This window comes from Aeromonas sp. WP2-W18-CRE-05 (assembly GCF_014168615.1).
Lineage (GTDB): Bacteria > Pseudomonadota > Gammaproteobacteria > Enterobacterales > Aeromonadaceae > Aeromonas > Aeromonas caviae.
The window spans coordinates 1,401,444-1,459,114 of sequence record NZ_AP021917.1 but is presented as its reverse complement, the minus strand read 5'-3'; the positions used below and the strand labels follow the sequence as shown (position 1 = coordinate 1,459,114).

The following is a 57,671-nucleotide window of genomic DNA, read 5'->3' as shown; positions in this document are numbered from 1 at the left end:
CCACTGCTGGTTATCCAGGTACCACTGCACAGTTTTGCGAATGCCGGACTCGAAGGTCTCTTGCGGCTGCCAATCAAGCTCGGCACTCATCTTGCTGGCGTCGATGGCATAGCGGCGATCGTGACCGGGGCGATCCGCCACATAGGTGATTTGATCGCGGTAAGAGCTCGTTTTCGGCACCATCTCGTCGAGCAGATCACACACGGTATGCACCACGTCCAGGTTCTGCTTCTCGTTGTGGCCGCCAATGTTGTAGGTCTCACCCACCACACCAGTGGTCACCACCTTGTAGAGCGCGCGAGCGTGATCTTCGACATAAAGCCAATCGCGGATTTGATCGCCCTTGCCATAGACCGGCAGCGGCTTACCATCCAGGGCGTTGAGGATCACCAGCGGGATCAACTTCTCGGGGAAGTGATAAGGGCCGTAGTTGTTGGAGCAGTTGGTGACGATGGTTGGCAAACCGTAGGTACGGCGCCAGGCGCGCACCAGATGGTCGCTGGAAGCCTTGGAGGCAGAGTAGGGGCTGCTAGGAGCATAAGGAGTGGTTTCGGTAAATAGCGGCAGCGGCTCACCGGAGACCCATTCATCCGGATGGGGCAGATCGCCATACACCTCATCGGTGGAGATATGGTGGAAGCGGAAGGCCGCCTTGCGCCCCGAGTCCAGACCGTTCCAATAGGCACGCGTCGCCTCCAGCAACATATAGGTGCCGACGATATTGGTTTCGATGAAATCGGCGGGGCCAGTGATGGAGCGATCAACATGGCTCTCTGCGGCCAGATGCATGACGGCATCCGGCTGGTGAGCAGCAAACACTCGATCAAGCTCCGCACGGTTGCAAATATCAACTTGCTCAAACGCATAACGCTCACTATCGGATATGCAGCCCAAGGACTCCAAATTCCCGGCGTAGGTCAGTTTATCGAGATTGATAACAGAATCTTGAGTATCACGGATGATGTGCCGTACAACGGCAGAACCGATAAATCCAGCGCCACCGGTAACAAGAATTTTCATAGATAGGCTATCTCATGAGAAAAGTTGATATTTAATTGATGCGGACTGACGCGAAACAGCAAGCAACAGAACTGCACCTCCCCCCCCTACAGCTCGAGCCAAAGAGCGCCGTATGAGCCTGAAAATATCCAAATTGAAGACGCGATCCCTCTGATGAGCGCTAACGAACGCCATGGCTACCGCCCTTGGGTTACAGCCCCCAGCCTGCTGCTTTTAACCACATTGTTCACACTGTTAGTCATCATGACTTCCAGTCATTACTTTGTCTTGGCTGCGTGCATAGTGATGAAATCTGGTGAATTAATCGTGAATTGGTGTACGCACTGCCGACCCGATCTGGGCTCGAATTCTATCCCGTTTTCCCCGACGATGAAAAGAATTCTATGGTTGGTGCAATTTGAGATTTGTCGCTGTGCACAGGGCAGGGCGGGAGCACACTTTGTTGATCTTTTAACCAAAGAATAACTGAGCCCGATAGTCGTCATTCCAGCCGGCTCTTTTTAGCTTGTTTCTCTGACTTCGAGCACCACAATTGCTCTGTTTTACGATATTCAATACGAACCGCCGGAATAGCGCCATATTCTCGACCGCATCCTCCATCGCTATCCTGGAAGCATCCTCGTTGAACACCACATCAAGAATGTAATGCTGGCTGTGGTGAGTAGACCACGGGAACCTCCCCCGCAGCCTCTCGCAGAACGGTACGTGAACCTCTCAATTCATACCGCTCCCATCAGGAAAACCGACCTACCATTCCTGCCCGCCAATGGGCAAACAGTCGCGGGCTCTTCGTTGCTATTCCTTCCAGAAATTTTAACGTCCGAGTCTTGTGCCGACGCAGCGTTTTGTATTTTCGCCGCGCCCACCTTATCAGGGCTTTGTTTATGTGTCGAAATAGTGAATATAATGCTGAACGATTATAACGTCCGTAGTAGCCAATCCAGCCATTTATGATCGGATTCAGCCAACCTCCTAGTTGCGCTATGTTCAACTCTGTTCTGCTACGTACTTTCAACACTTTGATCTTGCGTCTCATCGCTTTTAACGCAACTTTGCTCACCGCTGGCGTAAAGCTAACAAACAGGCTATTACGTTTGCGGTTCTTCACCACCCGTCTTCTGAATGTATAACCCAGAAAATCGAAGCTGGTGTGTTCATAGTTGCCTTTTCGGCTACCATCTTTGCAGTAAACAATCTTTGTTTTCTCTGGGTGCAGTTCTAGTCCACATGCTATAAATCGCTCTCGAAGTACTTCTAGCATGTGTTTCGCTTCTGACTCACTACGGCAGTGCACCAATCCATCATCAGCATATCGACACCACGGTATGTTGGGATAGTGCTGTTGTAGCCACTTTTCAAATACATAGTGCATAAATAAATTGGCTAATAATGGACTAATAACACCTCCTTGCGGTGTTCCCTGGGTTCGTGCTCTGACTTCTCCGTCTGGCATCACCATCGGTGCCGTCAGCCAGCGCTGGATATATAACCTGATCCAGGTGGTCGGTTGATGTTTATCCACCGCTTTGAGCAAGAGCTCATGAGGAATGTTATCGAACAGACCTTTAATATCAAATTCCAGAACCCAGTTATAAGACCAGCAACGCTTCCTCGTGATCCCGATCGCATCCAATGCCGATTTCCCTGGCCTATAACCATACGAATCTGGCAGAAAATGGGGTTCAACTTTCGGTTCGAAAGCCATTTTGACCACCATTTGTGCGATACGATCGCTTACGCTCGGGATCCCCAGTATGCGCTCACCACCTGACTTTTTCGGGATGGCCACCGCTTTAACTGGCGCTGGACAATAACTACCCGAAGACAGTCGATTCCAGAGCTTATATAGATTGTTTTTCCTGTTTTTATCAAAGTCGGCTATTGACTGCTGATCTATCCCTGCCGCACCTGCATTGGCTTTCACCAGTTCATACGCTCTGACTACTTGCCATTTATCAATGGTAAATGGTTTTGTCTTCGTTACTGCTTCCTCCTGATCTGTGATCAGTTGAGCACATGCCAAAGACGTCCTGACGCTACCCCTTCGCTCCACGCTCATTACAAGCGCTTCCTCGCTACTACGAGTAGCTCCGCCCCAGTGCCATGCCTCGGTACTCTCACACTTGCCAATTCAGTGGCTTGCATTTCTCCCTTAAACATCATGACGACTGGTTCCCGCAGTTCCCAAGAAAAGCCCGATACTAAGTCACGCCCACTATACGCCGGACACCGCCTGCGCAGCATTCGGAATTCACTCGCAGACTTATCCCAGAAGATAGAAACGCCTCTGGTTTTGATGTCAGTCTCTGGCTTACGACGCGTCCACATGGGTTCGGGTTAACTCGTCTCTTTAGTATCATACCTGCCGAACTTACGTTCGTGCTTTGACCTCAACGCTCACCACCACGACTCTTTATCGCAGCAGCTTGAGGTGGTTTGAAGCCAGCTTCCGACAGCAGACTTCGGTGGGCCTACCACCATCTTTCCTTGAGCTTATGCTACATAACTTACACACATCCTTATGCTGCAAATTTATGTGCCTGCGGCACACTCTCTATCCGCCAGTGCTGCCGTATATAGTGCCCTAGCAGCTTGTGCTTGGGGGATAACGAGCTGACATAGTAAGAGGTATCTACCGTTCCTTTTCCGTTGGCGCTGCGGTGACGCTCAACGGCAATGATGCTGCGGATTGTCGGCCATATCTCCGTCAACTCTGGCGGTAATTTGGCTTTTAATTGAAACACATAGCGCTCTTCCTGGCGGCCATGTCCACTCTCTTTGTGCTCGACGACAATCTTCTCTTTCTGGGCGTCAAACAGTGACTGGAATTGCGATTGAACCGCTTGATACAGCTTCGGTTGATTATTCTTGACCTGTACCACTACATGAGCCTTCTTCTCGCTGATTTTCTCCAGTGTCTCACGCTGACAATGCAACGCATCGAGTGTGACAACGGCTCCTTTTAGCTCAAGAATGTCCAGCATATCTTTGACGGTTTCGATTTCCCCCTTCTTGTTAGGGGTTGCTTTCTGGCTTAACACCAGACCATTTTCGGTATCGTAAGCCGTGACCAACTGAAGCGCATCCTTGGCATTTCCCCGAAAGGAGCCGCGTAACACCTTGCCATCAAAGGCAATGATGGGTTTGCCCTGATGAGTGCGCTGTTCATTGACCCAGCACAGCAACGCTTCAAGCAAGGTATCGATGACAATGCAGCGCAGAATGCGGGCAACCGTGTGACGCCGCGGGATGCCGTTGGCAAAGGGGCGATGCTGACGGAGCCAATCGATCTTTGAATCGCCATAGGTTTCGATGTCATTCCAGCCCTCGGCACCACTCATGATGGCACTGATGACAAGGAACATGACATCAACCAGGTTATGTTTACGATTGATCTCAGAGCGAGTTTCTTCGACAAGGGTAAGGTGTTCAATCAACGTCATAGCGCGTGCCTCCTGCATGGAGACTCGATTAGATCACAGACGATCTGCCTGTTCAAATTTCATTAACAAAGTGCGATCCCGCCCTGATGGCACGATGACGGCAGAGCAGATCAAGGCCATCCCAATGTTCGTGGGGAAAATGGGGGATGATGGCTTTATTGGTGACCTCGAAAAGACTGACTCCAAGGTATTCTTTAGCAGCTTCCGAAACATGGCAACGTTGTTTGCTACAGGCGACTTGAAGATGAACATTCTGGCCATGATTGCCAAGTTCGAGAAATCAGAGGGCGGCGAATACCGAAACCAAGCCATGACGCGAGCGGTGCGAGGCCATCCCACCACGATCAAGTTCTCAGATACCCTCATCAAAGAAGTTAAGGCAAAACTAGCCGAGCTTGATGGTGATGTGAACAAGCTGGTTCTGAATGACCTGATGCAGCAATACAACAATAACTCCGGCTTTCGGTTACCCATTTTCAACTCAGCGGCTGATAAGGTGCAGGGCCTGACGATTGCGGTTAACGATGTCTGGGCCGGAAAGGCTGAAATCACGACATATGAAAAGTATGGAGACTTCTACAAGGGGACGATCAAAGTAACGTTATATGACCACTTCGGTCTCGATTATCCCGATATTGGCCCTGACCCCACGACCGGAAGAGTCAAATTCTACGGCCTTGCGTCCGGTTTCAGAAGCTGTGTTTGTTCTTCAACACTACGAGCGCTTTGCCTACAAGCCTTTTTTGACCGTCATTGAGCTCAACTATCCATTCCAAGGGGAACTAAAGTGAGCGCCGCAGTGAAGAGAGAGAGAACATGGGTATTCGTGTTATTCATGCTCTATCACCTCTTGAACACATCCATCCTGTTTGTTCAGCCTGTCTATGATTGGTTCAATGATGAATACTCACTGACTGGACTATATGCTCTGCTCATGCCCTATCTCTGGGGCTTGATAACGCTACTTGGTACAATTTTGTTCTTGGCTGATCACTCTTGGAAATACTTGGCTGGTAATCTACTTGGCGGATCTGTCCTTCTCTTCTGGTGGCTTAGATTGGTGTACCAATATTAATATTGACGTCATGATGCGTACCATCTGGCATACGGATGAATAGACTCAGCCGACAGTCATGATTCTCAACCGACCTTTTAAGCGATGACAAACTGTCGAGAACATCGGCATCAATTTCAGGAACATCATCTCGCCCCAAGCTTAGAAAGCAGTTTGGTCACACTGATACAAACCAGCTGCCCTTCGGCAAGATCCTTGGTTCTCTGGGCAACCTCGGGTGATCACAGGTGCGGGATGGGTCAGACAACTGCCCAGTAGTGGTCGCAGATTCCCAACCGCTAATTTTTGCAGCCCATAATCCGAATCGGGTCATACATGGGATTCAGCACTGCTTTAATCATCGACTAAAGCAGTAGGGCCTTGTTGATCAAATCCAAGGCTGGGACAGCCGTGCCCCAACCCACGGTTGTTGCTTAGTTGAGCGGCTGACGCACAGGCATACCAAGGCCAAGGACCTTGTTCATGACTTTCACCCCGGCCAAGATCTCGCCCACCTGCGCGTTGTAGCTGCGCAGGCTCAGCTTCGGTCTGATGAGCTGCTTGAAGCGATACATGGAGGTCTCGGCTTTTGAGCGCTGGTGATAACCGGAATCCCTTTTCCATTGCTTCAGTTCACCGGCCTTGAGCGCAGTAACCGCCTCGTTGCGGGGATGACCATCCTCCCAGAGCCCGGCATTCTTTCTTGGTGGGATGCTGGCCTTGGCGCCCTTCTTTTGCAGTAGCGCATGGCAGGCTCTGGTGTCATAGGCGCCATCGGCACTGACCTGTTCAATCTTGCGTCGCAGCGGATTGAGCAGCGTCGGCAGCACCTCGTTATCTGCCACGGTTTCCAGGCTGACTTCGGCTGCGACGACCGCATGGGTGGTCGCATCCACTGCCAGGTGAAGTTTGCGCCAGACTCGGCGCTTCGCCTTACCATGCTTGCGAATTTTCCATTCGCCCTCGCCATAGACCTTGAGCCCGGTGGCATCAATAACCAAGTGGGCAACCGGGCCTTGGCTCGGTAGGCGATACTTGATTTCGACCGTCTTAGCACGCTTGCTGATGCAGCTGTAGTCCGGCGACTGTAACGGCACCTTCATCAGCTTGAACAGCGAGTTGATGAAGCCCTCCAAGGCACGCAGCGGTAGCTTGAATACTCCCTTGAGCATCAGCGCGGTCTCAATGGCGGAATCACTGTAGTGAAAGCCTCGCCCTCGGCGACCGTGGTGGGTTTGGCAATGCCACTGCTGGATGGCTTGCTCATCCATCCAGACGGTCAACGAACCACGTTGCACCAAGGCTTGGTTGTACTGTTTCCAGTTGCTGATCTTGTGCTTGGACTTGCCCATCTGGCGCTCTGTCTGGTTGCTCTCAACGATCAGATCACGGCTGAGCCAGATAGTTCCCTGATTTGAGCAACAACGCCAAGCAGTAGCCACAAAAGTGTATATAAAAGTGACTACAAACCAACAGCAATGATGACAATCCCTTTTATTATAAGACTCCGACGCCATATTTACCGTTCAACGTCTAAATTAAAATTATAGATTACTTTCAATGACATGCGATCACAAGGCGCAGCCATTATTAGTTTGAGTACACTTTTGCGTACACACTAGGCAACGCTAGGCATGCATAATTGTTATCAAAAGGGCCTATCTAAAATCTGATAGGCCCTTCTCTTTCCCTGATCCCACCTTACTTCCTTTTGAGTCCCACCTTTCAATTTGTACACCACAGTGCAGCCACAGCGCGCATTCCATAGCTACAAATCAGAGAAGCAAATAAGTCTCATTTCAATTAATTTCAGATATATATTATCTCCATGAACCTACCCAAGGGACTGCTCTGTGCAGTCCCTTTTTCATTGGAGATTTATCATGGCTCACCTGATCGATACGATGGCCTACACCGGTCAAACACCCTGGCATGGCCTTGGCAATATTTTGCCCCCGCAACAATCTCTCGATATCTGGCTACAGGCAGCCGGGATGGATTGGACCATCGAGCAGAGCGACGTGATGTTTAACGTCGCCTCCGATGCACTGCATATCCGCCCCTACAGCGACAGCAAAGTGCTGTATCGCTCCGATACCCTCGCCCCCCTGTCGGTGGTCTCAAGTCGCTACAACGTGGTACAGCCTCATGAGGTGCTGCACTTCTATCAAGACCTGGTGGAAGCCGGTGGTTTTGAGCTGGAAACAGCAGGCTCGCTCAAAGGTGGCCGCAAGCTGTGGGCTCTGGCTAAAACAGGTCAGGACCTAAAACTCAAAGGCAATGACTTGGTAAAGTCCTATCTGCTGCTGGCGACCAGTTGCGACGGCACACTCTGCACCACGGCGCAGTTCACCTCGCTGCGAGTAGTCTGCAACAACACCCTGCAGATGGCACTGCGCAGCGCTACCGGAGCCATCAAGGTGCCCCACTCCACTCAGTTCGATGCGGCGACCGTCAAAGAGTCGCTCGGGCTGGGGCTCTCCCATTGGGATGAGTTCAAGGCACAGACCAAGGCGCTGGCACAGCGGCCCGTCGCCCCCGAAGAGGCGCTGCGCTTTTTCAGCGATCTGTTGGCGCAACCGCTCGATGAGGAGAACATCATCCTCACCAAGCCGGTACAACGGCTGCATGAGCTCTATCAGGGCGCAGGCATGGGCTCAGAACTTGTCAGCTCCCGCAATACCGCCTGGGGGCTGGTCAATGCGGTAACGGAATACGTGGATCACCACCGCCGCGCTCGCAGCCAAGATCACCGGCTCGATTCCGCTTGGTTCGGTCAGGGAGCACAACTCAAGTCCCAAGCCCTGAATCAGGCCCTCACCCTACTGCAGTAATTCCGCTTCCCCATTCAAACCGCATAACGACCTCACCCGGACTGGCGCAAGCCAATCCGGGCATAGCCATTTATGCCGTCAACAAGGAGTCGTCATGAAAGCAAAAGCCAAATACGGCCAAGCCCTGCGGCTGGCCTCTACTACCCACTTAACCCGCGAGCAGTGGCTCGCTATCCGCAAGCTCGGCATTGGTTCTTCCGATGCTGCTGTGGCAGTAGGCCTCTCCCCCTACAAATGTCCGCTCAGCCTGTGGCTGGAGAAGACCGGCCGTAAAGAACCGGAGGATATCTCCCACAAGGAAGCGGTGCTGTGGGGCATTGAGCTGGAGCCGGTGCTGGCGCAGGTCTACGCCAAACGCACCGGCTATAAGGTGCGCCGGGTCAATGCGGTGCTGCAACACCCCGAACAACCCTTCATGCTCGCCAACCTCGACCGGGAGGTAGTCGGCCATCCCGATGGGCCGGGCATTCTGGAGATCAAGACCGCCAGCTATCACAGCGCCCCCCAGTGGGAGGAAGGAGTGCCGGTGGCTTACCAGTGTCAGGTACTCCATCAACTGGCCGTCACCGGCCATGTCTGGGCCGAAGTGGCTGTGCTGATCGGTGGCCAGGATTTTCGGATTTACCGCATCGAGCGCGATGAGGAGAAGATCCAGGATCTCACCGAACGGGAAGCGCAGTTCTGGCAGATGGTGCAACAAGACCAGCAGCCCGAGCCTGACGGCTCCAGTGATGCTGCCAATGCCCTGAGCTGGCTCTTCCCCCGTGACGATGGGCAGACGCTGGATCTCTCCGATTCTCCCGAGTTCAACCAGCTGTTTGGCGAGCTACTGCGCTTGCGTCAGCAAAAGGAAGCGGTCGAGCTACAGGAGTCGCAACTCAAGCAGCGGCTGCAAGCCACTTTGGGTGAAGCGACAGCCGGGTTGTTTGCCGATGGCAAGATCACCTGGAAGCGCAGCCAAGATCGGCTGGCGCCGGATCTCGATAAGCTCGGTCAGGCTCATCCCGACTTGCTTACCCGTTACGTCAAACCGGTGCCCGGCGTGCGCCGTTTCACCATTCAACCCTTGAGGCAAACACCATGATCAAAGGACTGGCGATTACCCCGCCCGTGATAGGGCGGATCTGCATCGGCAAGCTGGTGCAAAAACAAGATAAGTGGGTGCCGGAGAAGGACGACAGCTTCACCCTCACCACTCAGGTACAACAAAAAGGGGGATGGTTGCTCCATCCCCTGCATCAACACTACTCATCACAAAAGAGTGGTCAAGGGCAGGAGCAAACCAAGATCCGCGCCATTCCGGTGCGGGTGTTGTTCAACGACAGCGACTTGAATCTGCGGGCGGAATACAGCGCCTTTGATCGGCAGACTGGCAGGCCGCTGTGTGTCGGGAATGGGGAGGTGGCAAGACGTGTGGGAGCACAAGGCATGGAGGAGGTCAGCTGCTCTGGACCAGAGCGCTGCGCCTTTGCAGGGCAACAGGGCTGCAAGCTGTACGGGCGACTGAACCTGTTTGTGGAGGGGCAAGGGGATGAGCTGGGCAGCTTTATCTTCCGAACCACCGGCTACAACTCGGTGCGCACTCTGTCGGCTCGACTGAAATACCTGGAGGCCGTGAGCGGTGGTCACACCCGTTATTTGCCGCTCACCCTGCGGTTGCGAGCCAAAAGCACCACCCAGTCCTACCGCACACCGGTCTACTACGTGGATTTGACCTTGCGGGAAGAGACCAACCTGACCGAGGCAATCAGACAGGCACACGAGGCCGCCCAGCGTGACCAAGAGGCGGGACTCGCCATCGACCAGATGGAGCAGGCCGCGCGCGAGTTGCTGCGTAACGGCCAGTTTGAGGATATCGATGAAGAGGTGCCGATGCTGCTGGAGGAGTTCTATCCCGAAGCTAACAGCGACGAGACAGCGAATGGTAACGCTGATGCAGTGGCGACTACCTCGCTTAACGCACCGCAAAGCCAAGCAACCAGAACACCGCAGAGGCCACAACCAAGAAGGAGCCCACTCACCAACAAATTGGGGAAAGGGAGCCCATCCCCTCCCCCAGTAACTGGCGGGTGATCAGCGGGGACGAGCCAACCGATCTACCAACCGCTCCACTGTTTCCAGCAACAGGGTTCGGTCGGCATCATCAAGCCGGGCCAATTGCTGGCTCAGCACAATACCCTGCTCGGTCGGGCGGTTACTGGTCTCACGCAGAAAGTCGGCTAGCTCACAACCAAACAGTTGAGCGAGCTCCGCCAGCCGCACCACGGTCGGCACCACAATTCCCCGCTCCATTCGAGAGACGGCCTCCATCCCGATATTGAGGTGTTCAGCCACCTGCTCCTGGGTAAACCCGGCCTGGTTACGCTGACGCCCAATAGCCTTGCCCACGTTCTTGGCTAACTGCTCAAAGTTGATATCTGTCATAAGTCCTCCAACCAACCTCTATGGTTGGATATAGACCCATTGACATGAAGAACCCTGAAGGGTGAGGATCAACCGATCAGGTTGACATTGGTGCTTTGGCAGGGAATTTCAGAACGAAAGGAAATCCATCACCCAATACTCCACAACCCTCATTTACCGCTGTGCAACCACCGCATGACAACGGGAAATGAAAAGTCATTTTTATCCATAAGGAGACATCATGAAACGTTACTTTGCTATCGCGGGCCTGCTTTTTCTGGCCCTGACCATCAACATCGCCTGGACCGGCAAAGCTCCCTGGCTTGGATTTTGGGGGCTGACCGCCACCTTCGTGTTCGGCACGCTTTTTACCGGTGTTGGCATGTGTATCGGGGAGTGGTTTCGCCGCTTTACCCACCCGGACTGGATCTCGACCAGCGGCGCAGTCGAGACCTTCAAGGCCAAAGTGTTTTGGCTTATGGGGCCGCAGGCCATCGGGGCACTGATTGGCTTTTTCGCCTTTCAGAGCTTTATGAACAATATCCTCGGCTATGCCGTGTAAGGAGTGTGGGATGCATCAATGGATAATAGCTCTACTGGGCTTGCTGCTAACGCCCGCCGTGCTGGCGTTTGGAGACCATGGCCGCTGGAACGATGGCTGGGGTCAGGGGGTAACGGAGTACTCAGCAACGGTCGATGACGCGACCTATCTCTATCTATCGTGCCGGATGGGCCAGCTTAGCCGCATCGAACTCAACCAAGCAGGCCAAGCACCGACTGAAACCGTTTGGCTACGCATCGATGGCCATACCTATCCCCCGCTATCCGGCATGGTGGCAGGGAATGACAGTAAGGCGTTCTATGACATGTGGGCCGCGCTGCGCTCAGCCAAGTCGCTGCAAGCCATCACCCAGGATGGCCGCACCGTTGAGCTGCCGGTCGCGGGTGTACAAGAGACGCTAACTGCCGCTACGGACGCGGCCTTCGACTGTGCCTTTCCGGCTCCAGAGCCTGAGCCAGCCGCCGCCCCCTTGAACTTTGAACTGCGCGCACAACAGGGCGTACTGCAGGTTGTGTCTCGTAATGACCCTGTCACGATTAAAGACATCACCATCAACCGTGGCCAGTGTCAGCTGGTTCGGGAAGTGCCGAGTGATGATTGTGTCAGCGGTCGTGTGAAATGGAGCACCTGTCTCGCCAGTAAAGACCGGTTAAAACCAGAGTACATCAAGCAAGTGTTCCCTGTTGCAATGAACTTTGGACAGCAAGCTCGGTTCACCCTCAAGTCAACACCGCTGTGCCGAGTATTGGAGGTGGTTATTCATACCGACCGGGGAAATGCCGGTTACACCTTCGAGTGAGCCCACTCCACTTCGCTATGCCCGGTCTCGTACCGGGCTTTTTGTTTTCTAAAAGGAGCAGACATGCAACCTGGTGACCATCTGGTCGTAAGCCGATGGGGCTACGACCATCACGGCCTCTACGCGGGCAATAACCAAGTTATTCACTATACCGGTCCTTTCTCGAGTGAAGGCCCGGTGACTGGGCGGATTATTGTTTCATCGTTGGAGATATTTACAGGCAATGGCGACTGCTACCTGCGTGAATACAGCCACCGTTACTACAGTCCGAGCGAAAGCCTGGCGCGAGCGCATCAACGGCTAGGAGAGCGGGCCTACAACCTGCAGTTCAACAACTGCGAGCACTTCGTGACCTGGTGTATCCAGGGTGTACACCACAGTGAGCAGGTAGACCAGGCGTGGAGTACCGTCTTGCTAGCCATCACGATTGCACAAACGCCCCTGCCGCCAATTCGCACCACCAAGCCGACTCTCCCCACACTGCTCACACCGCTGACGAACAAGCTACCAACCTGGCTTCTGCCCTGGCGACTGCGCTAACCCCAACCCTTTATTCGGAGAACACCATGACCATTCCCTTTTTCCGGGACGGCTTTGCCCTGCCCGTTGCACAAGCATTGCTGGTTCTGCTCGACCAAGAAGCCGCTAAAACCGAGCTCAATCTAGAGCGCTTAACCCAACTGACTTTCAACTTCCGCAACCCCGGCTACAGCGTCGAACAAGGAGGTGTGCATCCGGTCGAGATCCGCTTGATCCGTGGGCTCGATGGTTGGCTGTTCGATTACGTCACCGACTTCAGTTATCAAGGGCTGGGGCAGGATGCCGAGCTCTGCAAGGAGCTCGATTTCAATTTTCTAGATGGTGAACACACCATGTTGGGCTGGGGACCGCTGCGGCTGACCGAAGCGCGGGAGTTGTTCGATATCTGGCAGAGCAACTTCATTGCCTACTGCCGGTTGGAATGCTTCAGCGTCACGGTCGCAGGAGATTAGGAGGACACGATGCCCCATGAATTAGCTCTCTCCCACTACTCCCGTCAGTGGCTAGGACAAGTTGCCGCCAACGCCAAGATAACACCCACCCGCAGTGGTCAGCGCTGGCTGCTGCACCTGACACCTGGTAGCCAACAAGCTCGTACCGTCACCCTGCAAGTCCGTTGGTCCGGGGCGCAGTGGCAACTGCTCTCCCTCACCAATGCCGAGGACTGGCACATCATGAGTCAGCCGAGAGATGAGATCTGCATCGATCCCAAGCGCAATTGCTTCTGGCATTGCCAAGCAGGGCCGGTGCCGCTCACCGAGCAGCCTTGCGTACTGGCAAGCTTTTTGACCGACCTGCAGCGCATCTGCATCCATCGCGGCTATGCCGTGGCGAGCGACCCCATCCCTGACAAGGAGACCGAAGATGATTAACGCCGTGATCGCCATCGAGCTGGAGGCTTACCTTGAGCACGATGGTCAGATTGAAGTGGTGAATGACCAAGGCCAGCCGGTAGCCGGTTACGCCCTCTACCTACGCTATGAAAACGAACGGGGTGACAGACTGGCGCAATGGCTGTGCGATCACCCGGATCACCGCTGGCTAACCCAGTTCGGCACCCTAGTAGCCACCAGTTACCACATTCCGCTGCACGACTACACCCGAACACCTTGGCGGCCTGAACATTCCCAACCAAGCCTGCTGTCACACCCCATTCAGTAACCCATTAACCAACTACTTCGCCTAGCCTGCCGCGTCCAATGCGGTGGGGCGATGGCGTATGGAGCCTAACCATGTTGCATCACAAACTGATCGCCGGGGAGCAACCCGGCACCTATCGGGTCACCGACCTGCTTAACGAAGAGGAACTGTTGACCATCGCCAATCAGATTGCTCGCCAGAAACTGGCCACGGGTGTCGCAATTACCGACAAACACTTGGCTCAAAAAGCACTACAAGCAATATTACAGACCAGGGAACGAGAAGTGTTTGTCGCTCTATTTCTCGATAACCAGCACCGGTGTCTGGCTTACGAAGAGCTATTTTTGGGCACGTTAGGCGCTGCAACTATACACCCCAGAGAAGTTCTCAAAAGCGCACTCAAACATAATTCTGCAGCCGTACTACTGGCCCACAACCATCCTTCAGGCTATGCGGAACCCAGCTCAGCCGACCTGCAGATCACCGAGCAGTTAAAAGGCGTATTACAGCTGGTGGAGATACGCCTGTTAGATCACGTGATCATCACCGCACATACATGTGTGTCGCTCGCGGAGCGTGGGTGCTGTTGAGCACCATCAGACCACGGCAAGGATACTTGCCGTGGCATCCTTCAAACTTGTTTTTTTGATTGAACACAAGAGTTTTACTCGCTCACAGTTGGAACCCGCAGACAGCTGTGTGAAACTAACAGACCTATCTATTGACCACGCAGATCCCCTATTCATGACAGCCAAAGCCGACTCTTTGCGACAAAAAGTTAATGCCATCCTCACAGGAAAAAAATTACACGATCATCAACGTATCGCAGCACAAAAAACATTCGATGCACTGAGTGGTAATGTCCGAGCGGTTATCACTGCTGCTGAGATGCAAGCTGGTAAGTCTGGTGTGGCACTCGCTCTTTGTTGTTTGCAGCGTCTCTCACTGACTGATGAAGAGATCTGCGACCGAACTAAGCTCAAAGACACTCTATATTTGGTAACCATGCCTGACGTTGCATTGTTAGAGCAGGCAGAAAAAGATCTGACAGATGCCAAAAACGTTGTTGTGAGTAACTTCATTCGATTCGACCAAGATTTAGAGCGAAGTTTTAAAGGCAATCCGCCCAAACTGATCCTGATCGACGAGTGCCACTATGGCTCAAATGCAGCAGCTATTCGGTACTGCAAGGTTTTTGATTACCTCGAAAAAGAGAATAAAGATTGCAAAGTAGTGTTTATCTCTGCGACGCCATTTGGGGCTCTCTATGCGGCAGAGACTGAATATGATGTTGCCAAGCACGAAGAAGAAATAGCAAAACATAATCACAGAGAAAAAGAGGCTATCGAAGCTGCAGAAGCAGCCGAAGAGGCAGCTCGCAACTCAATTTTACGGCGTGATTTTAATACCAAATTGGTATTCCATCGCACCAGTAACGAGTACTACGGTGTTCGGGAAATGCTGCGTTACAATAAAGTCACAGGATTGGATTCTGACTCGAGGAATATTCTTGATGACTCGCCTGCTAAAGAAAAACTACTGAACTTACTTGAACAACATGAAGGTGCTGGATGGGTATTGGTCAGGGTGCCGCCAGGTGCCGCCATGGAGGCAAAAAATGGTTTTATTCAAGCAGGATTTGCAGATCAGAATGTTCATATTCTTGGCAAAGATCTCAGTGGTGTCCCAGAAGATCAATTAACTACCATTGAGCGATTTAAAAAAGAGTTCGATGAATGCATCGACTTTGACGAAAAGCTCATTGCTATTACTGTAGCAGGCTGTCGCGCAGGGATTAATTTTGGTCAAGATATGAAACAGCGGCTAATTGCCACCTGGGATAGTACAGTAACCAGTGTCGCAGCAGTGGTACAAGCTAACATTGGCAGAGCCTGTGGGTACCATGACAATCGAGAAGCACATCACTTCACAAGTCTTAATGCGGCACAAGCCTATGGGGCAATCCTGGATTACCTTGATAAAAATACCAGTGAACACGCCGCCTCTGATTTTGATGGTCTCAAAGAATTTTTTGAAGATGTATGCCAAGAGTTTAATGTCAATGGTTTGGATGTCGGATTAACCGTCAAAAACAAGCGGCGTCGACCCATAGGTGATGTTGAAACATACATGACCGATAGCTACGTTGCCGTGCCAGCCAAGCTGCTTGATCCTGATTACGACTTCACACAGCATACCGAGGATAAATTAATCCTGCAGGCCATAGCATTGCTACGTGAAGAGCTACTCAGAGATTCTGGTCCTTCGGTAAAGTCTTCTCGTGCCATGCGTGGCGCCAAGAAAAATTGGATAAAAGCTCATTGGGTCAATGGCGACTCCTATGATAACAAGGAAAAAGCACGTAAAGAGGGTACGATGAAAGAACGGACCCTAAATTTTACGCAAAAAGTTGCTCAGCAAGAGCCTATAGAATTCAATACTATTGTCATGCCTGGCTCTGGTGAATACACAGAGCAAAAGCTCGTTACAGCAACCATTTTCAGTATTTATAACATGTCCCGACGCAATAATGTCAGCAAATGGGTCATGACTGAAGATGATGTTCACGAAATGTGTGATCATTTTGGTATAGAACACGATGACACAATGTTCGTACTCTATAAGCGTGGGGAATATAATGCCGAGGCAAGCCGTATGAAAGCTGCCGCCAATGAACTGCCAGAAAATGAAACAATCATCCATGATGAATCACAATTTTCTGAGCAACAGCGCAACGTTTCAGTGAGTTAAAAAATCACATGAACAATCAGGTAACACGGCATAGAGAAAAAGTTGAATCAGTACTATCTGGTAATACCTTCTCACATCAGATAAATGCGGCGCAGCGTGCTTTTCGTCATTTCGATAATGGTTCAAGAGCTGTCGTTATCGCGGCAGAGATGCAATCAGGAAAGTCTGGTATTGCCTTAGCACTTAGTTGTCTGCAGCGGAATTCATTATCTGACAGTGATTTATGTGATCGTCGCAAGTTAAAAGATACCTTGTACTTGGTCACGATGGCTGACCTTGCGCTGTTAGAGCAGGCCAAATCTGATTTCGCTGCATGCCCTAACATGGTCGTGAGTAATTTCACAAATTTCCGGCTTACTCTGGCATCCGAGTTTAAGCATCAACTGCCACGATTGATCATCATTGATGAGTGCCATTACGGCACTCATCAAGATGGCGTCCGCTACAGTGATGTATTCAATTACCTTGATAGTGAAAATAGTGCTTGTAAGATTGCATTTATCTCTGCAACTCCTTTTAGCGCTCTCTATGCCGCTGGCGCTGACTCAATTCTAAAACATCAGTACCACACTCAACTGGTATTTCACAAAACAAGCTCCGACTACCACGGTATTCGGAGCATGCACAAGCATCATCAGATCGTGAAGCTCGATCCGACACAGCGAGATTTTTGCCAAGACTCGCTATTGCGAAGACGATTCATCAGACAATTTCTTGAACATCAAGGCCCAGGTTGGAGCCTCGTTAGGGTACAAAGTGGCGCAGCTGCTTCAGTGAAGGCCATTCTGCTTGAGCAAGGGATTGCAGAAGACCAGATTTTTATTATTGGCCAAAAGCTAGCTGGTGTCGAAGAACATGAAATTAGCTCGATTCAAGACTTCAAATACGCTTATGATGGCGCCAGCCTCTTTGATGATAAACTCATTGCTATTACAGTTGCCGGCTTTCGAGCAGGCATAAACTTCGGCTCAAAAATGAAAGAGGAGTTAATTAACAGCTGGGATAGCACCATCTCAAATATAGCGGCAATCGTCCAGGCAAATATTGGTCGAGCATGTGGCTACCATAACAACACCAAGGCAATCCATTATACTAACCTTGATGCGGTTGGTGCATATAGTGAATTACTTGATCATCTTGAGTCTCAATCTGAACACTGTGACTTTTCAGCCTTACATGCTCAGTTTGAACATATCTGCCAACGTTATGATGTCGCAGGTTTTGACCGTGGCCTCACCATTAGCAGTAGTGTCGGGCACTCCGTAAAAACCACTATCCAGCCAGACCAGTTTATCTATTTAACTGAGCGTTATCGCATAGTCCCCGCGAAACTGCATGAGATTGAGCCAGACTTTAGCGGCTACAAACTCGATAACGATGAATTAGAAGCTATCAGACTGATTCGAGATGAGTATCTTAAAGACGGTGGACCGTTTATAAAAAGTGGTCGGGCTTTGCGAGGGGAACATCAGAACTGGATCAAGGCACAGTGGGTCAATGGCGCCACCTACAATGACTTTACCGATAGTTGTGCCAAAGCACGAACTTTATCATTTATTAAAACCCTTGATCAGGGTAAGCCATTAATATTTAACCAGGTCGTCAATCCTGGTGGTGGTGAGAGCACAGATAGCAAGCGATTGATGGCGACCATTTTCAGCGTGTACAACTTATCACGGCAACAGAGTGCCTATAAACGCACTATGGATGAAGATGACCTTATTGAATTATCTGCGGCCCTAGAGATTGACTATGATGATACCATCATCGTTTTGTTTACACGTGGAGAGATGCAGTCTGCTGTAAATGGTGAAGTAAATATCTCGACAAGCAGAATCCAAGAACATTCAATTTTCAAAAGTTGACTGTATCGTCTGGCCATGTTCGTTATGTAGATGGCCAGTCCCACATCATATCAACATAATACTTACTCCGTAACCAAGAGAGATCATCCTCCCAATCACTCACTGCACGTCGCATATCAGCCTTGGTTTTTCTTTTCGCATTTCTAACCAAGGATGCGATCATGTACAGGATCTTTAGCTACAACCAATTGAAATAGATAGAAAAAAGGCTTCGTTTGTGATCTGATTTAATCGCAAAAAAAAACCGACACGCCCGAAGCCATGACTATTATCAATGCAACCCAGTACCTCAAGCAACTTCTTAGCTCTTCTGAACTCAACCGGATCGGTAAATTTACCGGTTTTTGTCAGCGACTCCGGGATATCCAGCCTGCGAGACTACTCCCGGCTCTGCTCTCAGGGCTTGGTTGCGACAAGGTGGATGGTATTGCTGGTTTGCATCGCCATTTCAATGCGTTGCAGCTCCATGATACTGACCAAATAGCGTATAAACCCTTTCACAACCAGTTACGCAAGCAGGGTTTTCCCTTGTTCATGCGCGCACTGGTTGAACGAGCCATCGCCTTACGCCTCAAGGAGTGTCTACCGGACGCCCACGGACTGGCAGGCTTTGAGCAGGTACTGCTGCAGGACGGGTCGTCATTCGCGTTACATCCGCAATTGGCAGAACATTTCCCGGGCCGATTCAATAAGCACAGCCCCGCTGCGGTAGAGTGTCATATGACCATGTCCTTGCTGGACCAGTCGCCGATATCGATGAGTATCACGGCGGATACCGAATCGGAGCGCAAGCATCTTCCGGCCGCAAATTCGTTAAATAACAAACTGTTATTGGCGGATGCCGGTTACATCAGCCGCGAGTACTTTGCTGATGTGACCAAAGCCAAAGGAAGCTATCTGGTCAGAGGGAGTCAAAATCTCAATCCCAAAGTACAGGCAGCTTACCGACAGGACGGCAGGGAAATGCCCAAGTTACTCGGAAAAAAGCTCAAGGATATCGATCGGAGAAGCTGCAGAGCCGAGGTTCTGGATCTGGATGTGAGTTCGGGAAAGTATAAATATCGACTCATAAGACGTTGGTTTGCAGAGGAAAAACGGTTCTGTATATGGATGACCAATCTTCCGCGTGAGCGATGGCCAGCCGAGAAGGTGATGGCATTGTATCGTTGCCGTTGGCAGATCGAACTGTTGTTCAAAGAGCTGAAATCACATAACCGGTTGAAGGCGTTCGCGACACGACAAAAAGCGATAGCGGAAGGCTTGATCTGGGCTAGTTTGCTGGCCTTGCTGGTCAAACGTCGGCTGGCGCTGACGCTGATTGGCAGCGCGGAGTTATCGATGCTGAAGATTGCCAAAAACAGCGCGCTTTGGTTAATGCCGATATTGGCGAGCATCATCCATGGTGCGTGGCAGGAAATAACAGAGAAGTTGGAGTGGGCAATGGTGTATTTATCCAAAAACGGCAAAAAGAGTAGGCAGAGAAAATCCAAGCAAAACAACACGTTAGACGGTATTATTAATTCGCTTGCCGCTTAAGGTTCTGTACATGAGGATGCGATAGTATATGCAACCTTATACAATCGTTGTGATGATTTAGGGGGGCCCCATTCATTCATATAAAGTTGGCTTTCGACTAATGGTAATTCACTATTATAGACTTCACTTAAAATATTTTGCCGTTGATTTTTAAATAGTCCCTTATCACCAACTCGATATCCAACTGCTTGTAAAATACCAATCTTAGGCCAGTTGATTTCCGTCAATGAATGATTGGATGTGAAAACAGTGGTTGTGGGCCAGGCAAATTTTTCGGCATTGTTCGCTCTAAGGAGCGTTAATGTTTCACGTCGCGTTGTTTTAGTTTTAGGCTTTCTATCATGAGTCCCCCATACAATTGGTGTGGCATTCAATTTTTTGAATAGATAATCCCGATGATAATAAATTCGAATATAATCTTCCATGCTCGCTGATGATTCCATTCTTGAGTACGGCCACCCCTCTGCAGGGGAAATGACCAAAGAGCATTCATCCTGCTCCGCATGCACAGGCTGTTGCACCCGACGCGCGGCAGCAACAATATCCCAGACACTTCGCGACCTAGTCGGTGCTCGATGTCGGACAAGATTGGCTAATCTAACGACTTTTTTATCTTTTCTTATTTTCTTTGTAGTGGTCAACTAAATCCGGACACTTGGTTAGGCCGATCCTCGGCTTTTGCTGGCGCGCTCCCGTCATTGTGTTGATGTGGACGCCGCCAGTTGTAGTAATCCATCAGGTAATAGCTGATATCCCGCTTCGCCTCCCGCAGGTTCATATATCCCGTTGTCGGGAGCCACTCTGTCTTCAGACTCCTGAACAACCGCTCCATCGGTGCATTATCCCAACAGTTGCCACGCCGACTCATGCTCTGGGTCATGCGATGGCGCCACAGCCGCTGCCGAAATGCCCGGCTGCCATATTGGCTGCCTTGGTCGGAGTGAAACAGCACACCTGATGGGCAACCCCGCTGCTGATAGGCCATCTCGAGCGCTTTTATTACCAGCTCTGCATCAGGCTTGTCAGACATCGCCCAGCCCACGACTCGGCGGGCATAAAGGTCGAGCACCACCGCCAGATAATTCCAACGACCACCTGCCCAGACGTAGGTGATATCGCCACACCACACCTGATTGGGCTGCTGGACATCAAATTCACGGGCCAGCAGATTGGGAATATCCGGTCGTTCAGACCGGGCGACCTGATAGCGATGAGCGCCCGGTTGCTTGGATACCAGACCGACCTCCTTCATCAGACTGCGCACTTTGAATCGGCCAATCTGATGCCCCAGCTCTCGCATCATCGACATCAAGGCGCGGCTGCCCGCTGAGTTCCGGCTCTCTTTGAACAAACGGCGCAACTCGCTGCGTTGCTGCATCCGCTCACGGTTAATCGTCCGCTTGCGGGCCAGATAGTCGTAAAAACAGGATGTTGGAACATCGAAAGCACAGCAGACCAGAGTGATAGGGGCTTGCTCTCTTAATCGGTCTATCAGCGCGTACGTTTGAACTCGTCCGTCATCAAGAGAGCCGTAGCCTTTTTTAGAATGTCCTTTTCGCGCTCGAGCCGGTTGATGCGGGCTTCCAGCTCCTGGATTTTCTGCTGCTCCGGGGTCAGCGCCTTGCCGATTGGGGTGGTGCCGGTTCGTTCGGATTGAAGCTGCTGAACCCATCGGCGAAGTATGGTTTCACCGACATCCAGTGAACGGCTGGCTTCGGGGACAGAGTATCCCTGGTCGAGTACCAGGGATGCGGCTTCGAGTTTGAATTCAGCAGTAAATGAGCGACGTAATCTTGTCATTGAACACCTCAAGTCATGGTGGCGACTGTACCACCTAAAATGGTGTCCGGGATGATTAGACCACTACACTTCGCCATCTCAATAAAGGGAGTTGTACTCACAACTCCCACCTTTATCTCTGTTACTTAGAAACCATCAGCTCTGGCGTTAAACATTCTTGCAGACTTACACCACCGTGATTGTAGTAATCCCCTGCCTGGAACAAACTGATCCCGGGGGCCATCACTACTCGTACTGCGGGGTTCCAATGCCAGGGGCATTGCAGGTAGTCACTCTGGCCATTACCTTTCAAAATGGCGCAGCGTGGCGTGCGCAGTTCTGCCATGTGTTTGGTCAGCTCTGCTTTAGGTAGCTTCTCTGGGCTCCATAACCAGCCATGGTCGGTCACCACATGTACTCTGGTCCAACCGGCATCCAATAGACTCACAATCCGCTCAACCACCCCCTTTAAGGCATGATCGATAAATCTCGGCAGGCTCTGCTGACGCTCGTGCCCAAGATTATCCAGGTCACCACACTGCACCCAAGCCTTACCTTGTTCTGGCTCACCACAGTCGTGCCCTTCCAGATATTGCCAACCCGCTTGGGCTAACCCTTTCTTGAAATGATGGCTCGAGAAATCAGCCCCACTGTCGGCAAATTGCGGGACAAATTTATCGCTTTCCAGATCACCGGTTAATAAAGGGCTAAGGGGGGTCACTGCCGCTTTCGCTGTCGCCGTCAGACTAGGGAGTGCGCTCCAGCGGGTTTTCAAGCTGGCATGTAGGTTAGCCTGCGCCAAAAGATGCATAAGACGATGGCCCATATCAAGACGCAACCCATCGACAAAAAAGAGTACGGTACTGGCCCCCTGGTATGCTCCGACCGGCTCTTGCACCCCCTGGCCACCCGGATAACCCTGGCTCTTCACCAAGTGCTGGAAGTGCAGGGTCACAGCTTCCAACCAAGGGGTATAGAGTTTGCCAAGCAGCGCGGCGGCTACCTGCTCCATAGCGCTATCGCTCGCCAAGGCCATCACTTGCAGGGCAAGATCATCGGTCTGCCATACCTTCTCCTGGTAATAGCTGGCCATGGTCTCGATATCCGGCCCACCCAGTGGCTGTCGTGTCAGTTCACTCAGCTGGCTTAACGGATCAAGCAACATCGCCCAGGGTGAGAGCCCGAGCCCAGCCCACAACCACTCACGCCGGGCTGCATGCTCAACGTTAAGCGACGCCAGGTGGGTACGAATGGTTGCTACCTCCTCGTTAACCAAGGTGGTGAGCGTCTGCGCCAGCCGTTGCTCTTCATGCTCATTGCAAAAGGGGTAGCGGGCTGGCTCAGAGAGCAATTCGCTGGGCTGCACCTGATGCAGTGCCTTAATCAATGAAGAGTGGTGTGCGGCGGTGTCGCTAAAACGCTCCCACACCGCTTGCCAGGGTCCCTGTGCATCGCACAGCAGCGGCAACAACGACGAGATCTCAGCATTGGCAGGGTCAACACCAAACGCATCTTGGCTCTGACCACAGAAGTGCTGCCAGCGGTTGCTCTGCTGCCACTCCTTTTGGATGGCCTCAGGCTCATTGAGCCAAGCCAGCATATTGCGGATTGGGTCGCCCCCCGCCAACGCATAGAGATCGCTAGTTTCTAACCGTTTGCCCTGCAAACTAACGGCCTGGGCTTCAAGCAGATCAGGCAACACCTCTAGCAACGCTTGCTGAGTTTTACCATCTTTGGCGACATCAAGCTGCAACCCCACTTTGGGATTACTTAAAAAAGAGCCCACGCTCCAATCCCGACCTGCAGTGTTATAGGCCCACCAGCAGCCGCGATACTGCAACTCGGCAAGGGGTTGCAGGGCAAGCGAACATTGGTCGATGGCACGCAGATCTTTGCGACTGACGCCGGGCAGATAGAGGATCGGGATGGCATCAGCAGACAGGGATTGCTCTGGTGCAGTACCTGCAATCATGCACTTTAGCCAAATTGCGGGACCGGTGCGCTCGGTGGGTCGATACTCCCCCAGCTCGAGTAGCTCGGGTAGATAGCGCTTAATAATCGGCATGGCTGCTTGCCACTGCCGGGTTTCATCGGTCCAGAGCACCACTGCGGGCGGTACCTGCACCTGAGAGTTATAACGCGCGCTGTCGCGCAATTGAGTAACCAGATAGTCGATAACTTGCATGTAATTCTCGATTCTGTTTCGCGTCTTAAGGCTTAAGCCAACCCTTGGCGGATCAGCTCGCCATGAACAAAGGGAGAGTGGCGTTGTAAAAAAGCGAGCGAACAGTCATTTTTCAAGTAGTTGTCATAATGCCGGGCGCGCATCTGATTATGCTCCGGGCTATCGAGCTTGAGACGGGTAATAGTTGCCGCAGCATCCGCTGCATGAACGGTTCCGGCAGGATAGCGCGAATGGTTGACCGCAATCTCGCCATTGGCAAAGTTGATGATAAAGGTCTCAGGGGCCAACCCGATGGGGTCTAGCACATCATCAAACTTATTCTTATTGCGGTTCGGCCCAAGGGCGCTTAGACGGTAGTTATCCCACTCATAGGCATCACCGGCATTCTGTGATTTGGCCACAAAGTGGTCAGTTGAGGCCGCGCCAATCACCCACTCAAAATAGATTGCCAGATAGGCGCAAACACCATTGTAGGTATCCCACAACTGCTTGTTAGAGTGTGTCCAATAGTTGGGCAACTTGGATGCATCCGGCGGTGGGGCATTGAGCGCTATGCCATGAGTGGCTAACCAATCGCGCCCCGGCTGGCGCACTCTGGCATCAAAATCGGCAGGCTCAGGTTGCAATTGCACCGGGATCATAACGGCCAGCCCTTCTTATCGCAGATGGCACGCCAGCGAAACAGAAACTCATCGGTCGGCTTTAACGCGAGCAGCAATTTCTGATACATGGTAGCGAGCGCCTGGGGATCTGGAGCCGCTTGCCCCAAGAGCGCCGAAGCCTGCTTGATCAACTGTTCGTACTCTTTGGGTCGCCCACTGGGTAAGTCAAAGGCGTCACTGGTTAGCCAACTGGTGACATCCCCCTGCTTCTCAAAAGCTCGCCGGGTGAGCGTCACCTCGCCTTGGGCCAAATCCAGGTCAAACCAGGCATCTTGGCGGGCATCAAACAGCGGCTCGACCGAGGCCATCACCAAGGGGGAATGGGTCGCGGTGATCAACTGCACCTTGGCCTGTTTATCAAGCAACCCCATGACGCTTAGCAAGGTGGGCACTATGCTGCGCTGCCAGCTGGGGTGCAGGTGAGATTCAATCTCGTCGATCAAGAAGGTGATCTGGGGGGTCACCGGTTCACCCAATTGCTTGGCCGCCTGCTGGTGCTCTTGCCAGGCCCACACCAACAGATATGCTAGGGCTAAAATACGCCGCATCCCTGATGAGGCGTGTACCACGGGCACATCTTTTTGGTACGGCATCCGGATGGTCGGGATATCCCGCGCATCATCCAGGCTGATCCGGGTCAGCTCCCCCAGGGTCAGGATCTCTTCAGGAGAAGGGGAGAGCGCCTTAAGCACCGCTTTCAGGTGTTTAAATGCCGCCCCTTTCTCTTTTTGCCAGCTGGCCAGATCGCGAATAAGGCCATTACACAACCAACTGCCATCGCCGCTGGCCAGGCCATCCCATACTTCACTGGGGCTTAAGACATAGGCGGGCAGACGCTCTTGAATATCGAGCTCTCCCTGGGTGCGCCAGTAGTTACGGTGCGGATCCCACAGCGCGAAACTCCCGTCAGCCATGGCATAGAGCACCAGGCCAGGGTTGGCAGGCCGCCCGGGGCGGCCGGTCCAGCTCTGTTCACGGCGGGCGAAGGTACTCTGGTACTCTTCACGTTTACTCTTGGCGGTAAATGAAAAGCTGATGCTCGCCTCCCCAACCTCACTGGGCAGGGCTTTACGCCCTGTGGTGAGCTTAGGGTTGATCTCAGCTGGCCAGCGGCGAGTCAGCGCCCACCAGGCGATATCCAGCAAAAAGCTCTTACCCAAGCCATTATCGCCGGTGAGCAGATTAAGCCGCTGGCCAAAGGCCAGCGACAAGGTAGGGGCAGGGCCAACATTGACCGTCTTGAGCGTATCGATCATAGGGCTTCCATCATTCGGGTTGGTTTGCTCTGGCGGCGCGTTTGTCTGCTAGCGACAAGTGGTGATCGTTAATGCGCGCCCCCTCTTTTTCGCCATATTGCAGGCCCAGAGTGTACCAAGGGGCTGAGGCGACGTCGTTACCGCGATCCTTGTTCCAATTGATATTCGGCTTAAAGCGCAGGATACCGGCGCCTTTTTTGCCGACATCGGCCGCTTTGAGGAAGGGGCGGATATTGAGGCGCACACCATCGTTAAGGTCCGGTTCCCAACCGATGGGTTGTTCGGCCAGGGGTTTCCAGCGTACAAAGATATCGAGCCCCTTTTCACCGGCCAAGATGGCCTCGAGGCGCTGTTGCAGGTTTTTGGCGGCGGTCAGGCGCTCTTCGGCGCCATCGCGCGCTTCTTTTACCCCCTGCTCCTGAATACGGATCCAGTCACCCAGGTAGGTGTAGATCAGGCGCTCTAAGCCGGAGCGATCGAGCTTGTGGTAGTTGACCAGGGCGGAGAAGCCATCTTTTAGGCCGTCCCAGATATGCCAGATAAAGGGTCTATGTTGGAACAGTTTGCAGTGCTGCTCGAAGAACTTGTCGCGCAGCCACAGCTCCAGGCTCTTGCTGCCCACGGCGGTCAGCAGCTTATCCAGGGCACCGTTTTTCCAGTCATCCTCATAGGCTGCCACCAACAATTTTTCCAATCGGGTATGGCCCGGGGCTTCACCGCGCACAGCTGGGAGGCAGACGATACCATCTTCATCGGCAAACATGTTGAGCCTGGCAACCTCTTCGACCAGCTGGCGCTGCTCATCGGCCAGCTCCATCGCCTCGTCCAGCTCGGCAGGCCACTGATAACCCAGTAAGCGCGCTACCGCTACCTGCAGTACAGTCTCATCAAAGCGCACCGGCCCCTCTTTGGTCCATTTGCTGGCGTCGTCCCACACTACTGAGGCGCAGGGGTGGCCATGGAAGATCCATTGGGTGGGGTCATTGGTATGCGGTTTGGGTAAACCTTGGGGGTAAGTTTCAGCAGCTTTCTGAGTCCAAAAGTGTTCATCAAAGGGAACCGCTAAAAATGTATTGTTTGACGGTTTGAGTGATTGATCAATTAGTCTGACTTCATCATAGAACTTTTCACTAGATAAATAGCACCATAGTGCAGATATTTGACCATCAACATTGGGTACAACAACGCATGCGTTGTGATCATAAAATTCACCGCCATAAATAGATACAGGTATTTTATTCATTTGAGATATAATAATCCCTTTTTTTCCTCTTGCCTCTGTACCTGATTTCCACCCACCAAGTCTTCCTACCTCTTTTAAGGCCATCGCATGCCTAAAATATTTTCCGCTGCCATCCTCCCATAAAAGCAGTCTTTGGTAACCACTAAATAAGTTAGTGTCAGATGTTGTTCCGCGTAAACCTACCCATTTAATATTTCCTGGCGTTTGCTCCCAAAAAAAGCAGGTAAACTGCGGATCATCACTAGTAGCTAAGCCTTGAACAGAGATTGCATGACCTGTCAGTAATGAAGAAACATCCATTTCTTCAAATGCAATTCTTGCATCTGGATTTTTTAATTGACGTGATTGCATTACAGACTTTAAATTATCGAATCTTATTTTCCTTTCTTTCTCTAGCGCTGTTTTTGATCCTGAAACATCTACCCCACATAGCAATGCCTCCTTAAATGCTATACCTTTGCTAAGTGTAATTAAAATTGCTTGTACCACCTCCCCTGAAATGGTTTCAAAGGCTCTGGAACCTAAACGAGCCAAGATATTCCACGTCTGTTCAGATAGCATTTTTTCGCGGAATTTCTTATAACCGGCTAAAAATAACCAGTTTTGTGGCAAGACGATGGTTGAACTACCGCCCTTCAGATTAAAATCGAGGCAGCGCTCCAAAAAAACGGTGGCCAGATCAGTTTTCGCCTCGGTGTAATAATTCTCACAAAAGTCTCTAAGGCTGTCACACTGCTTACTCCGAGCAAGATAAGGCACATTGGTAGCCACCAGATGGTAGCCCCCAGCCAACAGTTTGGCCGCTAGGGCCAAGCCTTGGGCAGCGACACTGGCATCTTTACTTTCATCATCACTTTGGGCTTGGGCATCGAGCAGTTGCTGCCAGGGGGCCGGAGCACCTTGAGCCTTGCCTTCATAGTGGGCACGCTTGATATCGATAAGGCTACCGAGCACAGGGGCATCGCTAAACTGACGCATCAGCCAAGCAAGGGCGGGCTCGAGTTCTGGATTTTGCTTGGCAAGCTGTTGCCACTCATTGCTGGCGGCCAGCACATCTTGCCCCGAGCAAGCGAGCTGCAAGGCAGGCAGTGGCCGATAACCACCGGCATTGGGGAAGCGCCAGGCTTCGAGCGCCAGGGCAAAGGCGGCGATCTCGATACAGCGGCCATCTAGCTCCAGGCCATGCAGGTTTTGTGTGATCACCCGCTCGATGGCGGTATTGGCATCACATCCTTCCAGCTGCATGCGCATCGGCACCAGCATCAAAAAGAGGGCCACTAGGAAGTGACCGGAGCCGCAGCAAGGGTCGAGGGTTTTTAGCTCGCTGATATCTTCAGGCCAGGCGTCGTACCAGCCACCAGCCGGTTGCCAGAGATCACCCTGAGTATCCGTCACTTTAACAAAGCGCAGGTAAGTAAGCGGCACACCTGGGATGGCTGCGCGCTCACGCAATTCCTGTTCATCGCTGGCATGACGCAGGTGATCATCGGTGAGACGACGTTTGGCCCACCAGGCACCCAGGGCGTTATCCAAGAGGAACGAGACCATATAGGGTTCGGTAAAGAGCTGGGTGACCGGGCTGAGCTCATCAGCCCCGATGGGCACGCCGGATTTGTTGACTTCGTCCTTGCGCTTGCTCTGCCAGAACTGATAGCACCAACCCAGGCTGTCTTGCGCCTCAAACACTGCCGGTGACAGGGCCATGATCAAGCCTTCGAGGGTGCGCTGATGGTTGATGGGCAGGCGTACTGCCAGCACCGGAGACTCTACCCTAAACACTTGGGGCAACATCTTGGCAGCTAAGCGCCCTGCCAACTCCCAGGCGCTGGCGCAATCTGTCTCTTCTTCTAACAGCTCTGCGCACTCATCCAGGGTGACTGGGGTATAAGCGTCATACATCAACAGGTCGTTTTGCTCGAGAAAACGTGCAAACAGCATGCGGTGCCACTGCTCGTAGGCCATCTCGGCCAGCAGGTGAGCGGTCTCTTGCTTGCCATTATCGTGAAGCGGGTCGCCCAGTTGGCGAGCGTGGGCCCGCAGGCGGTTGCGCAGCTTGCGCTGAGCGTCGTTTAGAAAGGCGGGCACTGTGGCATCAGCCACCCCTAAGCGCTCAATCTCTTCCCGACAGGCGGTTTCAACTACCTCACGGGCGGCAAGGACGGTGCTTTCCAGCTGGGTTCTGAGGGTCTTATCCAGGGCTTGTCTCATGGTGTTAGCTCGATATGTGGAAGATGGGTGACCCCATGTTCCTTAAATAGAATGCGGGGATTCGGTTAAACAGCGCAGCGGCCAACGTGCCGCTGCGCTCTAAATATTGGTTATCTTGGGTTTGCGTTGCTCACTAGCTGACGCGCACCGGGTTACCTTGGGCCAGTTCGCTGCGCACCTGATCTTCTACCTGGGCCAGCCAGGCTTTTAGATCTTGTTCTGATTCAATCAGCGGCTTGGGCAGAGAAATATGGCGGACTTTGGGTTTAAGCTGCGTCACTGCATCATTGAGTGCCTTGGCAAAGTAAGAGGGCAAGGCGGCAATGCGATCGTTCCACCCCTGCCAGGAGCAGTTATCCAGGCTCTGTTGCACCTCTTGCAAGCTACCCAGTTTGAGTGCTGGCAACTTAGCAATGCCGTGCTTGGTGAGCAGTTGGCTCTGCTGATCGCCAGTGAGCTTGGCCCAACTGGGGTCACTGTCGAGTTCGCGGTAGCAGGCCTGGTACTCCTGCTCATAGCGGTCACAGTGCGCCATGATGGTGTTACGCAATGCGTCTATGGCTTTGTTGAGTAGCGGCTGCACCGGGGAAGGGCTTTGCAACAGGGTACGACCGGCACGCAGGGCCTCGCACTCTTGATTCAGCTCGCCAGAGACCGCCAGTTCACGGCAGTAGGGCAGCAGACCTTGCAGGTTGTCCCACTGCTCTTTGCGCTCGGCCACCAGCTCAAGCTGCGCTTTCCAGCTCTCGAATTCGGCTTGTAGCGCCTCTTTGCCTTCAAAAGCGGCGAGCAGTTGATCATTGCCCGAGAGCATTAGCAGCTCATCGAGTCGCTGGGTTGAGGGGGGCAGTGGCAAGGGGGCATCCCCCCCCAGACGACGAGCCAGCGCTTTGGCCTGTTGTAATGCGTCGGCAAGCTTGCTGCTCTCTTCCCCGGCGTTACAACTCACCCCCAAGCTGTTGATCAGGCTGCGCACCTTGATTAGCTGCACCTTGCTGATGGTGGCCGTTTCGGGACGGAACTGGGTCGGGCCGACCTGGGCGCGCTCCAGGCTACGCGCATCAGTGGCATTGAGTTTGGCATCGCTGGCTTTAAGTACGCCAGCTGCCAACATGGCAAAGAGTGCGCCATCAATTGCGTCGCGGGACCAGCCGTAAGGGGCTTTACCAAAGTGTTCGCGCACTTCACTACCGGTTTTCATCACCCCGATAAACCTTTTGATTTCACGGCAGACCGGGAGGTTTTGTGCCTCACCCTGGTGGCCAATCGCCTCTAGCGCATCGGCATCCCCCTGGCTGGCACGGGTGTAAACCTTGGCCCACTCCTTGTGATCTGCCATATCGAAGTTGCGATAGAGGCGCACGCAGGCCGTTTCGGCCCCAGCTTGCAGTTGCGCCACCAAGGTATCTCCCCCCACTTCACTGCCACCAGAGAGGCGCAGCCACATCATCCCTTCCATCTCAGCGGTCAAGCGTTTGACCTCTGCTTCGGCATTGCGCTGGCTCGACATCATGGCGGCACGGGCCTCTTTACCCGCTTCGGTCATCACCGCATTTTGTTTGACGTCCAGGGTCATGGTGGCCGCCTGCTTCTCAACGATGGCTGCGTTAAGCTTGCTCTTACCCTCTGAGGGGATATAAAGATAAAGGGTGCCATTATCTGCGCTATCTGCGCGCGCCAAATCTTGCAATTGCCGCTCCGGTAATCCCGGTGCCCAGACGTAGAGCTTCTCTTGTGCATCGTTGGGCAACTCATCATCGAACGCAACATTCAGGGTGCGCCCCTCTGCCACCTGGCCTTGGGTAAGGCGCACTTGGCTGACCAACTTGCGCACTATGGTGTGCACCAGTTGATTGCGCAGGCCATCGAGTCGTGCTGGATCGGCACGGAGCTCCGCTTGCTGCTGGCGATACATGTCATACCAAGCCTGGCTCTCGGCCGTTTGCAGGCGATACTCAACGCCACTTGCAGACTGCACTGCCATGATCAGCGAGGCCTTTTCCAACACCTGCAGCGCCGCATTGACTCGTGGCCGCAGGTCGTGCTTCTCATTCTCCAAATCTTCGATCAGCAAGTCAGCCAGGGTTTCTGCACTGGCGTGAATGCCGTAGTCAATTTCGCTCGGCAATTTGCTGATCATCAGGATGAGGGAGAGGATCCGCCCCTGCAGGACCTCTTCAGGCGAGCCATCTTTGAGCTTGCCAATCTCGGCATAGATCTCTTGCCCCACTACTCCGCTATTGACCAGATCGTTGACGATTTGATCGTAAATAAAATCGGCCGGGATCAGACAGCCAAGCGCCTTTTCGGCCCCGTAACGGGTTGCCTCATGAGTGATACGCAGTTGATTACGCAGCTGTGAGCCGGTGCCGGTTTTATCCAGCGCGGGCAGCAACTTTTCCCAGAAACGGCGACGCACCGGCAGCAATGGATAGTCGGCCACCATCCACTGTTCGTCATCCCGTTGATGTTCAAACTTAGAGCCCCGCAGATGGCGGCTGATCTCGCCCAGGTTTTTCTGGATCAGATCCTCGACAGCCCCCTTGGCACTCTCTTTTTTCTGCAGGATCACTTTGCGGATCACTGCATCCACATCGGTATCGGCCAGTTGCACTGTGACCACAAAGCGGCCCATCAGGCGTTGCAGGTTAGGGGTGTCACTTAGCGCACTTTGCCCTGTGGCAACAAACAGCAGGCGTGATTTAAAGCGGCTCGCCTTGCAGCAGGTTTCAATTACCTCTTGCACATCAAAGGCGCGGTCTTCATCTCCGCCCACATACTGCTGCACCTCATCAAGCACGATCAGCGTGAGCGGCAGCTGACCATTACGTTCCAGGGCATCCATGACCGCATCGACCATCTCGTCGTTGGTGATGTCTTTGACCTCTGGGAACTGTGCACGCAGTACCTTGGACATGTCTGGGGCGTTGGTGGCCAAATCACTGAAATGGTGCAACAGTGCCTGAGCCATCACAGGAGAGACGTAGAGATTACGCAGCTCTCTTTGCCAAGGATCTTGATCTGCAACTGCTTTGCCATGCAGCCTGACATACTGTTGCACGGCATCGAGCACCCCTTGGGATTTCAACCACATCACAAAGCGGGCTAGATGGTATTGCTCTGGCAACCCTACCGACTTGAAGATGATAGAGAGAAACGCCAGGCGCACGTTGCCACGCTTGCCCGCGCCCAGGGTACCCGAAGCGGCATGCAAACCCTGGTATTGTTGGGAGAGCAGTGACAGCTTGGCAAATTGCTCGCGAATGCCTGCAGGGAGATCGGCCAGGCTCAAGGGATCGGCACCATCAGAGAAGCGTTGATTGGTCCAGAAGGTGCGCAACATCTTGGCCAAGTGAGATTTACCCGATCCGTAGAAACCGCTGATCCAGACCCCTGACTGCTCAACCTTGGCGTCTAGCTTGCTCAGATAGGCCGCCAGAATTTTCTGCATGCCCGCCTCATAGGCGCCATCACAGACAAAGGTTTTAAGCTCATAACGCAGGGTAGCGAAGGACTCGGCACTCTGATCATCGTTGACGACGGCCACACCGTTGTTGGCCAACTCAGATTGCAACGGATCGTTACTGTAAATCTCTCTATTTAGCATCCCGTAATTCCTTGTTGTTATTCGTTATGGTGACAGATGGCGGTGGCGTGATATCCCCACCCATCCTTGGCATCTAACAGACTAAAGTTGTTGTCGTGATACTCGCCGGGGAAGAAGACCACCAGCTTGCCTTTTACCACTGGAGAGAGCGCCTTCACCAACCCAGAAACAGAGGCAAAACCAAACAGCGTGCCAGTGCCCAGCAGGGCCACTACATCGTTGCTCCCCAGGGTTTTATCGACTTCCTCTTTCAGACGCTCGGCCAGCTCTTCGGCAAAAAATTCATAACTGCCCACTAGCAGCTCCGGCTCGGCGAAATAGGCGTCTGCATAGTCGTGTTCCCCCATCCACTTGGGGAAGGCATCTGTGATATCCAACAACTGCCAGCAGTGACCATGCTGCTCAACGGCCAGTTGAAATTCAGTGACCCGAGCCCGCAGCTTTAACTCATCTTCTTTGTGGTACACCACAAAGACAGCGCGCTCTTCGGCAGATAGCACCGAGCGCCAAGGCACCGAGATATAAGTGGTAAAACGCTTAATCAGTTTTGAGAGGCGATCACCCATGCTCTCGTTCTCCTCAAGATGCTGGCGCTATTGGCCAGAGGGGGAAGCGGATTTCGACAATGCCACTAGCCTGCTTGTAGCTAATTACGCCATGCAGCGATGCCATGTAGGCCAGCTCATATCCCTCTGCCGGATCCAGGCTTAGCAGTTGAAACCATGGAGTCTGAAACAACCCTTGTCCGGCACGCCCTTCACAGTGACCGAGAAAGAGTGCAAATGCCGCATTGACATAGGTCACGACCGGACTGGTTCTCACCTTTTTGTATTTGCCTTGCAGGAACCCGGCGTGCGTCCAACTGCCGTTGATATTCTGGGCAAACGAGCGCAGGGAAGCCGGGCTGAAACGGTTAGGGTCGGGGGCGGCTAAAACGTGTTCCACCTGTTCACGTTCCAGTATGTCTCCCAACGGGGTCGTACTAATCAACGACTGGGTCTGCCTTAATAACGGGTCCCTGGCCAGCGCAAGTTGCAAGGTCAACAGAGGTTGAGCCTCTTCACTTCGCTCCCATAGCTGGCGAAACACGTGAAACAAAGGGATATCCGGGGAGATACCATACAGATCGACCAGGTGGCGGAACGTCAACTTGCGGGCATTGTCGCTGCTTTTATGCAGCACATTGTAAAGCTCGATATCTTGCTGATAGTCATGCCGGGTTGCCTGCTCAGGGCGACCATCCAGCAGCGTTTTTAGCTCGCTATACATCAAGCTTCTAGCCGAGTGGGCCCCATTTTTACCAAATTTAAAGCCCAGCTTAACCAGGTGTTCTTCGCTACTCATAAATGCTCTATTGACCCTAACGGCGCTCAGTTCATGCTATCAAAGGAGCGTCATTCTACCCCTCAGAGGGCGATTGCTCTATGAAGCCAGGTCACCAAAACTCAAGATTTATGTCAATTGGACAAGATAAGCGCATATTTGGCAGCCGTTTGTGCTCTCTGAGCTTTCACGACCAGGTATATTTGATGGGGTTTGAAGCTCCCCGCTTGCGAAACTCATCGGGCAGCCTCTTGCCGACATACATGGCTTTGATCTCCTCAGACGCCTCATGGCCAACAAAGCCATAACGTCCTTCAATGGTCTCTTTACCTGGAAAATGTTCAGCTGTTGCGTCAATCCACTGCTGCGCAATAAATGCACCGACAATCAGCCCCTGCACCGTGGCTAAAATCACATCTGCTTGGCAGGCCTTATCTTTATTAAGACGCCAAGCAAAGCGGGTTGCGTCATAAAGTGACCGCTCTAATGCGCTACGGTTAACACTGATCAACAGCGCCTTATGGTGGAATTCGGCAGTTGGAGCACAGTACTTTTGGATGATCTCGGTTGAGTGCATGGCACCAAATTCACTATTGCCATGCCCATCCATGATATTGGTGATCCCCGGATAGGCATCAACCAGCGCCGCTTCGACCTCAAAGGCCGTTTTTTCGTTCATACCGTGCCGATGAATAACATGCACCACATCCAGCCCTGCAAGATGGATGGCGCGAATTCGCTCCAATTTTTCCGATACAGCGTCATCCTCAACACTGCCTTGGACATGAGCAAAGACCCGGTTGCCCTTCCCCTTGCCGATATAAAATGTTTCGCCATTGCGTGGATCAATCAGCCGGTAAACGTAGTACTGCAGTTTACTGACAACTTCAGGGGGGAACGATTCTAACGTTTGGACATGCATGTTCAGGTTATTGCTCTCTCGTGCAAGCTGCATAACACAGCCATTATTTTAAAGGCTATTTGCATTCTAGGGTTGGAATACATCCATTCTAACCCTAGATTCTTAGTCGGACAAAAAGGTGCTTCTGGTTGGATTTTTCTGTTTTTCACCACTCTGCGAAAATCTAACATTGGTTGGATTCTCAGACGCGCCCTCTCTCGCGTTAATCCAACTCCCCACCTTCTGCCTGCTTCAACAATGTCGGAATGTGCGGCCCATACTCGACCTTGCCTCGTCCTGCTCGAATACCACTGCCGACCTTGCGGGCTTCTTTGGAGTACAACGTCTTTGCACGGATGATGTCATAGCTGTAACCCCGACCTAACCGGTTGGACATCTTGATCAAGCCGTTGAGCCCTTCGGTATACCCATTGGTGATTGAGAACGGCGCATCCCAGTAGGCAAAGATGTCGTCGTAATGGTTGTGTACCGTTTTCACCAGTTTTTTGAAAGGCTCCATGCCATAAGGCGGCAGGCTATTCTCCCAAGCCTCAAAGGCGTTCTGAGCGCTCTGCTTGTCGGGTTCGTCGTAGATGCAGAAGAATGCTTCCTTGAAGTCATAGGCCACGGCAAGTTCTGGGATCGCCTGCTTTACAACCTCCAGCGCCTTTTGCTCCGCGGGCGTCAGGTTGCCGGGCCGCTTCAGGGTTAGCCAGCGAATGGACTTTTTGACATAAATCCGATCTTCTTTGCTTAACTGTGCCTGATAGTTCTTGCGCTCCGCTTCCAGGGCTTCAGAGGCCATCTTGACGACATGGAACTTGTCGATCACGAGTTTGGCGTTGGGCAGATACTGAGCAAAGGAACGCTTGAAGGGGCGCCACATATCCGTACAGACCCATTCCACCTTGTCAGCATCCGGCAAATCCTTGAAGAAGGGCTTCAGGTGCTCTTGAGTACGATGCTCCAACATATCAAAGACGTTGTTGGTTGCCAGGTTGGTGATTACACAGCGATACCCGCCGGCCAGATTCACTTCGTCGATTCCCATGATGACAGGGGTTTCGTAACGAACGGTTTGGGAGAGTTCCTCAATGAGATCGTGAGCGATGTTCTTGACGGTGTTCACCGCCACACCGGTTTGCTCGGCTAAAGCATGGAAGGTGGTTCCCAGGCACTGTTGCCGAATAACATCGACCAGCCGTTTGGTGGCTCGGCGTTTGTCATCCAGAAAACTCAACTCCGGCATGGACATTTTTCCGCACGACTCACAGCGAAAGCGCGGGCGCTGAACTTCAAGGCGGACGGGCTCCATGTACAACGGCGTGTCCATGAACTTGTTTTTGCGCGTACCGTGTCTGTGCATAGGGGTGTTGCAGTCCCCACATAATGGCACCTCGACCGTTACCGGCTCAGCAACTATCACAAGGCACTTGCCTTCGTGGCGCATATCGACAGGCTTGATGCCTGGCAGATTCAGCAGGTCAAGCATCGGCTTAATCCATATCCAGGTCGATGTCTTTGCCTTCGCGCAGCAGGTCATACACCATATCAACCAATGCGGTCATGCCCTGACGGTCAGACTTGAGCACCTGGGTTGCCAGCTTCTGATGACTGGACAAAGCACGAACCACCGCTTGCTGAACCGCACCGGGGAGGTTGCCTTTCATAGCCTGCTCACGGGTGTTGCTTTCCACCTGAGCCATGACGACATCGCTTTCACCGGTAATCGCTGAAATCTGATTAACGAAAGCCACCTGATCCTGGATCGGCGTCGCCTCACCAAACAGGCTGTTGAGCCTCTCGATAATCTCTTTGACGAATTTCGGCTTGTCGCCTGCCGCGCCACCACCGCCTGCACCTATCGGTTGCAGTACCGGGGTTTCGCCTTCGTCTTCCGCGTTATCTGAACGAGCATTGATGTCAAAGCCGGTGAGCACCAGGCCGGTCAAGTCCACCGTTTCCGGAGCTTCGTGTAATAGACGCTTTTGCAGCAGCTTGGCGAACGCGGCGAAGTTCTCCAACTCCGGGTCGCCAAAATCAATCAGTTGGGCGATATAAGAGTAGGTACGACAAAAACGCCCCAAATCCGACTTGAAGCCAATCAGCGCCTTGATTTGCTCGGCATACTCATCCTGATGGTGATCGGCAGACTTCATACCTGCCTCATCACCCTTGGCACGGGCCTTCTCAAAAGCCGCTTCCCAGGTCGCCATGCCATCACGCAGCATTTTCATCTTGTCGTTATACAAGGCCGTCGCTCCAGCAGTAGCGGCATACAGCGCCTTGTGCTGCGGCGATTTGGTATGGGTGATGTCCCGAATGGTCTTGAAGCGAGCTTCCTTGAACGCGGCCAAGTCCTTATCGTCGTACAGGCCGTGCTCGTCCAAGCGCTCCTTGATCTCGTAGACCACATTAAGGTCTTGCACTTCGTCGATGTGAGCACCCTTGTCATAGGTGGTAAAGGCCTGACGCACGTTCTCTGGGTCGTTCACAAAGTCGATGATAAAGACCTCATCCTTACCGGGGGCCGTCCGGTTGAGGCGGGCGAAGGTCTGCACAATCTCCACATGGTTGGCGATTTTCTTGTCTACATACATGGCTACCAGTTTGGGCTGGTCAAAGCCAGTCTGGAACTTGTCAGCCACCAACATCACCCGGTATTCAGGGCGGTCAAAGGCAAAACGCAAATCCTGCCCGTGGATATCCGGGTTCATGCTCTGCTCGGTGAACTCCTCGTTCTCATCGACGATAAATACATCGTCCTTAAACTCACCGTCATCCTGGTGCATCACCTGCTTGCCAGTCATCTTGCCGGAGAAGGCTACCAGTGAGTGAATAAAGCCGTACTCGCTGTGCTGCTCAATATAGCGGTCAAACGCCTTCTTGTAGCGAATGGCAGCGGCACGGGAGCTGGTCACCACCATCGCCTTGGCCTTGCCATCGAGCCGGTGCGCGACGTTCTTGGTGAAGTGCTCAACGATAAACTGCACCTTCTGGGTCACATTGGTGGGGTGCAATGACATCCACTGTGCCAGGGCGCGTTTGGCGGCCTTGCCGCTTACCCGCTTGCTGTCTTCAAGCTGCTTGGAAAGGTTGAAGGCCGTTTTGTAGGGCACATAGCCTTTCAGCACATCGAGAATGAATTTCTCCTCAATGGCCTGGCGCATGGTGTACAGGTGGAAGGCTTGTGGAGGGTTATCGTTCGAGGCTGGCCGGCTCGGGTCTGTTGGGCGACCGAACAGCATCAAAGTGGAGTGCTTCGGCGTACCGGTAAAGGCGAAATAGCTGATATTGTCCGGGCGGGCCCGAGACTTTTGCAGTTGTTCCAGCAATTCATCCACCGTCATGGTGGACATCTTGCCTTGCCCACTCATCCCCAGCGCGGCTTGCAGCTTAGCGGCGGTAGAGCCTGTCTGCGAGTTATGCGCCTCATCAATGATCACAGCAAAGTTTTTCCCTTTCAGGGCCTTGTCAGTGATGATGGCTTCCATCGCGTAGGGGAAGGTCTGGATCGTGACCACCACAATCGGCGTGCCAGACAACAAGGCCTCCGAGAGTTGCTTGCTCTTGGACTTGGATGACTTCTGCCGGTCAATAGCGGCGATCACCCCAAACTGATGGTCAATCTGTTTCACCGCGTCCTGAAGCTGGCCGTCTAGCACATTACGGTCGGTGACAATGATCACGCTGTTAAATACCGAGTCGCCGTTATCTTCGCGCAGTTTCACCAAGTCATGGGCCGTCCAGGAAATGGTGCTGGTCTTGCCGGAACCGGCGCTGTGGTCACACAGGTAGGTCATGCCAGCGCCGTTTTCGCGGGCATCGGCCAGCATCTGGTTCACTGCCGTCCATTGGTGGAAGCGCGGGAAAATCAGGGTTTCTTTCTTCGACCAGTTGCCCTGAATATCTACAACGTCCTTTTTCTCGACGTAGACAAAGCTATGGAAAATCCGCAGCCAGGCATCCGGCTGGCAGACCGCCTCCCAGAAGTAGGCTACCGGGTATTCCTGAGTACCATCGGCCTTAATCTCACCTGGCGGGTTACCCGCATGTACCGTGCCGTTTTCGTCCTTGCGCCCCTTATTGAACGGCAGGAAAAAGGTGTTTTCTCCATCCAGCTTGGTCGCCATCATGATTTCAGAGTCGGACATGGCGAAATGCACCACCGCCCCGCGCTTGAAGGTCAGCAATGGCTCCCGGCGTTTGGTCTTGGCGTCATACGGCAGACGATCATTGCGGTACTGATCCATTGCCGCTTCGCAGGACTGGGTGAAGTCGGTCTTCAGTTCGACGGTTGCCACGGGAAGGCCGTTGATAAACAGCACCAGATCAATGGCAAATTCACGAGCGGGGTGATACTTCAGCTCCGGCACCACGCGCAGGATGTTCGCCTGATAGCGCTTGATCACCGCTTCATTACGCCTGTCTTCCGGCGCGGCCTCGGTCATCTCGATCAGGCCGCAACCGGCAATGGAAAAACCCTGGCGCAACACCTGCATGGTGCCTTGTTTCTCCAGTGCTTTATCCAAGCGATCCATCAGCACTTCAAGGGTTTTGGCCCCGTTGAGCCGTTCCAGCTTGTCCCATTTTTCCTGCTGGCCGCTGGTTTTGATCCAGCTTTCCAGGTCTTCGGGGTACACCGCCCGCTCGGTGTCGTAGAACTTGGAATCACCCAGCTTCCAGCCCTGCTCTACCAACCGGTCGATGATGTATTGCTGGAAGTGTTTTTCCTGATGTGCTGCTGATTGCATTTATTGTTTTCCTCGCAAATCAATCTGGCCGGTGACAGCGGCGGTGATAAAGGCGGCGCGGCGTTCTTTGAGCAGAGTGATGCTTTGTTCTGTTTTCTCGACTAGGGCATCAATACGAGCAGTTCCAGCATTGATTGTATTGGTAATTGCGCTCTGCTCATCGACCGGAGGGATAAGTACTGGAAGCCTTCTGACATCTTCAAATTTCAATGACTGCCTTAATCCTCCACCCATTGCATAAAAGACTTTACAAAGGTCATACGAACGCATCAACCATGCAAAATATGTAGAATCAATACTGTGCGGTTTTACGGCCATATACGCAGAGGTAATGATTCCTCTTTGCGTAACCAGGGCTGAGCGCAAGCTATGTTTGTCGTTTTGCAGATCGGTGAATCTAAATACAGTTTCGCCAGACTCTACGATTTGATAGGTTTCATAAGACTCTGGCGTTAACCCCATATTTCTAGTTTCAGGCTTCTGGATGATGTTTCCGTAGCTGAGGGACAGAATATTGGTTTCAACTAGGCCAACATTCTTTCGGTTCAGTTCTGTAACCAAAGCGAAGAAGGGTTTAACCTCCCAATGCTCCGGCACCTCCCCAATCCACTCAATGCCGGAATCCTTCATCTTCGCGTTGGGGTCTAGGCCCTTGGTGACAGCATGGGTAATCAGCGCCTGGCGCTTTTCCTTCAGTAGCTCGATAAAGCGGGTTTTCTTCTCGACAAGCGCATCAATACGGGCGGTTTCGCGGTCAAGGGTGGCGGCGATGGAAAAACTTTCTTCATAAGATGGGATTGCAATGGGGATGGCTGATTGCTCACCTTCAGACAAACTTGGAACTGCTCCCGGCCTAGCAAAGAACGAAAAATCGATGGCATTCATCAAATAAAAAGCGTACTGAATAGGTACCTTTTTAGAGTCAACAACAAATCCTGTCATGTTGTTGTCTAAACAACATGCTGTTTTTGAGATCCTTCTTCTATTAAGGAATAAAGCAGCCCCAATTTTTGCCCATGAGATTGTGTTTTCTGGAAATACAGTCGCACCCAACTCCTTAGCGTCTTTTCTTGATATTGTATTAGAAGACCCATTCAGCGAGATGTTATCTCGTGATTTTGATAAATCGCCTACCTTATAGAATGGTAATTCATTATCAGGTTGCCCCTGCATATCAGTTGGAAATCCAGAACCTCCTTTCAATGTTCCTAGATGCTTTAATTTTCCTGTTTTCCATTCCTCCGGCACCTGCCCAATCCACTCAATACCGGAATCCTTATATGCGAGATATGCTCTGTACTGGCTCATTCGCTGGCCACCTCCGCCAGTAGCGCGGCAATCTCGGCTTCTACTTGCTTCAGGTCTTCATCAATATCATGCAGCTTGCGCGGCGGCTGGTACTGGTAGAAGAAGCGGTTGAAGTTGATCTCGTAGCCAACGCGGCCCAATTGACCATCCCTGGCATCGGTAAAGCTCTCATCCAGCCAGGCATCCGGCACATGAGGAAGCACTTCGCGGGCAAAGTAGTCGTCGATGTCCTCCAGATAGGGGACGTTCTCGTAATCAGTTAAATCTGTGTCTGGCACCAGCTCGCCGTTTGAATCCGTGACTGGCTCGGCTTTCGGGTCTTTGTGACCAAAGGCGTTGATTAGCGCGGTGATCAATGTCTTGTTGGATTTGACCTTGAGCTGCTTGGCTTCATCGGACTTGATCGAGTTGCTAACAAAGGTTTCTGCCCAGCTATAGGGCTGCGTTTGCCCGATCAGCGGCTTGAGGGCTTCGCGCCAGAATGTCTGATGCGCGTCAGAGAGCTTTTCCCAGGCAGCTTCGGCTTCCAACCGCTCCATACCCACCTTATCCAGCTCTAGGGTCATGCGCAGCGGGCGCAGGACCCTGATACGGCGGTAGCCAAAGGTACGGTAGTCCAGCATCCGGGAAAGCGCACCGGTTTCGCCTGCTGCGTAGATGTCCAGAATCTGGCGGCGCTGCTCATCGCTGACAATACGGCGCTTGTTGCCCTCGTTGCGGATTGAAGTCCACAGGTCGGTGGCGTTGATCAACTGCACCTTGCCTTTGCGCTCCTGAGGCTTCTTGTTGGACAGAATCCACAGGTAGGTGGCGATATTGGTGCGGAAGAACAGATCCGTTGGCAGAGCCACAATGGCTTCAATCAGGTCGTCTTCCAGCAACCAACGGCGGATTTCCGATTCGCCAGACGCGGCACCGCCGTTAAACAGTGGCGAACCCGACAGCACGATAGCGGCGCGGCCACCGCCGTTGATCGGCAGTTCTAGCTTGCTCGCCAGGTGCATCAAAAACAGCATGGAGCCATCGCTGATTTTTGGCAGGCCCGGCCCAAAGCGGCCCAATTCGCCTTTTTTGTGTTCCGCTTCGACGGCGTTTTTGTCCTTCTCCCATTTCTTGCCAAAAGGCGGATTGGACAGGCAGTAGTGGAAACGCTCACCGGCAAACTGGTCGTTGGACAGCGTGCTGCCCTGACGAATGTTCTTCGACAGATCTCGGCCAGGGTCGGACTCCAAACGGCGGATCAGCATACCGGCCACACAAACCGCATGGGTTTCCGGCTCCAACTCCTGCCCGTGCGGCACCAGCACTGGCGGGATCTTGTCGCGGTTACCGTAGTCCCCCACATGGTTCATAGCATCGGTGAGGAAGCCACCCGTGCCGCAGGTCGGGTCATACAGGGTACGAATCAAACCTGGGCTGGCCTCAAACAGGGCATCATCCGGGTCAAGCAGCAATGCGGTCGCCAGGTGAACGATGTCACGCGGCGTCATGAAGTCCTCGGCTCCTTCATTGACCTCAGCACCAAAGCGGCGGATCAGGTGTTCGTAGATGTTACTCATCACCCGATCCGGCACCACGTCCGGGTGCAGGTCGATCTTGGCGAAGTTCTGGCAAATCTTATACAGCAAGCCCGCTTTCTCCAGTCGGATCACCGTATTGCCAAACTCAAACTCCTCGAAAATAGCGCGGGCGTTATCCGAAAACAGGGCGATGTAGTCTTCCAGATTGCGGCGCGTCTTGGTGCTACCAAGCGTAGCCAGCGAGTATTCAGAGATGTTGTAGAAAGGGTAGTTAGCAGTAGAACGCAGAATGGTATCCAGCTCAATATCGGCATCCTTGAAGGCGGTATGCGCTTCTCTCACCGCCTCGCGGGTCGACTCCAGCGCACACTCCAGACGGCGTAGCAGGGTAAACGGCAAGATGATCTTGCCAAAGTCCGTATGCTTGAAGTCCCCCCACAGATCTTCCGCGTTCTTCCAAATAAAATCAGCCTGTGAAGCTGCCGATCCCGTAAAGTCGTTCATTCTGGTCTCCAACCACTTTTTGCACGAAACGGTACTATAACCTAAACATGATCGTCAACCATGTTTTGCACAAAAGAGGCTGAATTCCATTTTCAGGTTAAATCTGCGATCCTACCTCAGAATGCAAATAGCCATTTTAAATAAATTTTGTGAGTTATTACCGTACCGCTCGTGTGCCGACTAAGACGACCCGAGTTGCTGTAACGAGCGTCTAAAAGTGGTGAGAGGCGATTTTATCGGGCTATGACAATTCCTTCGATACTGGGCATGTGTACATGTAACATTTTCAACCAGATAGAGTTAGCCTCGTTTGTATTTACCCACTTGCTCAAGAAAGTAGCTGCTCAGCTCACCCTTATGCTGGCTTGCTTCGCTTTCTGCGCTGGCCAAGTAACCGTTGCGCTCCTTCCATACCGCATATGCGGCGGCCTTCTCGACCTCGACCCGTTCTTGCTGCTCTTTCGGTAGGGCACACAGATTGTGACTCATACTGACCTCTTTGTTATTTGTTGGCGCCATGGTACGCCATCACTGGCATGCGGGACTTGCGCTGGTTCAAAGGTGGTGCGCTATAATAGCTGTATATAAATACAGGTGTTTTGCCATGAAGCTGTTAACCCCAGACCCATCACCCGCCGAGGTGACCATCCCGCTGTTCTTGCACCGCGCCTCTTGCGGCTTTCCCAGCCCAGCCAGCGACTATCTGGAAGGGAAGTTAGACCTCAACACCCACTGCGTGGCGCACCCTGCAGCAACCTTCTATCTGCGTGCCGAGGGGGAGAGCATGACCGGGGTCGGCATCTTTCCCGGTGACTTGCTGGTGGTCGATAAGAGCCTCACCCCGCGCCATGGTGATGTGGTGATTGCACTACTCGATGGCGGCTTCACGGTAAAGACCTTGCAGCTCAAGCCGAGGTTGCGGCTGTTGCCAGCCAATCCGGCGTTCGCGCCTATCGACCCTTGTATGAGCCTCTCCCTGGAGTTGTTTGGAGTGGTCACCCATGTGATTGGCAATCTGAGGCAGCGTGATGGCTATAGCGCTCGTTGATGTAAACAACTTCTACGCCAGCTGTGAGCGGCTGTTTCGCCCTGAGCTGCGTGGCCGCCCGATCGTGGTGCTCTCCAACAACGATGGATGCGTGGTGTCGCGCAGCCCCGAAGCCAAGGCGATGGGTATCAAGATGGCCGGGCCCTACTTCAAGATCCGCGAGCAGTTCGAGGCGCATGGCGGTGTGGCATTCAGCTCCAACTACGCACTCTATGGAGACATGTCTGGCAGGGTGATGAGCACGTTGGAGACCATGTCCCCCGAACTGGAGGTCTACTCCATTGATGAAGCATTCCTGTCACTGTCGGAGTCGTTTGCCGGGGACCTGACAGCCTATGGACAACAGATCCGGCAGCGAGTGTGGCAGTGGACCGGCCTAACGGTAGGGGTCGGGATTGGTCCCACCAAGACCCTCGCCAAGCTGGCCAACTATGCAGCCAAGAAGTGGCCTGCCACTGGCGGCGTCGTGGACTGGCTAATAACATCATGTCGATCAGCCAATAACATCATGCCGATCACCGTTTTTCTGCCCGCGTTTATAGCGTCTTTCTTTTACTCCGCCTGATCGGCTTCGGTCAAGTTGGCACCCTGTTTTCGCATCGATTCTCCCGTTAAGGTCACGCGCACTGCTCTGTGGATCAATCGGTCCAGGATTGCCTCGGCGAATGTTGCCTCTCCGATCATTCCGTACCACTTCTCCACCGGCAATTGGCTCGCCACTATCGTTGAGACTTTGCCGTAGCGGGTATCGATGATCTCCAGCAGGTTGCTGCGTTCGCTCGCGTCCAGCATCTCCATGCCCCAGTCATCCAGGATCAACATTCCTATGTGACTTACTTGCTCCAGCAGTTTCGGATAGCTGCCATCCGCTTGTGCCAGTCGCATCTCTTCGAGCAGGGTTTTCAGCCGGTAATACCGCACGCCCACTCCTTGCCGGATAAAGTAACGACCCAGAGCACACGCCAGGTAACTCTTGCCACAGCCTGCCGCGCCCGTCAGCAGCAGATTTTGTTGATGACTCAGCCAGTGTCCTTCCAGCAGTTGGCGGATCTGCGCTTGGCTCACGCCTCGACCCGCCCGATAGTCGAGCTGCTCCACCTGTCCGGCGAGCCGGAACCGGGCTTGCTTCTCCAAACGGTTGGTTTTCCTCTGCTCCCGTTGCACCAGCTCATGGCTCAGTAACAGTTGCAGCCGCTCTTCAAAACCCATATCCAGGTACAGCATGCTCTGGGCCTGCTGCTGGTTCAGGGCCTGTTTCATACCGCTCAAGTGCAGGCGGCTTAGTTGTTCATTGAGGTGTAATTGCATGGGCTTCTCCTGAGCTGTGGGGGTTAGTGGAAGTAGTGCTCGCCATGGACATTGTCATGACGGATGTCTTGCAGCGGATCCTGTCGCTTGCTGGCGATGGGTTGTTGCTCGAGGCCGTTCTTGAGCATGCTGCGGATGTTGTGCAGCCGGTTGGCGCCGGTCAGGTAACCCCGGAGGCAGGCCGCTTCCAGCCGCTCCTTGCCATAGGTTTTGCTCTGCCCCAGCAAGGCCAGACAAGGTCGCACCGCTTGCGCCGGGTGTGCCACATTCCGGATAAAACCATCCACCCAATGCGTGGTGTAGGGTCCGATGGATACCGCCCAGCCGAGCAGACGCTCGGGCGACCATTCCAGCAGCGCCTGGTGATGCGCGGGCATATGGGCAGGCAGGCTGCTGTGCTGACCTTTGCGATGACTCCGCGGGTGCTCGGCCACGACCTTGCCGGCGTGGTACAGCGTGACGGTATGTTCGGCCAGATGAGCCTCCAGCCGCTTGCCCTGCAAGGCATGGGGCACGGAGTAATAGTGCTTTTCCAGATCGACGTGGTAGTCCTTACCAACCAGTACCAACATCACTTTGGTGTAGTGATAGGGATAATCCGGCAGCGGCTTGAGCGCCGGAGCATCGAGCTCGGCAAACTGTGAGGCACGGCAGCCAGGAAGCTTCTGGAAGGGTTTCTGGTTGAGCCGGGTCAGCAGTTCACCCATCCGCTGATTGAGCTGGGCCAGGCTATGGAAGGTTTCATGACGCAGCACCGCCAGGATCCAGCGGGTGACGATCTGCACGCCCACCTCTGCCTTGGACTTATCCTTCGGCTTGCGGGGCCGCGCGGGCATGATCGCCGTACCGAAATGGGCCGCCAGCATCTGGTAGGTGGGGTTGAGATCCGGATCGGTATTGCGCGCCACGCTGACGGCACTCTTCAGGCAATCGGGTACCACCAATTGCGGCACACCGCCAAAGAACTCGAAAGCGCGCTTGTGGCTCATGACCCAGTCCTCGAGCTGCTGGGAGCGGGTGGCCTCGGCAAAGGTGTAGTTGGAAGCACCCAGCACGGCGACAAAGATCTGGGCCCGGTAAAGGATTTCGCCGGTGTGCGGATCGACAATCGGCATGGTCTGGCCGCAGTAGTCGACAAAGAGTTTTTCGCCCGCAATATGGGTCTGCCGCATCGAGGGTTGCAGCAGGGCCGCCCACTCTTTATAGAGCCGACAGAAGTGGTTGTAGCTGTAGTGGGAGCCAGAATGGCGCTCGGCGTACTCCTGCCATAGCAGCTCGAGGGTCACGCCTTTTTGACCTGTTTTTTTGAGCTCCTGATGCAGCAAGGCCCAGTTGGGCGTGGGTTTGTGCTGAGTGTTATGGACGGCGCGTGTGTTGAGGAAAGCGCGCGCCAGGGAGACATCATCCCAGGACTCAGACAGGGGCCAGGTCAGGATGCCCAGTTGAGCAGCGCGGTTGAGGTAATAGGATACGGTGCTGGGTGAGATATGCAGGCTGAGGGCGATCTGCCGATGAGCCAATTGAGCCTGATATTTCAGACGAAGAATTTCTTTGAGTTTTCTCACAGTGATAGGCCTCGCAGACATGCACGTTCCTCTGTTGGAGCAGATGGGAAAGTGCGGGTTTAACGAAGCGGGGAGAAAAAGTCACCAATAACATGGATGCCGATCACATGTACAGAACCTTAAGCGGCAAGCGAATTAATAATACCGTCTAACGTGTTGTTTTGCTTGGATTTTCTCTGCCTACTCTTTTTGCCGTTTTTGGATAAATACACCATTGCCCACTCCAACTTCTCTGTTATTTCCTGCCACGCACCATGGATGATGCTCGCCAATATCGGCATTAACCAAAGCGCGCTGTTTTTGGCAATCTTCAGCATCGATAACTCCGCGCTGCCAATCAGCGTCAGCGCCAGCCGACGTTTGACCAGCAAGGCCAGCAAACTAGCCCAGATCAAGCCTTCCGCTATCGCTTTTTGTCGTGTCGCGAACGCCTTCAACCGGTTATGTGATTTCAGCTCTTTGAACAACAGTTCGATCTGCCAACGGCAACGATACAATGCCATCACCTTCTCGGCTGGCCATCGCTCACGCGGAAGATTGGTCATCCATATACAGAACCGTTTTTCCTCTGCAAACCAACGTCTTATGAGTCGATATTTATACTTTCCCGAACTCACATCCAGATCCAGAACCTCGGCTCTGCAGCTTCTCCGATCGATATCCTTGAGCTTTTTTCCGAGTAACTTGGGCATTTCCCTGCCGTCCTGTCGGTAAGCTGCCTGTACTTTGGGATTGAGATTTTGACTCCCTCTGACCAGATAGCTTCCTTTGGCTTTGGTCACATCAGCAAAGTACTCGCGGCTGATGTAACCGGCATCCGCCAATAACAGTTTGTTATTTAACGAATTTGCGGCCGGAAGATGCTTGCGCTCCGATTCGGTATCCGCCGTGATACTCATCGATATCGGCGACTGGTCCAGCAAGGACATGGTCATATGACACTCTACCGCAGCGGGGCTGTGCTTATTGAATCGGCCCGGGAAATGTTCTGCCAATTGCGGATGTAACGCGAATGACGACCCGTCCTGCAGCAGTACCTGCTCAAAGCCTGCCAGTCCGTGGGCGTCCGGTAGACACTCCTTGAGGCGTAAGGCGATGGCTCGTTCAACCAGTGCGCGCATGAACAAGGGAAAACCCTGCTTGCGTAACTGGTTGTGAAAGGGTTTATACGCTATTTGGTCAGTATCATGGAGCTGCAACGCATTGAAATGGCGATGCAAACCAGCAATACCATCCACCTTGTCGCAACCAAGCCCTGAGAGCAGAGCCGGGAGTAGTCTCGCAGGCTGGATATCCCGGAGTCGCTGACAAAAACCGGTAAATTTACCGATCCGGTTGAGTTCAGAAGAGCTAAGAAGTTGCTTGAGGTACTGGGTTGCATTGATAATAGTCATGGCTTCGGGCGTGTCGGTTTTTTTTTGCGATTAAATCAGATCACAAACGAAGCCTTTTTTCTATCTATTTCAATTGGTTGTAGCTAAAGATCCTGTACATGAGTCATCACAAGACGTTTTCAAGGCAGCCAACGGACCAAACGGCGTCATTTGTTGCCTTTTACTGCTTGGGGAGGGCATGAAACTGGCTTTTTAGGCGGGATTCGCTGCTACAAGCATCGAGGAAGCGATTTTACGCACTTTTATGGCCAACGCCAATCGTTTTTCCGGCGAGTTGACATGACAAGGCTTTCAACTGGTCGACGCAGATACCACCCCAACCCCCTCTCTATACTCGAAGGCGTGACCCCACACCGACAAGGAGTTCCCCATGTCACTGCCCTCGTTCAAACCCAGCCAGCGCCGACTGCTGCTGGGCTCGGCCATCGCCCTGGCCTTGTTCGCCACCCCGCTGAGCTATGACTTCGACCACCACCAGTGGCAGGCAAACCAGGCCCATGCCAAGTCCTGCTTCATCGCCGGTACCCGCATCCTGATGGCCGATGGCTGCGAACGCCCCATCGAGACCCTGCTGGTCGGCGATCGGGTGCGGGACAGGCACGGGCAGAGCAACCGCATCCAGGCCATCGAGCGGGTGGCGCTGGGGGGGCGCAGGCTCTACGGGCTCAATCATCTGCCCCCCTTCTTTACCGCCGAGCACCCCTTCCTCACCACCCGGGGCTGGGCGGCCATCGCACCGGCCATGACCCGCACCGAAAACCCGGCCCTCGCCGTGCTGCCGCTCTTTACCGGCATGCACCTGCTGGGTTGGTCAGAGGGGGGCAGCGCGGGCAACCTGGCGCTGGCACCGCACCCTGTCGAACTGCCGGTGGCCTCCCTCTCCTGGGTTGATGCCCCGCCCGCCACGGCGCTGTTCAACCTGATCCTCGATGGCAGCCACAGCTATGTGGCCAATGGGCTGATCGTGCACAACAAAGGGGGGGATGGCGGCGGCAACAGCGGTAGCGGAGGCAGCAACAGCAGCGGCGGAGGCAGCAACAGCAGCGGTGGGGGCAATAGTAGCCACAGTGGAAACAATAGCGGAAATGGAGGCGATAGTAGCCATAACGGAAACAATGGCGGGGACGACAGCGGCCATGGCGGCGATGACCGTGGTCAGGGCGAACATGCCGGTGGCGACCAGCACGCTGGCGGCGATCGCCACGGCGGTGGCGACAAGCATGCAGGCGGGGAACGTCATGCCGGTGGCCGGGTGGACGACAACGGTGTGGACGCCGTCGATGCCAATGGCAACAAGCTTCGGGGCGATGGCAGCGTGGACGACAACGGTGTGGACGCCGTCGACGCCAATGGCAACAAGCTTCGAGGCGATGGCAGCGTGGACGACAACGGCGTGGACGCCGTCGACGCCAATGGCAACAAGCTTCGAGGCGATGGAAGCGTCGATGACCGCCTGGTGCCCCCGCCCGCTCAATAGGTGGCAGCGTCCTGCCCCGCACACACAGCAGGGCAGAAAAAGAGAGGGTGGCCTGGGCCACCCTCTCTTTTTCTATGGCATCGTCATGCCCGCGACACGTGCGGGCAGGTCGCACCTCAGACCCGGCGATAGGGCAGGTAGACCGGCTCCCACATATGGCTCAGGATGTGCTCTTGCAGATCCTGACCGATGAGCGGGTGGGAGGGGTCGCGGCGCACGATATCCTTGAGCACTGCGGTCGCCACGTGCACCGAGATGTTGCGCAGCTCGCTGATCCTCGGGTAGACGGTGCCCCGGGCGAGATCCGCCTCGCTCACGCACTCCGCGAGCGCAAAGGCGGCGGTAGTGAAGATGTCCGGGCTTATCTCGCGGATCTGGCTGACGATGGCCGCCAGCCCCACCCCGGGGAAGATGAAGACGTTGTTGCCCTGACCGATGCGATAATCCTGCCCCTCATGATGCACGTCCTTGAACGGGCTGCCGGTGGCGACGATGGCGCGCCCCTGGCTCCAGCGGAAGATGTCTTCCGGCAGGGCCTCGCAGTTGGCGGTGGGGTTGGAGAGGGGGAACACCATGGGGCGCTCGCAGTGGGTCAGCATCAGCTGGATGTGCTCCTCCTGGAAGGCGCCACCGGCGCCGCTGGTACCGAGCAGCACGGTGATGGGCACGTGGCGCAGCACCTCGGTCAGCCCCGCCTTGCCCTGCAGATCCCACTGGGCCAGCAAGAGGCCCGGCTTGGCGTAGCGGCGCTTGTACTCATCCAGCCCCTCGCGGTTGTCACACACCAGCCCCTGGGTATCCAGGATATAGATGCGATCCCGCGCCGCCTGCGGGTCAAGCCCCTCGCGGATCATCCCCGCGCAGATCTGATCCGCCACCCCGACCCCGCCGGCTCCGGCCCCGTAGACCAGGTAGTGCTGCTGGCCCAGGGTTTCCCCCTTGGATTTGACGGCCCCTATGATGCCCGCCAGCACCACGGCCCCGGTGCCCTGGATGTCGTCGTTGAACGACGGCAGCGCCTGCTGGTAGCGGGCCAGGTTGTTGAAGGCGTTGGACTTGCTGAAGTCCTCCCACTGCAACACGGCGTTGGGGAAGTGGCGCTTGACCCCGGCCACGAACTTGTCGATGAAGTCGTCGTACTCCTTGCCGCGAATGCGCCTGTGGGGCTGACCCAGGTACATGGGGTCATCCAGCAGCGCCTGGTTGTCGGTGCCCACGTCCAGCGCGATGGGCAGGCAGCAGGCGGGGTGGATGCCCGCCCCCAGGGTATAGAGGGCGAGCTTGCCGATGGGAATGCCCATGCCCCCCACCCCCTGATCGCCGATGCCGAGGATCCCCTGGCTGTCGGTCACAACGATGATGCGCACCGCCTTGGCATCCATGTGGCGGGCGAGAGAGCCCATGTCCTCGACGTTCTTCGGGGTGATGTAGAGGCCGCGCGGCTTCTGGAATCGGTGGCTGAACTCCTGGCACGCCTTGCCCACGGTCGGGGTGTAGATGTAGGGGGTCATCTCCTCCACGTGGCGGGACAGGAGGGCGTAGAACAGGGTTTCGTTGCGATCCTGCAGGGCTCGCAGGTTCTGGTACTTCTCGATGTCGCTGCAGGCGCTCAGGAAGGCCTCATAGACCCGCTCCAGCTGGGCTTCGAAGGTCTGCACCTGGGGCGGCAAGAGGCCGCCCAGCTCAAAATCGGCCCGTTCCTGTTCGGTGAAGGCGGTGCCCTTGTTGAGGTTGCGATCGTTGAGCAGATTGGTGCCCGTCAGCGCAACGGGGCGAAAATCGTGACCCTGTGCATCTTTCCACAGCAGATATTGTCCGGTAGCCATAGTCATTCTCTTTGATTTACATGAAGTTGCCATCAGGCAGGAGAGCAAGACTCAGAATGCTGGGGATCATATGACGTTTGCCGATCCGGTTTTGTGAGCTTGGACAAACCCTGCGGCCAAAGGCGCCTTTGCCGGGGCAGCCGAAGGTTGCTCCCGCGCCCGCCTTGGCGCAAGATCCCGACACGCCCCTATGGGCATCCCTTTGCGAGCAACGGAGCACCATGACCCCTTCCTCTTCCCCCGCTTTTCTCGTCAGCGGCGTCATCCTCGCGGGCGGTCGCGCCACCCGCATGGGGGGCGATGACAAGGGCTGGGTGCCCCTCGCGGGCACTCCCCTGATCCAGCACGTGCTGACCCGCCTGCGCCCCCAGGTGGACGAGGTGCTGATCAACGCCAACCGCAGCCAGGCTCGCTACCGGAAGCTGGCTCCCGTCATCGGGGACGCGCAGGCCGACTTCCAGGGGCCGCTGGCCGGCATGCTGGCGGGGCTGACGGCGGCCCGTCACGACTGGGTGCTGTTCGTCCCCTGTGACGGCCCCGCCCTGCCCCTTGATCTGATGACCCGCTTTCGCGCCGCCATCACCCCGGACACCGATCTGGTGGTGGCCCACGACGGGGAGCACCTCCAGCCCGTGGTCGCCCTGCTGCGCCGCGCCCTGCGCCCCTCCCTGAGCCAGGCGCTGGCGGACGGGGAGCGCAAGACCGGGGCCTGGTTTGCCCGCCACCGGATGACGGTGGTGCCCTTTGCCGATCTGCCCGACGCCTTCGTCAACCTCAACAGCCCGGCCGAACTCGCCGCCTGGGAGGCGAGGCTGCGGGAAGGCGGCGCGCCATGAGCCCCCTGCCCCTGCTCGGCTTCGTCGCCTGGAGCGGCACCGGCAAGACCACCCTGCTGGAGCGCCTCATCCCGCGCCTGGTGGCACGCGGTCTGCGCCTCGGGGTGCTCAAGCACACCCATCACGCCTTTGACATGGACCAACCCGGCAAGGACAGCCACCGCCTGCGCCAGGCGGGCGCCACCCAGGTGATGGCGGCCTCCGACCGGCGCCACGCCCTGATCCGGGAGACCCCGGAGGGGGAGCCCCCCTTCGAGGCGCTGCTGGCCCGCTTCGATACGAGCGCCCTGGATCTGCTGTTGGTCGAGGGGTTCAAGCACAGGCGCTTTCCCAAGGTGGAGCTGTATCGCGCCGCCATCGGCCGGCCCCTGCTCTTCCCCGATGATCCTGACATCGTCGCCCTCGTGAGCGACGCCCCCCAGGCCACGACCCTGCCCCGGTTCCCCTTCGAGGATCTGGAGGCCATCGCCGACTTCATCTGCGCCCGGTTGCCCCCGCACGAACCCCGTCAGGCCCCGCCGCCCCTTCGCCTCTGCGCCCGGCTGCTGGCGGCCCTGCCCCCATCGGCAGAGCAGGGCTTTGTGCCCGGCTTGCTCAGTCAGGACGAGGCGGGCACCCTGCTGGTGCGCCCGGTGGATGGGGGCCACGACAGTGCCAACTGCCGCATCGAACGGGCGCCGGGTAGCGCAGCCCTTCCCCCCGGCGAGCGGGTCATGGTGCGCCTGCCGACAGGTGCGCCCCTATGAACCGGAGAAACGACGCAGGTCAAGGCGAATGCCGTCCACCTTGCTATCCTCACAACCCTGACCCGAGATAAGAGAACGCCCTTGCGCCTCAATGCCCCGCTCTCCCGCTTCGATCTGCTCATCTATGGCCGCTACCGCCTGGTCCACGGCCTGCGCATCGCCCTGGCCTTCACCCTCACCTTCCTGCTGACCCGGGAGCTCAAGCTGCCGGAGAGCACCTGGCCCCTCATCACCCTGGTGGTGGTGATGGGCCCCATCTCGTTCTGGGGCAACGTGCTGTCGCGCGCCCTGCAACGGGTGGTGGGCACCGTCTTTGGCGCCGCCTGCGGGGTGGTGGCCCTCTATCTGGAGCTCTACTCCCTGCCCCTGATGCTGGCCTGGTGCTGCGTCATCATGTTTCTGTGCGGCTACCTGGCGCTCGGCAAGCGCCCCTATGTGGGGCTGCTCATCGGCATCACCCTGGGGGTCATCGTCGGCGGGGTGCCCGGGGACATCGAGACCGCGCTCTGGCGCAGCGGCGACGTCATCCTGGGGTCGGTGCTGGCCCTGCTGTTTTGCAGCATCTACCCCCAGCGGGCCTATACCCACTGGCGTCTGCAGATGCACGACACCCTGCAGCAGGCCGGGCGGCTCTACCACACCCACCTCTCCCCCAACGTGCTGGAGCGCCCCAAGCTCACCCGAAGCCATGCCCGCCTGCTCGCCAAAATAGTCAGCCTGCGCCCCCTGCTGGCCCCGGCGGTCAAGGAGACCCGCCTTGGCAGCCCGCTGTTCGAGGCGACCCAGACCACCCTTCGCAACAGCGTCTGCACCCTGGAGATGCTGGCCAACACCTACTGGCGGGATCGCCAGAGCCACTTCCTGATGCAGAGCCACCCGGGGCTTCGCGCCTGCCAGCAGGCGACGGAGTCGGTGCTCACCGAACTCGCCCTCATGCTCAAGAGCGGCGATACCACGGCGGCCGACCAGGCCATCGGCCGCCTGCAAGCCGCCGCCGCCAGGCTCGATGGGGACGCAAGCCAGGCGCCAGGCCAGGGACACGACCCCACCCTTGGCGGCTACCTCTGGCTCAATCTCCATCTCATCGAGCAGCTCACCCACCTCCATCGCCTGCTGGGGCTGGTGCTGCAACCCTATGCCAAGCCCTCGGCCCGCCCCTGATCGCGCCGCCTGCAACCGCCCACAAAAAAGCCCCGCCGTTGCGGGGCTTGCTTGTCTCGGGCTCGCGCCTTAGCTTGCACGAGCCAGGGGCTGCTCCGGAGTGAGGTAGAGGGAGAAGTCCTCTATCCCCGCCTTCAGGGCGGCAAAGCAGTCGGGGTCGATGGCCGTGCCCAGGTTTTCCGCCATCATCTCCAGGGCACGCGGCACCGGGATGGCATCCCGATAGGGACGCTTGGCGGTGATGGCATCGAAGATGTCGGCGGTGGTGATGATGCGCGTCTCCAGGGTGATCGCCTCCCCCTTGAGCCCCTTGGGGTAGCCCTTGCCGTCGAGTCGCTCATGGTGGGCACCAGCCACCAGGGCCAGCTCCTCGAAGGCGCCGATGCGGCCCAGGATCTCCTCGGTGTAGGCGGCATGCATCTGCACCGCCGCCCACTCCTGCTCGTCAAGCTTGCCCGGCTTGTCGAGGATGGCGTTGCTCACCCCGAGCTTGCCCACGTCGTGAAGCAGGGCACCCCGCTTGAGCCAGCGCCGCCGCGCCTCGGACATCCCCATCTGGGCGGCGAGGATGTCGGTATAGAGCGCCACCCTGCCGCTGTGCCCCGCGGTATAGGGGCTCTTGGAGTCCACCACCTGGCCGAAGGCCGCCGCTATCTCGTCCAGATAATCCTCATCCAGCGCCACCTCCCCCTGCCCCGCCGGGTGGGCGAAGACCCGCTCCGCCAACGCGGGATCCGCCAGCCCTTGCCAGAAGGCCTCGTCTGCCAGCGCCTCGAAGGCCCTGACCAGGGCGGGATCAAACCAGTTGCCGCTGCGCTCGCGCAGCTCCCTCATCGCCGCGTCCGGTCCGGCGGCGGCGTGAAACACGTCCACCACCTGACAGAGCAGGGCGATGCGGGAGAAGAGCGGGATGGCCTCCCCCGCCAGTTGTTGCGGCCGCCCTTTGCCGCTCCAGTGCTCATCCAGGGAGAGGATCCCCTGGGCCACCTCGTCGCTGAAACGCAACTGGCGGGCGATGTCCGCCCCCCGGTGGCAGCGGGTCAGGATCAGCTCGTTGGCTATCTGATCCCCGTTGCGAAAGATGTGGAACAGGCTGCGAAAACGGCCCAGCAGATCCGCCTGCAAGCCGGTGTGGCCCAGTACGAAGTTGACCACCTCGGAGAGGGAGCCATCCACCAGCTTGAAGTCGCGCTTGAAGTGAAGATCGTCGGTGAGATAGAGCTCGCAGATGCGGGCGGCATTGCTGCTGCACCCCAGATCCTTGAGCAACAGGGTGTAATAGAGGTCGTGGCGCTGCCGGGCATCCAGTCCCAGTTGCTCCCCCAGACGAGAGCCTATCCAGCAGCAGCGGATGCAGTGGCCTCTCGGCTGCCCTTCCGTCATGTCCAGGGCATGACTGAGAGAACCAATCAGCTCTGCCAAACGCAACCCGTTTACCGTCATAGCCCACTCCCTCTACATCGGGGCGTACTTGCCCGCAGGCATGTATAGCATTTGTCGGGAGTAAAGGATCAGGGGCGCGACAAATTATACCTGCCCCGCTCCCCGACTTGCCGCCGCATCGCGCTGCTCGCGGCTCAGGGTCGAGACCAGTCTGTCATCCAGGTAGAGATCCAGTCGCTCCCCGCGCATCTCTCCCCGCATCAGGCTGCGCTGACCGTCGATGTAGTGGATCTCCATCTGGGCGGTGCGCTCGTCCGGGTAGCTCACCTGTACCTCGCGCACCCCTTGGGGCAGCAGGGCCAGCGGCACTTGGTTGAGGGCAGGATCCAGGTGCTGGTTCACCTTGATGATCGCATCGCTCTTCTGATCCACCAGGGCGGGCGACTTGCCGGTGATGGGGTTCTTGCCGGACCAGAATTCGATGGTGTTGAACACGAAGAGATCCGCCGTGGCCGCCAGGCCATAGACGGGGGAGAGCAGCACGAAGACGCCGGCACGGCCGTAGCGGTTGTCCACCACGCTGAGGTTGCCCTTGGTCACCATGGAGGAGAGGCCCATCTGCCCCATGCAACCGCCGAGCCCCAGGCTCGCCCCCATTCCCAGCAGCAGGGCCAGTGCCCTGCCTCTCTGTCGTACTGCCATTGTTGTCTACCTGCTCAATAAAAAGGAGGCGGCAGCCTAAACAAGGGGGCCGGGCGGCACAATGACGAAGGGGGGCGTCATACAGCCAGGGTTCAGCCTGGCCGTCCGATCGCTCACTCTGTTGGCAATCTTGCGGTCAGCCCCTCAGATGGAGAGGGCCGACACCGTCTGGGAGACCCTGTCCGCCTCCTGGTGGATCTCGCTCATCAGCTTATCCACCCCGGCGATCTGCTGCTTGCCGAGTTCGGCGCTGCCCGCCACCCCGGCCATGTCGTCGGTCACCCTGGCGGTCAGCTCGCGGTTCTTCTGCACCACCCTTGCGATCTCGTCGGTAGAGAGCGACGTGCGGGCGGCCAGCTGGCGCACCTCGTCCGCCACCACCGCAAACCCGCGCCCCTGCTCCCCCGCCCGCGCCGCCTCGATGGCGGCGTTCAGGGCCAGCAGATTGGTCTGATCGGCGATGGCGCTGATGGTCGAGACGATGGCCTCGATGCTTCTGGACTGCTCGTTGAGCTGGCCGATGAGGGCGATGGCCTCATCCACCTGGGAGGCGATGAGGGAAGAGGTCTGCACCACGGCGCGCAGCAAGCCCGCCCCCTCCTCTGCGCTGTGCAGGGTCTCCTGGGCGGTGCTGTGGGCCAGGCGGGCGGCCTCCCGGGTGGCGTGGTTCTGCTCGATGCGCGCGGTGATGTCGCTGGCGAACTTCACCACCCGCACCACCTTGCCGCTGCCATCCCGGATGGGGTTGTAGGTCGCCTCCAGCCAGACGGCCTGCCCCCGGCTGTTGTGGCGCATGAAGAGGCCGGATTTGAACTGGCCCCGGGCCAGCTCCTCCCAGAAACGGGGCTGCTCGCGCAGGAAGGTTTCGTCACAGAAGATCCTGTGGTGCCTGCCCGCGATCTCCCCCAGGGTGTAACCCATGACGCTCAGGAAGTTGGCATTGGCATGGAGGATGTCGCCGTTCGGGGTGAACTCGATCATGGCCCGGGAGCGGTCCAGCGCCTCGGTCAGCGCCTCGAGTCGCTCCA

The 57,671-nt window shown here is 55.1% G+C and carries 45 protein-coding genes and 3 pseudogenes (2 of these 48 cut by a window edge); 20 read left to right on the top strand and 28 right to left on the bottom strand.

The genetic code is table 11. The features are described 5' to 3' along the window. The 4 genes and pseudogenes from rfbB to H7R73_RS07055 form a co-directional block, all read right to left on the bottom strand. Positions 1 to 1,020 carry the 5' portion of a dTDP-glucose 4,6-dehydratase gene (gene rfbB, locus H7R73_RS07070; RefSeq protein ID WP_096106377.1) on the bottom strand. Its footprint begins 66 nt before the window's first position, so the window shows 1,020 of its 1,086 coding nt (coding positions 1-1,020); its start codon is at positions 1,018 to 1,020; its stop codon lies off the left edge, out of view. A gap of 450 nt (positions 1,021 to 1,470) precedes the next feature. Further along, a pseudogene (locus H7R73_RS07065) lies at positions 1,471 to 1,689 on the bottom strand (transposase); the annotation flags it as partial. A 64-nt stretch (positions 1,690 to 1,753) separates the two neighbouring features. Beyond that, positions 1,754 to 3,079 (bottom strand): group II intron reverse transcriptase/maturase, encoded by a 1,326-nt coding sequence (ltrA, locus tag H7R73_RS07060; RefSeq protein ID WP_096106378.1) that lies wholly within the window; start codon positions 3,077 to 3,079, stop codon positions 1,754 to 1,756. 490 nt (positions 3,080 to 3,569) lie between these two features. After that, positions 3,570 to 4,463, bottom strand: a pseudogene (locus tag H7R73_RS07055) (ISAs1 family transposase); the annotation flags it as partial. A 94-nt stretch (positions 4,464 to 4,557) separates the two neighbouring features. Between H7R73_RS07055 and H7R73_RS07050 the strand changes: the two are divergent. Next, positions 4,558 to 5,220 (top strand): DUF3289 family protein, encoded by a 663-nt coding sequence (locus tag H7R73_RS07050; RefSeq protein ID WP_213092096.1) that lies wholly within the window; start codon positions 4,558 to 4,560, stop codon positions 5,218 to 5,220. Positions 5,221 to 5,951: 731 nt separating this feature from the next. On the opposite strand, the gene H7R73_RS07045 is transcribed toward H7R73_RS07050, so the two are convergent. Then, positions 5,952 to 6,869, bottom strand: a complete 918-nt coding sequence (locus H7R73_RS07045) for an IS5 family transposase (RefSeq protein ID WP_096106381.1) — start codon at positions 6,867 to 6,869, stop codon at positions 5,952 to 5,954. Positions 6,870 to 7,400: 531 nt separating this feature from the next. Between H7R73_RS07045 and H7R73_RS07040 the strand changes: the two genes are divergently transcribed. The 3 genes from H7R73_RS07040 (at position 7,401) to H7R73_RS07030 (ending at position 10,424) form a co-directional block, all read left to right on the top strand. Further along, positions 7,401 to 8,351 carry a DUF932 domain-containing protein gene (locus H7R73_RS07040; RefSeq protein ID WP_182951592.1) on the top strand — a complete coding sequence of 317 codons (951 nt, stop codon included), beginning with the start codon at positions 7,401 to 7,403 and terminating at the stop codon, positions 8,349 to 8,351. A gap of 94 nt (positions 8,352 to 8,445) precedes the next feature. Further along, entirely contained in the window at positions 8,446 to 9,435 is a 990-nt protein-coding gene (locus H7R73_RS07035; protein WP_182951591.1) for a YqaJ viral recombinase family nuclease, read from the top strand. Beyond that, positions 9,432 to 10,424, top strand: coding sequence for a recombination directionality factor (locus H7R73_RS07030; RefSeq protein ID WP_182951590.1), 993 nt, complete (start codon positions 9,432 to 9,434; stop codon positions 10,422 to 10,424). Before H7R73_RS07035 ends, H7R73_RS07030 begins: the two co-directional genes overlap by 4 nt. Here H7R73_RS07030 and H7R73_RS07025 read toward each other — a convergent pair whose 3' ends face one another. After that, positions 10,425 to 10,775: a helix-turn-helix domain-containing protein gene (locus tag H7R73_RS07025; protein ID WP_043133797.1), complete on the bottom strand. Its 351-nt coding sequence runs from the start codon at positions 10,773 to 10,775 to the stop codon at positions 10,425 to 10,427. Between the two features lie 220 nt (positions 10,776 to 10,995). Between H7R73_RS07025 and H7R73_RS07020 the strand changes: the two genes are divergently transcribed. The 10 genes from H7R73_RS07020 (at position 10,996) to H7R73_RS06975 (ending at position 19,947) form a co-directional block, all read left to right on the top strand. Next, positions 10,996 to 11,316: a hypothetical protein gene (locus H7R73_RS07020; RefSeq protein WP_182951589.1), complete on the top strand. Its 321-nt coding sequence runs from the start codon at positions 10,996 to 10,998 to the stop codon at positions 11,314 to 11,316. A gap of 10 nt (positions 11,317 to 11,326) precedes the next feature. Then, the gene (locus H7R73_RS07015; protein ID WP_182951588.1) at positions 11,327 to 12,115 is read left to right on the top strand and encodes a hypothetical protein; all 789 of its coding nucleotides are present in this window, start codon (positions 11,327 to 11,329) and stop codon (positions 12,113 to 12,115) included. A gap of 63 nt (positions 12,116 to 12,178) precedes the next feature. After that, entirely contained in the window at positions 12,179 to 12,655 is a 477-nt protein-coding gene (locus H7R73_RS07010) for a lecithin retinol acyltransferase family protein (RefSeq protein ID WP_182951587.1), read from the top strand. A 26-nt stretch (positions 12,656 to 12,681) separates the two neighbouring features. Next, positions 12,682 to 13,107, top strand: coding sequence for a DUF2787 domain-containing protein (locus tag H7R73_RS07005; RefSeq protein ID WP_182951586.1), 426 nt, complete (start codon positions 12,682 to 12,684; stop codon positions 13,105 to 13,107). A 9-nt stretch (positions 13,108 to 13,116) separates the two neighbouring features. Continuing rightward, on the top strand, positions 13,117 to 13,527 hold the full coding sequence (locus H7R73_RS07000; RefSeq protein ID WP_123173868.1) for a hypothetical protein: 411 nt from the start codon (positions 13,117 to 13,119) through the stop codon (positions 13,525 to 13,527). Further along, entirely contained in the window at positions 13,520 to 13,816 is a 297-nt protein-coding gene (locus H7R73_RS06995; protein WP_123173869.1) for a hypothetical protein, read from the top strand. Before H7R73_RS07000 ends, H7R73_RS06995 begins: the two co-directional genes overlap by 8 nt. Positions 13,817 to 13,887: 71 nt before the next feature. Then, positions 13,888 to 14,385, top strand: a complete 498-nt coding sequence (gene radC, locus H7R73_RS06990) for a RadC family protein (protein ID WP_114523250.1) — start codon at positions 13,888 to 13,890, stop codon at positions 14,383 to 14,385. 31 nt (positions 14,386 to 14,416) lie between these two features. Further along, positions 14,417 to 16,546: a DEAD/DEAH box helicase family protein gene (locus H7R73_RS06985; RefSeq protein WP_232092747.1), complete on the top strand. Its 2,130-nt coding sequence runs from the start codon at positions 14,417 to 14,419 to the stop codon at positions 16,544 to 16,546. Between the two features lie 8 nt (positions 16,547 to 16,554). Further along, positions 16,555 to 18,411, top strand: a complete 1,857-nt coding sequence (locus H7R73_RS06980; protein ID WP_182951585.1) for a DEAD/DEAH box helicase family protein — start codon at positions 16,555 to 16,557, stop codon at positions 18,409 to 18,411. Between the two features lie 261 nt (positions 18,412 to 18,672). Then, entirely contained in the window at positions 18,673 to 19,947 is a 1,275-nt protein-coding gene (locus tag H7R73_RS06975) for an IS4-like element ISApu2 family transposase (RefSeq protein ID WP_011191341.1), read from the top strand. Here the strand turns inward: H7R73_RS06975 and H7R73_RS06970 are convergent. The 15 genes from H7R73_RS06970 to H7R73_RS06900 form a co-directional block, all read right to left on the bottom strand. Next, positions 19,944 to 20,372, bottom strand: coding sequence for a hypothetical protein (locus tag H7R73_RS06970; RefSeq protein WP_182951584.1), 429 nt, complete (start codon positions 20,370 to 20,372; stop codon positions 19,944 to 19,946). The genes H7R73_RS06975 and H7R73_RS06970 overlap by 4 nt on opposite strands. Positions 20,373 to 20,584: 212 nt before the next feature. Next, positions 20,585 to 21,747 (bottom strand): IS3 family transposase gene (locus H7R73_RS06965; protein ID WP_103259777.1). Its coding sequence is split into 2 segments (ribosomal slippage): positions 20,585 to 21,492 and positions 21,492 to 21,747, totalling 1,164 coding nucleotides; the frame shifts between segments, so codons are not numbered across the junction. Positions 21,748 to 21,868: 121 nt separating this feature from the next. Further along, a complete protein-coding gene (pglZ, locus tag H7R73_RS06960; RefSeq protein WP_182951583.1) occupies positions 21,869 to 23,911 on the bottom strand; it encodes a BREX-1 system phosphatase PglZ type B in 2,043 nt (680 codons plus the stop codon). A 32-nt stretch (positions 23,912 to 23,943) separates the two neighbouring features. Then, on the bottom strand, positions 23,944 to 24,552 hold the full coding sequence (locus H7R73_RS06955; RefSeq protein WP_182951582.1) for a hypothetical protein: 609 nt from the start codon (positions 24,550 to 24,552) through the stop codon (positions 23,944 to 23,946). Continuing rightward, the gene (locus H7R73_RS06950; RefSeq protein WP_182951581.1) at positions 24,549 to 25,829 is read right to left on the bottom strand and encodes an AAA family ATPase; all 1,281 of its coding nucleotides are present in this window, start codon (positions 25,827 to 25,829) and stop codon (positions 24,549 to 24,551) included. The genes H7R73_RS06955 and H7R73_RS06950 overlap by 4 nt, the downstream gene beginning before the upstream one ends. A gap of 10 nt (positions 25,830 to 25,839) precedes the next feature. Beyond that, positions 25,840 to 29,280 (bottom strand): Eco57I restriction-modification methylase domain-containing protein, encoded by a 3,441-nt coding sequence (locus tag H7R73_RS06945; RefSeq protein WP_182951580.1) that lies wholly within the window; start codon positions 29,278 to 29,280, stop codon positions 25,840 to 25,842. Between the two features lie 133 nt (positions 29,281 to 29,413). Further along, positions 29,414 to 32,887, bottom strand: a complete 3,474-nt coding sequence (gene brxC / locus H7R73_RS06940; protein ID WP_182951579.1) for a BREX system P-loop protein BrxC — start codon at positions 32,885 to 32,887, stop codon at positions 29,414 to 29,416. 17 nt (positions 32,888 to 32,904) lie between these two features. Then, positions 32,905 to 33,453: a BREX protein BrxB domain-containing protein gene (locus H7R73_RS06935; RefSeq protein ID WP_182951578.1), complete on the bottom strand. Its 549-nt coding sequence runs from the start codon at positions 33,451 to 33,453 to the stop codon at positions 32,905 to 32,907. 13 nt (positions 33,454 to 33,466) lie between these two features. Further along, complete coding sequence (locus H7R73_RS06930) at positions 33,467 to 34,231, bottom strand: hypothetical protein (protein WP_182951577.1); 765 nt, start codon at positions 34,229 to 34,231, stop codon at positions 33,467 to 33,469. Positions 34,232 to 34,397: 166 nt separating this feature from the next. Then, positions 34,398 to 35,165: an LEM-3-like GIY-YIG domain-containing protein gene (locus tag H7R73_RS06925; RefSeq protein ID WP_232092746.1), complete on the bottom strand. Its 768-nt coding sequence runs from the start codon at positions 35,163 to 35,165 to the stop codon at positions 34,398 to 34,400. Positions 35,166 to 35,334: 169 nt separating this feature from the next. Next, the gene (locus H7R73_RS06920; RefSeq protein WP_182951576.1) at positions 35,335 to 36,603 is read right to left on the bottom strand and encodes an ISL3-like element ISKpn25 family transposase; all 1,269 of its coding nucleotides are present in this window, start codon (positions 36,601 to 36,603) and stop codon (positions 35,335 to 35,337) included. Between the two features lie 4 nt (positions 36,604 to 36,607). Then, on the bottom strand, positions 36,608 to 39,865 hold the full coding sequence (locus H7R73_RS06915) for a type I restriction endonuclease subunit R (RefSeq protein ID WP_182951575.1): 3,258 nt from the start codon (positions 39,863 to 39,865) through the stop codon (positions 36,608 to 36,610). Continuing rightward, positions 39,866 to 41,173, bottom strand: a complete 1,308-nt coding sequence (locus tag H7R73_RS06910) for a restriction endonuclease subunit S (protein WP_182951574.1) — start codon at positions 41,171 to 41,173, stop codon at positions 39,866 to 39,868. Next, entirely contained in the window at positions 41,170 to 43,197 is a 2,028-nt protein-coding gene (locus H7R73_RS06905; protein WP_182951573.1) for a type I restriction-modification system subunit M, read from the bottom strand. Before H7R73_RS06905 ends, H7R73_RS06910 begins: the two co-directional genes overlap by 4 nt. A gap of 300 nt (positions 43,198 to 43,497) precedes the next feature. Next, positions 43,498 to 43,686, bottom strand: coding sequence for a DUF3283 family protein (locus tag H7R73_RS06900; protein ID WP_182951572.1), 189 nt, complete (start codon positions 43,684 to 43,686; stop codon positions 43,498 to 43,500). Between the two features lie 115 nt (positions 43,687 to 43,801). On the opposite strand from H7R73_RS06900, the gene umuD reads away from it, so the two are divergent. Next, the gene (gene umuD, locus H7R73_RS06895) at positions 43,802 to 44,245 is read left to right on the top strand and encodes a translesion error-prone DNA polymerase V autoproteolytic subunit (protein WP_025327594.1); all 444 of its coding nucleotides are present in this window, start codon (positions 43,802 to 43,804) and stop codon (positions 44,243 to 44,245) included. After that, positions 44,226 to 44,717, top strand: a pseudogene (locus tag H7R73_RS06890) (Y-family DNA polymerase); the annotation flags it as partial. The gene umuD and the pseudogene H7R73_RS06890, both read left to right, overlap by 20 nt. Positions 44,718 to 44,797: 80 nt before the next feature. Here H7R73_RS06890 and istB read toward each other — a convergent pair. The 3 genes from istB to H7R73_RS06875 all read right to left on the bottom strand — a co-directional run bounded on the left by istB (position 44,798) and on the right by H7R73_RS06875 (position 48,512). After that, the gene (gene istB, locus H7R73_RS06885; RefSeq protein ID WP_021141277.1) at positions 44,798 to 45,553 is read right to left on the bottom strand and encodes an IS21-like element ISAs28 family helper ATPase IstB; all 756 of its coding nucleotides are present in this window, start codon (positions 45,551 to 45,553) and stop codon (positions 44,798 to 44,800) included. A 23-nt stretch (positions 45,554 to 45,576) separates the two neighbouring features. Next, complete coding sequence (istA, locus tag H7R73_RS06880; protein WP_041206012.1) at positions 45,577 to 47,139, bottom strand: IS21-like element ISAs28 family transposase; 1,563 nt, start codon at positions 47,137 to 47,139, stop codon at positions 45,577 to 45,579. Between the two features lie 98 nt (positions 47,140 to 47,237). Further along, on the bottom strand, positions 47,238 to 48,512 hold the full coding sequence (locus tag H7R73_RS06875) for an IS4-like element ISApu2 family transposase (protein WP_011191341.1): 1,275 nt from the start codon (positions 48,510 to 48,512) through the stop codon (positions 47,238 to 47,240). Between the two features lie 370 nt (positions 48,513 to 48,882). Between H7R73_RS06875 and H7R73_RS06870 the strand changes: the two genes are divergently transcribed. Then, positions 48,883 to 49,989: a hypothetical protein gene (locus H7R73_RS06870; protein WP_103260501.1), complete on the top strand. Its 1,107-nt coding sequence runs from the start codon at positions 48,883 to 48,885 to the stop codon at positions 49,987 to 49,989. Between the two features lie 116 nt (positions 49,990 to 50,105). Here H7R73_RS06870 and H7R73_RS06865 read toward each other — a convergent pair whose 3' ends face one another. Beyond that, a complete protein-coding gene (locus H7R73_RS06865) occupies positions 50,106 to 51,815 on the bottom strand; it encodes an NAD-dependent malic enzyme (RefSeq protein WP_042016259.1) in 1,710 nt (569 codons plus the stop codon). Positions 51,816 to 52,036: 221 nt separating this feature from the next. Between H7R73_RS06865 and mobA the strand changes: the two genes are divergently transcribed. The 3 genes from mobA (at position 52,037) to H7R73_RS06850 (ending at position 54,558) form a co-directional block, all read left to right on the top strand. Further along, positions 52,037 to 52,651, top strand: coding sequence for a molybdenum cofactor guanylyltransferase MobA (mobA, locus tag H7R73_RS06860; protein ID WP_103260502.1), 615 nt, complete (start codon positions 52,037 to 52,039; stop codon positions 52,649 to 52,651). Beyond that, positions 52,648 to 53,397, top strand: a complete 750-nt coding sequence (gene mobB / locus H7R73_RS24540; protein WP_103260503.1) for a molybdopterin-guanine dinucleotide biosynthesis protein B — start codon at positions 52,648 to 52,650, stop codon at positions 53,395 to 53,397. Before mobA ends, mobB begins: the two co-directional genes overlap by 4 nt. 81 nt (positions 53,398 to 53,478) lie before the next feature. Then, entirely contained in the window at positions 53,479 to 54,558 is a 1,080-nt protein-coding gene (locus tag H7R73_RS06850) for an FUSC family protein (protein ID WP_103260504.1), read from the top strand. Between the two features lie 69 nt (positions 54,559 to 54,627). Here the strand turns inward: H7R73_RS06850 and H7R73_RS06845 are convergent, their stop codons facing one another. From H7R73_RS06845 to H7R73_RS06835, 3 genes are all read right to left on the bottom strand, one after another. After that, the gene (locus tag H7R73_RS06845) at positions 54,628 to 56,001 is read right to left on the bottom strand and encodes an HD-GYP domain-containing protein (protein WP_041214778.1); all 1,374 of its coding nucleotides are present in this window, start codon (positions 55,999 to 56,001) and stop codon (positions 54,628 to 54,630) included. 84 nt (positions 56,002 to 56,085) lie between these two features. After that, positions 56,086 to 56,643, bottom strand: a complete 558-nt coding sequence (locus H7R73_RS06840) for a DUF3332 domain-containing protein (RefSeq protein ID WP_103260505.1) — start codon at positions 56,641 to 56,643, stop codon at positions 56,086 to 56,088. 144 nt (positions 56,644 to 56,787) lie between these two features. Then, a protein-coding gene (locus H7R73_RS06835) for a methyl-accepting chemotaxis protein (protein ID WP_103260506.1) crosses the window boundary here: on the bottom strand, positions 56,788 to 57,671 show its 3' portion. The gene runs 412 nt beyond the window's last position; the window shows 884 of its 1,296 coding nt (coding positions 413-1,296); its start codon lies off the right edge, out of view; the stop codon is at positions 56,788 to 56,790.

What these genes read in the sequence shown, in the direction of transcription:
- H7R73_RS06900 (WP_182951572.1), bottom strand. Translation starts at nt 43,686, where the DNA reads ATGAGTCACAATCTGTGTGCCCTACCGAAAGAGCAGCAAGAACGGGTC.
- H7R73_RS07035 (WP_182951591.1), top strand. Translation starts at nt 8,446, where the DNA reads ATGAAAGCAAAAGCCAAATACGGCCAAGCCCTGCGGCTGGCCTCTACT.
- H7R73_RS07015 (WP_182951588.1), top strand. Translation starts at nt 11,327, where the DNA reads ATGCATCAATGGATAATAGCTCTACTGGGCTTGCTGCTAACGCCCGCC.
- H7R73_RS06950 (WP_182951581.1), bottom strand. Translation starts at nt 25,829, where the DNA reads ATGATCGATACGCTCAAGACGGTCAATGTTGGCCCTGCCCCTACCTTG.
- H7R73_RS06970 (WP_182951584.1), bottom strand. Translation starts at nt 20,372, where the DNA reads ATGGAAGATTATATTCGAATTTATTATCATCGGGATTATCTATTCAAA.
- H7R73_RS06980 (WP_182951585.1), top strand. Translation starts at nt 16,555, where the DNA reads ATGAACAATCAGGTAACACGGCATAGAGAAAAAGTTGAATCAGTACTA.
- H7R73_RS07000 (WP_123173868.1), top strand. Translation starts at nt 13,117, where the DNA reads ATGCCCCATGAATTAGCTCTCTCCCACTACTCCCGTCAGTGGCTAGGA.
- radC (WP_114523250.1), top strand. Translation starts at nt 13,888, where the DNA reads ATGTTGCATCACAAACTGATCGCCGGGGAGCAACCCGGCACCTATCGG.
- brxC (WP_182951579.1), bottom strand. Translation starts at nt 32,887, where the DNA reads ATGCTAAATAGAGAGATTTACAGTAACGATCCGTTGCAATCTGAGTTG.
- ltrA (WP_096106378.1), bottom strand. Translation starts at nt 3,079, where the DNA reads ATGAGCGTGGAGCGAAGGGGTAGCGTCAGGACGTCTTTGGCATGTGCT.
- H7R73_RS06925 (WP_232092746.1), bottom strand. Translation starts at nt 35,165, where the DNA reads ATGCAGCTTGCACGAGAGAGCAATAACCTGAACATGCATGTCCAAACG.
- H7R73_RS06875 (WP_011191341.1), bottom strand. Translation starts at nt 48,512, where the DNA reads ATGACTATTATCAATGCAACCCAGTACCTCAAGCAACTTCTTAGCTCT.
- H7R73_RS06955 (WP_182951582.1), bottom strand. Translation starts at nt 24,552, where the DNA reads ATGATCCCGGTGCAATTGCAACCTGAGCCTGCCGATTTTGATGCCAGA.
- H7R73_RS06865 (WP_042016259.1), bottom strand. Translation starts at nt 51,815, where the DNA reads ATGGCTACCGGACAATATCTGCTGTGGAAAGATGCACAGGGTCACGAT.
- H7R73_RS06930 (WP_182951577.1), bottom strand. Translation starts at nt 34,231, where the DNA reads ATGAGTAGCGAAGAACACCTGGTTAAGCTGGGCTTTAAATTTGGTAAA.
- H7R73_RS06945 (WP_182951580.1), bottom strand. Translation starts at nt 29,280, where the DNA reads ATGAGACAAGCCCTGGATAAGACCCTCAGAACCCAGCTGGAAAGCACC.
- H7R73_RS06915 (WP_182951575.1), bottom strand. Translation starts at nt 39,865, where the DNA reads ATGCAATCAGCAGCACATCAGGAAAAACACTTCCAGCAATACATCATC.
- pglZ (WP_182951583.1), bottom strand. Translation starts at nt 23,911, where the DNA reads ATGCAAGTTATCGACTATCTGGTTACTCAATTGCGCGACAGCGCGCGT.
- H7R73_RS07030 (WP_182951590.1), top strand. Translation starts at nt 9,432, where the DNA reads ATGATCAAAGGACTGGCGATTACCCCGCCCGTGATAGGGCGGATCTGC.
- istB (WP_021141277.1), bottom strand. Translation starts at nt 45,553, where the DNA reads ATGCAATTACACCTCAATGAACAACTAAGCCGCCTGCACTTGAGCGGT.
- H7R73_RS06845 (WP_041214778.1), bottom strand. Translation starts at nt 56,001, where the DNA reads ATGACGGTAAACGGGTTGCGTTTGGCAGAGCTGATTGGTTCTCTCAGT.
- H7R73_RS07040 (WP_182951592.1), top strand. Translation starts at nt 7,401, where the DNA reads ATGGCTCACCTGATCGATACGATGGCCTACACCGGTCAAACACCCTGG.
- H7R73_RS07025 (WP_043133797.1), bottom strand. Translation starts at nt 10,775, where the DNA reads ATGACAGATATCAACTTTGAGCAGTTAGCCAAGAACGTGGGCAAGGCT.
- H7R73_RS06870 (WP_103260501.1), top strand. Translation starts at nt 48,883, where the DNA reads ATGTCACTGCCCTCGTTCAAACCCAGCCAGCGCCGACTGCTGCTGGGC.
- H7R73_RS07045 (WP_096106381.1), bottom strand. Translation starts at nt 6,869, where the DNA reads ATGGGCAAGTCCAAGCACAAGATCAGCAACTGGAAACAGTACAACCAA.
- mobB (WP_103260503.1), top strand. Translation starts at nt 52,648, where the DNA reads ATGAGCCCCCTGCCCCTGCTCGGCTTCGTCGCCTGGAGCGGCACCGGC.
- umuD (WP_025327594.1), top strand. Translation starts at nt 43,802, where the DNA reads ATGAAGCTGTTAACCCCAGACCCATCACCCGCCGAGGTGACCATCCCG.
- H7R73_RS06840 (WP_103260505.1), bottom strand. Translation starts at nt 56,643, where the DNA reads ATGGCAGTACGACAGAGAGGCAGGGCACTGGCCCTGCTGCTGGGAATG.
- H7R73_RS07020 (WP_182951589.1), top strand. Translation starts at nt 10,996, where the DNA reads ATGAAACGTTACTTTGCTATCGCGGGCCTGCTTTTTCTGGCCCTGACC.
- H7R73_RS06995 (WP_123173869.1), top strand. Translation starts at nt 13,520, where the DNA reads ATGATTAACGCCGTGATCGCCATCGAGCTGGAGGCTTACCTTGAGCAC.
- H7R73_RS07050 (WP_213092096.1), top strand. Translation starts at nt 4,558, where the DNA reads ATGACGGCAGAGCAGATCAAGGCCATCCCAATGTTCGTGGGGAAAATG.
- H7R73_RS06920 (WP_182951576.1), bottom strand. Translation starts at nt 36,603, where the DNA reads ATGCTTGACCTGCTGAATCTGCCAGGCATCAAGCCTGTCGATATGCGC.
- mobA (WP_103260502.1), top strand. Translation starts at nt 52,037, where the DNA reads ATGACCCCTTCCTCTTCCCCCGCTTTTCTCGTCAGCGGCGTCATCCTC.
- H7R73_RS06975 (WP_011191341.1), top strand. Translation starts at nt 18,673, where the DNA reads ATGACTATTATCAATGCAACCCAGTACCTCAAGCAACTTCTTAGCTCT.
- H7R73_RS07005 (WP_182951586.1), top strand. Translation starts at nt 12,682, where the DNA reads ATGACCATTCCCTTTTTCCGGGACGGCTTTGCCCTGCCCGTTGCACAA.
- H7R73_RS06935 (WP_182951578.1), bottom strand. Translation starts at nt 33,453, where the DNA reads ATGGGTGATCGCCTCTCAAAACTGATTAAGCGTTTTACCACTTATATC.
- H7R73_RS07010 (WP_182951587.1), top strand. Translation starts at nt 12,179, where the DNA reads ATGCAACCTGGTGACCATCTGGTCGTAAGCCGATGGGGCTACGACCAT.
- H7R73_RS06910 (WP_182951574.1), bottom strand. Translation starts at nt 41,173, where the DNA reads ATGAGCCAGTACAGAGCATATCTCGCATATAAGGATTCCGGTATTGAG.
- istA (WP_041206012.1), bottom strand. Translation starts at nt 47,139, where the DNA reads ATGTCTGCGAGGCCTATCACTGTGAGAAAACTCAAAGAAATTCTTCGT.
- H7R73_RS06905 (WP_182951573.1), bottom strand. Translation starts at nt 43,197, where the DNA reads ATGAACGACTTTACGGGATCGGCAGCTTCACAGGCTGATTTTATTTGG.